At 38.7% G+C, this 57671-nt stretch carries 55 protein-coding genes and 2 pseudogenes (1 of these 57 cut by a window edge); 26 read left to right on the top strand and 31 right to left on the bottom strand.

The features are described 5' to 3' along the window. Together cobS and V4B18_RS02105 are read right to left on the bottom strand one after the other, a co-directional pair. Positions 1-124: the beginning of a cobaltochelatase subunit CobS gene (gene cobS / locus V4B18_RS02100; protein ID WP_455476197.1), read on the bottom strand. 863 nt of this gene lie to the left of the window's left edge; only the first 124 of its 987 coding nucleotides appear in the window; the start codon lies at positions 122-124; the stop codon falls past the left edge of the window. 178 nt (positions 125-302) lie between these two features. Further along, on the bottom strand, positions 303-923 hold the full coding sequence (locus tag V4B18_RS02105; RefSeq protein WP_455476198.1) for a J domain-containing protein: 621 nt from the start codon (positions 921-923) through the stop codon (positions 303-305). A 101-nt stretch (positions 924-1024) separates the two neighbouring features. Here V4B18_RS02105 and V4B18_RS02110 point away from each other — a divergent pair, with 101 nt between their 5' ends. Then, complete coding sequence (locus tag V4B18_RS02110; protein ID WP_455476199.1) at positions 1025-1303, top strand: BolA family protein; 279 nt, start codon at positions 1025-1027, stop codon at positions 1301-1303. Positions 1304-1325: 22 nt separating this feature from the next. Here V4B18_RS02110 and V4B18_RS02115 read toward each other — a convergent pair whose 3' ends face one another. Further along, positions 1326-2294, bottom strand: a complete 969-nt coding sequence (locus V4B18_RS02115; RefSeq protein WP_455476200.1) for a tyrosine recombinase XerC — start codon at positions 2292-2294, stop codon at positions 1326-1328. A 9-nt stretch (positions 2295-2303) separates the two neighbouring features. Then, on the bottom strand, positions 2304-3125 hold the full coding sequence (locus V4B18_RS02120) for a SapC family protein (protein WP_455476201.1): 822 nt from the start codon (positions 3123-3125) through the stop codon (positions 2304-2306). Positions 3126-3249: 124 nt separating this feature from the next. On the opposite strand from V4B18_RS02120, the gene rimM reads away from it, so the two are divergent. From rimM to V4B18_RS02155, 7 genes are all read left to right on the top strand, one after another. Further along, positions 3250-3897, top strand: coding sequence for a ribosome maturation factor RimM (rimM, locus tag V4B18_RS02125; RefSeq protein WP_455476202.1), 648 nt, complete (start codon positions 3250-3252; stop codon positions 3895-3897). Then, positions 3860-4558: a tRNA (guanosine(37)-N1)-methyltransferase TrmD gene (trmD, locus tag V4B18_RS02130; protein ID WP_455476203.1), complete on the top strand. Its 699-nt coding sequence runs from the start codon at positions 3860-3862 to the stop codon at positions 4556-4558. Before rimM ends, trmD begins: the two co-directional genes overlap by 38 nt. A 210-nt stretch (positions 4559-4768) precedes the next feature. After that, positions 4769-5209 (top strand): 50S ribosomal protein L19, encoded by a 441-nt coding sequence (gene rplS, locus V4B18_RS02135; protein WP_455476204.1) that lies wholly within the window; start codon positions 4769-4771, stop codon positions 5207-5209. A gap of 419 nt (positions 5210-5628) precedes the next feature. Continuing rightward, positions 5629-6030, top strand: coding sequence for a succinate dehydrogenase, cytochrome b556 subunit (gene sdhC, locus V4B18_RS02140; protein ID WP_455476205.1), 402 nt, complete (start codon positions 5629-5631; stop codon positions 6028-6030). Positions 6031-6050: 20 nt separating this feature from the next. Next, on the top strand, positions 6051-6437 hold the full coding sequence (sdhD, locus tag V4B18_RS02145) for a succinate dehydrogenase, hydrophobic membrane anchor protein (RefSeq protein ID WP_455476206.1): 387 nt from the start codon (positions 6051-6053) through the stop codon (positions 6435-6437). Between the two features lie 5 nt (positions 6438-6442). Further along, positions 6443-8287 (top strand): succinate dehydrogenase flavoprotein subunit, encoded by a 1845-nt coding sequence (gene sdhA / locus V4B18_RS02150; RefSeq protein WP_455476207.1) that lies wholly within the window; start codon positions 6443-6445, stop codon positions 8285-8287. 14 nt (positions 8288-8301) lie between these two features. After that, the gene (locus V4B18_RS02155; protein ID WP_455476208.1) at positions 8302-9081 is read left to right on the top strand and encodes a succinate dehydrogenase iron-sulfur subunit; all 780 of its coding nucleotides are present in this window, start codon (positions 8302-8304) and stop codon (positions 9079-9081) included. 1405 nt (positions 9082-10486) lie between these two features. On the opposite strand, the gene virB11 is transcribed toward V4B18_RS02155, so the two are convergent. From virB11 to V4B18_RS02250, 19 genes and pseudogenes are all read right to left on the bottom strand, one after another. Next, on the bottom strand, positions 10487-11548 hold the full coding sequence (virB11, locus tag V4B18_RS02160) for a P-type DNA transfer ATPase VirB11 (RefSeq protein ID WP_455476209.1): 1062 nt from the start codon (positions 11546-11548) through the stop codon (positions 10487-10489). Further along, complete coding sequence (virB10, locus tag V4B18_RS02165; RefSeq protein WP_455476505.1) at positions 11523-12707, bottom strand: type IV secretion system protein VirB10; 1185 nt, start codon at positions 12705-12707, stop codon at positions 11523-11525. The genes virB11 and virB10 overlap by 26 nt, the downstream gene beginning before the upstream one ends. After that, positions 12707-13504, bottom strand: a complete 798-nt coding sequence (virB9, locus tag V4B18_RS02170; RefSeq protein WP_455476210.1) for a P-type conjugative transfer protein VirB9 — start codon at positions 13502-13504, stop codon at positions 12707-12709. Before virB9 ends, virB10 begins: the two co-directional genes overlap by 1 nt. A gap of 13 nt (positions 13505-13517) precedes the next feature. Further along, positions 13518-14219: a virB8 family protein gene (locus V4B18_RS02175; RefSeq protein ID WP_455476211.1), complete on the bottom strand. Its 702-nt coding sequence runs from the start codon at positions 14217-14219 to the stop codon at positions 13518-13520. Continuing rightward, on the bottom strand, positions 14216-14359 hold the full coding sequence (locus V4B18_RS02180; RefSeq protein WP_455476212.1) for a TrwH protein: 144 nt from the start codon (positions 14357-14359) through the stop codon (positions 14216-14218). Before V4B18_RS02180 ends, V4B18_RS02175 begins: the two co-directional genes overlap by 4 nt. Positions 14360-14581: 222 nt before the next feature. Next, positions 14582-15427 (bottom strand): type IV secretion system protein, encoded by an 846-nt coding sequence (locus V4B18_RS02185; protein WP_455476213.1) that lies wholly within the window; start codon positions 15425-15427, stop codon positions 14582-14584. Between the two features lie 252 nt (positions 15428-15679). Beyond that, positions 15680-16537 (bottom strand): type IV secretion system protein, encoded by an 858-nt coding sequence (locus tag V4B18_RS02190; protein WP_455476214.1) that lies wholly within the window; start codon positions 16535-16537, stop codon positions 15680-15682. A 57-nt stretch (positions 16538-16594) separates the two neighbouring features. Further along, positions 16595-16696, bottom strand: a pseudogene (locus V4B18_RS02195) (TrwG protein); the annotation flags it as partial. Continuing rightward, positions 16693-16836, bottom strand: coding sequence for a TrwH protein (locus V4B18_RS02200; RefSeq protein WP_455476212.1), 144 nt, complete (start codon positions 16834-16836; stop codon positions 16693-16695). The pseudogene V4B18_RS02195 and the gene V4B18_RS02200, both read right to left, overlap by 4 nt. Before the next feature lie 222 nt (positions 16837-17058). Then, the gene (locus V4B18_RS02205) at positions 17059-17904 is read right to left on the bottom strand and encodes a type IV secretion system protein (protein ID WP_455476213.1); all 846 of its coding nucleotides are present in this window, start codon (positions 17902-17904) and stop codon (positions 17059-17061) included. Between the two features lie 234 nt (positions 17905-18138). Continuing rightward, entirely contained in the window at positions 18139-18903 is a 765-nt protein-coding gene (locus V4B18_RS02210; RefSeq protein WP_455476215.1) for a type IV secretion system protein, read from the bottom strand. Continuing rightward, entirely contained in the window at positions 18900-21371 is a 2472-nt protein-coding gene (locus V4B18_RS02215) for a VirB4 family type IV secretion/conjugal transfer ATPase (RefSeq protein WP_455476216.1), read from the bottom strand. The genes V4B18_RS02210 and V4B18_RS02215 overlap by 4 nt, the downstream gene beginning before the upstream one ends. Positions 21372-21373: 2 nt before the next feature. Then, positions 21374-21682 carry a type IV secretion system protein VirB3 gene (locus V4B18_RS02220; protein WP_455476217.1) on the bottom strand — a complete coding sequence of 103 codons (309 nt, stop codon included), beginning with the start codon at positions 21680-21682 and terminating at the stop codon, positions 21374-21376. Between the two features lie 11 nt (positions 21683-21693). Beyond that, complete coding sequence (locus tag V4B18_RS02225; RefSeq protein ID WP_455476218.1) at positions 21694-22014, bottom strand: conjugal transfer protein; 321 nt, start codon at positions 22012-22014, stop codon at positions 21694-21696. A gap of 138 nt (positions 22015-22152) precedes the next feature. Further along, complete coding sequence (trwL, locus tag V4B18_RS02230; protein ID WP_455476219.1) at positions 22153-22464, bottom strand: VirB2 family type IV secretion system major pilin TrwL; 312 nt, start codon at positions 22462-22464, stop codon at positions 22153-22155. A 143-nt stretch (positions 22465-22607) separates the two neighbouring features. After that, positions 22608-22922 (bottom strand): VirB2 family type IV secretion system major pilin TrwL, encoded by a 315-nt coding sequence (trwL, locus tag V4B18_RS02235; RefSeq protein WP_455476220.1) that lies wholly within the window; start codon positions 22920-22922, stop codon positions 22608-22610. 146 nt (positions 22923-23068) lie between these two features. Further along, entirely contained in the window at positions 23069-23392 is a 324-nt protein-coding gene (gene trwL / locus V4B18_RS02240; protein ID WP_455476221.1) for a VirB2 family type IV secretion system major pilin TrwL, read from the bottom strand. Beyond that, positions 23358-23664, bottom strand: a pseudogene (gene korA / locus V4B18_RS02245) (KorA family transcriptional regulator). Before korA ends, trwL (V4B18_RS02240) begins: the two are co-directional and overlap by 35 nt. Positions 23665-23796: 132 nt before the next feature. After that, a complete protein-coding gene (locus tag V4B18_RS02250; RefSeq protein ID WP_455476222.1) occupies positions 23797-24453 on the bottom strand; it encodes a lytic transglycosylase domain-containing protein in 657 nt (218 codons plus the stop codon). A gap of 765 nt (positions 24454-25218) precedes the next feature. Between V4B18_RS02250 and V4B18_RS02255 the strand changes: the two genes are divergently transcribed. Then, entirely contained in the window at positions 25219-25506 is a 288-nt protein-coding gene (locus V4B18_RS02255; protein ID WP_455476223.1) for an H-NS histone family protein, read from the top strand. A 698-nt stretch (positions 25507-26204) separates the two neighbouring features. Here V4B18_RS02255 and V4B18_RS02260 read toward each other — a convergent pair. Then, on the bottom strand, positions 26205-27467 hold the full coding sequence (locus V4B18_RS02260; protein WP_455476506.1) for a ubiquinone biosynthesis hydroxylase: 1263 nt from the start codon (positions 27465-27467) through the stop codon (positions 26205-26207). Positions 27468-27667: 200 nt separating this feature from the next. On the opposite strand from V4B18_RS02260, the gene V4B18_RS02265 reads away from it, so the two are divergent. The 7 genes from V4B18_RS02265 to V4B18_RS02295 all read left to right on the top strand — a co-directional run bounded on the left by V4B18_RS02265 (position 27668) and on the right by V4B18_RS02295 (position 36737). After that, positions 27668-30118, top strand: a complete 2451-nt coding sequence (locus V4B18_RS02265) for a DNA translocase FtsK 4TM domain-containing protein (protein WP_455476224.1) — start codon at positions 27668-27670, stop codon at positions 30116-30118. A 139-nt stretch (positions 30119-30257) separates the two neighbouring features. Beyond that, positions 30258-30479, top strand: coding sequence for a DNA translocase FtsK (locus V4B18_RS02270; RefSeq protein WP_455476507.1), 222 nt, complete (start codon positions 30258-30260; stop codon positions 30477-30479). Positions 30480-30548: 69 nt separating this feature from the next. Next, positions 30549-31181 (top strand): LolA family protein, encoded by a 633-nt coding sequence (locus V4B18_RS02275; RefSeq protein ID WP_455476225.1) that lies wholly within the window; start codon positions 30549-30551, stop codon positions 31179-31181. A 5-nt stretch (positions 31182-31186) separates the two neighbouring features. After that, on the top strand, positions 31187-31996 hold the full coding sequence (locus tag V4B18_RS02280; RefSeq protein WP_455476508.1) for an exodeoxyribonuclease III: 810 nt from the start codon (positions 31187-31189) through the stop codon (positions 31994-31996). 59 nt (positions 31997-32055) lie between these two features. Next, on the top strand, positions 32056-33534 hold the full coding sequence (locus tag V4B18_RS02285) for an efflux transporter outer membrane subunit (protein ID WP_455476226.1): 1479 nt from the start codon (positions 32056-32058) through the stop codon (positions 33532-33534). After that, positions 33531-34751, top strand: a complete 1221-nt coding sequence (locus tag V4B18_RS02290; RefSeq protein WP_455476227.1) for an efflux RND transporter periplasmic adaptor subunit — start codon at positions 33531-33533, stop codon at positions 34749-34751. The genes V4B18_RS02285 and V4B18_RS02290 overlap by 4 nt, the downstream gene beginning before the upstream one ends. Before the next feature lie 3 nt (positions 34752-34754). Further along, positions 34755-36737, top strand: a complete 1983-nt coding sequence (locus V4B18_RS02295; protein WP_455476228.1) for a MacB family efflux pump subunit — start codon at positions 34755-34757, stop codon at positions 36735-36737. Positions 36738-37038: 301 nt separating this feature from the next. Here the strand turns inward: V4B18_RS02295 and V4B18_RS02300 are convergent, their stop codons facing one another. From V4B18_RS02300 to V4B18_RS02325, 6 genes are all read right to left on the bottom strand, one after another. Continuing rightward, positions 37039-37212, bottom strand: a complete 174-nt coding sequence (locus V4B18_RS02300) for a hypothetical protein (RefSeq protein ID WP_455476229.1) — start codon at positions 37210-37212, stop codon at positions 37039-37041. Between the two features lie 44 nt (positions 37213-37256). Continuing rightward, entirely contained in the window at positions 37257-37922 is a 666-nt protein-coding gene (locus tag V4B18_RS02305; RefSeq protein ID WP_455476230.1) for a YdcF family protein, read from the bottom strand. A 4-nt stretch (positions 37923-37926) separates the two neighbouring features. Continuing rightward, positions 37927-38880 carry a cell division protein FtsX gene (locus V4B18_RS02310; protein ID WP_455476231.1) on the bottom strand — a complete coding sequence of 318 codons (954 nt, stop codon included), beginning with the start codon at positions 38878-38880 and terminating at the stop codon, positions 37927-37929. Next, complete coding sequence (gene ftsE, locus V4B18_RS02315; protein WP_455476232.1) at positions 38873-39532, bottom strand: cell division ATP-binding protein FtsE; 660 nt, start codon at positions 39530-39532, stop codon at positions 38873-38875. The genes V4B18_RS02310 and ftsE overlap by 8 nt, the downstream gene beginning before the upstream one ends. 260 nt (positions 39533-39792) lie before the next feature. Next, complete coding sequence (gene acs / locus V4B18_RS02320) at positions 39793-41736, bottom strand: acetate--CoA ligase (protein WP_455476233.1); 1944 nt, start codon at positions 41734-41736, stop codon at positions 39793-39795. Between the two features lie 232 nt (positions 41737-41968). Further along, entirely contained in the window at positions 41969-42661 is a 693-nt protein-coding gene (locus V4B18_RS02325) for a YggS family pyridoxal phosphate-dependent enzyme (RefSeq protein ID WP_455476234.1), read from the bottom strand. A gap of 157 nt (positions 42662-42818) precedes the next feature. Between V4B18_RS02325 and leuS the strand changes: the two genes are divergently transcribed. Together leuS and V4B18_RS02335 are read left to right on the top strand one after the other, a co-directional pair. After that, positions 42819-45449 carry a leucine--tRNA ligase gene (gene leuS / locus V4B18_RS02330; RefSeq protein ID WP_455476235.1) on the top strand — a complete coding sequence of 877 codons (2631 nt, stop codon included), beginning with the start codon at positions 42819-42821 and terminating at the stop codon, positions 45447-45449. Further along, positions 45436-46011, top strand: coding sequence for a hypothetical protein (locus tag V4B18_RS02335; RefSeq protein WP_455476236.1), 576 nt, complete (start codon positions 45436-45438; stop codon positions 46009-46011). The genes leuS and V4B18_RS02335 overlap by 14 nt, the downstream gene beginning before the upstream one ends. On the opposite strand, the gene fsa is transcribed toward V4B18_RS02335, so the two are convergent. Then, positions 46008-46661, bottom strand: coding sequence for a fructose-6-phosphate aldolase (gene fsa, locus V4B18_RS02340; RefSeq protein WP_455476237.1), 654 nt, complete (start codon positions 46659-46661; stop codon positions 46008-46010). The two genes, V4B18_RS02335 and fsa, sit on opposite strands and share 4 nt — an antisense overlap. Before the next feature lie 389 nt (positions 46662-47050). On the opposite strand from fsa, the gene V4B18_RS02345 reads away from it, so the two are divergent. From V4B18_RS02345 to V4B18_RS02380, 8 genes are all read left to right on the top strand, one after another. After that, complete coding sequence (locus V4B18_RS02345) at positions 47051-49261, top strand: primosomal protein N' (protein ID WP_455476238.1); 2211 nt, start codon at positions 47051-47053, stop codon at positions 49259-49261. Positions 49262-49643: 382 nt separating this feature from the next. Then, positions 49644-50228 carry a F0F1 ATP synthase subunit delta gene (locus V4B18_RS02350; protein WP_455476239.1) on the top strand — a complete coding sequence of 195 codons (585 nt, stop codon included), beginning with the start codon at positions 49644-49646 and terminating at the stop codon, positions 50226-50228. Then, a complete protein-coding gene (atpA, locus tag V4B18_RS02355) occupies positions 50228-51763 on the top strand; it encodes a F0F1 ATP synthase subunit alpha (RefSeq protein ID WP_455476240.1) in 1536 nt (511 codons plus the stop codon). The genes V4B18_RS02350 and atpA overlap by 1 nt, the downstream gene beginning before the upstream one ends. A 24-nt stretch (positions 51764-51787) precedes the next feature. Beyond that, the gene (locus V4B18_RS02360; RefSeq protein ID WP_455476241.1) at positions 51788-52696 is read left to right on the top strand and encodes a F0F1 ATP synthase subunit gamma; all 909 of its coding nucleotides are present in this window, start codon (positions 51788-51790) and stop codon (positions 52694-52696) included. A 19-nt stretch (positions 52697-52715) separates the two neighbouring features. Further along, complete coding sequence (atpD, locus tag V4B18_RS02365; protein WP_455476242.1) at positions 52716-54287, top strand: F0F1 ATP synthase subunit beta; 1572 nt, start codon at positions 52716-52718, stop codon at positions 54285-54287. 73 nt (positions 54288-54360) lie between these two features. After that, entirely contained in the window at positions 54361-54777 is a 417-nt protein-coding gene (locus tag V4B18_RS02370; protein ID WP_455476243.1) for a F0F1 ATP synthase subunit epsilon, read from the top strand. A gap of 20 nt (positions 54778-54797) precedes the next feature. Then, the gene (locus tag V4B18_RS02375) at positions 54798-56447 is read left to right on the top strand and encodes an MFS transporter (protein ID WP_455476244.1); all 1650 of its coding nucleotides are present in this window, start codon (positions 54798-54800) and stop codon (positions 56445-56447) included. A 21-nt stretch (positions 56448-56468) separates the two neighbouring features. Next, positions 56469-57473 (top strand): HlyD family secretion protein, encoded by a 1005-nt coding sequence (locus V4B18_RS02380; protein ID WP_455476509.1) that lies wholly within the window; start codon positions 56469-56471, stop codon positions 57471-57473. Positions 57474-57671 lie beyond the last annotated feature (198 nt).

The raw sequence follows: 57671 nt of genomic DNA on the forward strand, positions 1-57671 counted from the left end.
CAGGAACATGAGAGCCCTTTGAACTAAAAGCAGGTATTTGCATATCCGTATCAATATTAAAGAGATCGCGAGCGCAGAGCGTGATATCAGGCAATTTTTCAACTGTAAGTTTTATTTCTGTCATTATTTTTCTGGAAAAAAGTACGCTATTCATTTATTTATTAGAAAACGATACAAGAGTTAGAGCACTTATGCAATGCTCTATAAGAGAAGTTGGGGGTATGAAAGAGATACTTTTTTGCTGTTTTTAAAAAACAATAACAGCCTGAAATGAGCGCGCGTTTGTATTGGTGCGCGCTTTGTTAGCATAGGCCAGATTTTTTTAGTAAATTATAGGCGTTTAAGACATTGCGAAAGCGTTCTTCTGAAGAACGGTTTCCACCATTGGTATCAGGGTGATGTTTTTTAACCAATTCTTTATATTTCATTTTAATATCTTCAGCTGAAGCATTTGCTTTTAGTCCCAATGTATCAAAAGCTTTAGCTTCTAAAGGCTTTAATCTTCGTGAAGAATTGCTGGTTGAATGACGTTGGGTAAATAGAGTGAATGGATCGCGCATGCGGTTTTGATAGGCAGCAGTTCCAGAGCGAATTTTTGCATAACTCGTAGCTGCTTTTTTCGACATGCTATTGTTCAGATCAGTCGGCCATGTTGGACGATGTCCTGTGAGAGCGTCCTTTTGAAACTTTGCAATATCTTTATCACTCAGATTAGAGAAGTAGTCAAAGTTCTTATTATAAGCACGTACATGATCAAGGCAAAAATGCAAATATTGTCCTTCATAATTTCGGCCTGCCGGTGCTTTATGAATTCCTGCTTTTTCACAGCCTTCCCACTGACACTGCTGCGTGTGCGATTCAGCCTGTCTTTTTTTATTAGAGCTGATTCGAATTGAATCAAATAATTTAGATGTTATTGCCATATCTTTGATGTATGCAAAATCGATTGATTTGACAAGAATTGACTTTTGAAAAATTTATTTGATGATGAATAAGACTCACTATACTTTGTAAAGGAACAAAAATGCCTACTGTGATTCAAACAATAATTACGGAAAAACTCCAAGATGCTTTTTGTCCTAAAAAGCTTGAAGTAATTAATGAGAGTCATCTTCATGCGGGACATCCTCATGAGGAGCATGCTTTTGATGGTAATGGAGAAACGCATTTTCGGGTAAAAATTCTGTCTTCTTCTTTTTCAGGAATGACGCGTGTGGAGATACATCGAGCGATTTATAAAGTTTTGCAGAAAGAGTTAGCAACACGTATTCATGCTTTGGCGCTTGAAGCTGATTCTATTTAATATGATTTTTATCTAACAATTTTTAGGCGCGTGGGTGCGCTTTTTGGTAAATTTCCAATAAGCGCTCGGTGTCGATGTGGGTATAAATTTGCGTAGTAGATAAGCTGGCATGGCCGAGAAGCTCTTGAATGGTGCGCAAATCTCCTCCACGTGCCAAGAGATGAGTCGCAAAAGAATGGCGGAGTGCATGGGGTGTTGCAGTTTCTGGCAAATCAAGATGTGCACGTAAATTTTGAATGGTTCGCTGGATAATGGCTGGCTGCAAAACACCACCGCGGGCTCCACGAAACATTGGTTGGTTATCCGTTAAAGGGTATGGACAGCATTTAAGGTAATTTTTGACTGCTTCGTAGACGATTTTTATGAGAGGAACAAGGCGCGTTTTCCCTCCTTTCCCAGTGACGAATAAACTCGTTTTTTCAGGATCAGAAAATTGTTCTGGTGTGAGCGCTAGAGCCTCTGATATCCGCATTCCACAGCCATAAAGAAGCATGAAAATAGCAGTGTTGCGAGCTGTAATCCATGCTTCATTTTCCAATTGATTTTTTTGTTTGACGATATGAAGTGCTGATTTTACAGTCAAAGGTCTTGGCAGCGATTTTGGTTGTTTTGGGGTTCGGACAAGTTTAGAAGCAGGGACATTAACGATCCCTTCGCGAGATAGGTAGCTAAAGAAAGAGCGTAAACCCGCCATTTCTCGGCTTAAAGAGCGGGCACTTATATTATGCATGCGGCGATATGCTAAATAAGCGCGAAAATCAATTACGCGCAAATTGCCAAAATCATTAAATGTCGGCGTATGTCCGAGATGTTGACAGAGAAAAAACAAAAATTGTCGTGTATCACGTTCATAGGCTTCTACTGTTTGTGCAGCCATGCGACGCATTTGTGTAAGACCGTCAAGCCAGCTTTTCCTTGCATCCAAAACAGCATGATCCGCTGGAATCAGAGAGATATTTTTGTTTTTTTTACTGTCACTTTTTGTGGGCATTTCTAATTTTTAATTAAGAGTTTCTTTCTTTTTAGAATCTTCATTATCGGAATGATTGTCATTGTTTTTAGATGTTATTTCTTGAGTTGCAATGTGATTTTCACTTTTTAGAGTGAGTATTTTTAAAAGATTATTCATTGACATAAGGTGTGCAAAAATTTTTCCCAAAAAGCCGTTTTTATGGAGCTTAGCAAGCTGACTGGCTGATAATTTATTCAATTTTTCTTCATCAACAATCCAAAAATCTTCTAATTGTGCTGAAAGACCTTTGTCATTTTTTACATTAATTGATTTTTGGCTCAAAAGATCCATTTCTACAAGAGTATCAATAAATTCAGAGGTTTTTTCCATAGCGATTTTAAAGCTTTCAAGAAACTGAATGCGTTCTTCCATAAAGGGAGAAATAGATCCATCTGAATTAAAAAGCTCTGTTCCTGCAACTTCATTAAACATGCCTGATTGTTGATCAAAACAAACAGAAAGTTCTTTTTCATTAGGAATTTGTGCAAGAACGAAAGGATAGCGACGCACAAAAGCGGGAATATAAGTATTTTGTTTCCAACTTTTGTCGGAGATGATATAATCATTTTCGTCGTTGGAAAGACCAACAAGAGCAGCAGATGTATAGTGCCGTTTTTTTTGGTCATCTTCTGCAGACATAAACAAAATTGGATAGTCTAGAGCAGCTTGAAAATATTCGCTACTTGCTAAAGGAACCCAGTGAGTATTCTTGGCAAAGGACATATCGCTTGGAGGGGCGAATTTTAGATTTTTGTGGGTAATTTTGTTGATTGGGGTAACTTCTTTGTAAAACAGCATAATGTTTGCCATGAGACTTCTCCTTTTGTTAATTTATTTTTGTTACCAAGAAAAGTCTTTTTAGAAGATTTTGATATGGCAACAGAATAGAAAGTTACAAAGTTCAAGGATTCGTTTTTAAAAGACGATATTTTGCATGGAAGATAATAAAAAAAAGCTTAAAAATAAAGTCTATCTTGCTATTATTGGTTCAGCACATGGCATAAAAGGGCACGTTTTGGTTAAAATATTAAGTGCTGAGCCGCGACGTTTAAAAGATTATGGTGTTCTTTATGATGATACAGGACGTTCTTATGAGATTGTAACGTTTCGCGTGCAAAAAAATAAAGCCAATACCGCGATTGTAGGTTTTAAAGGGATTAGAGAGCGTAGTGTTGCTGAATCTTTAAAGGGAACTCACCTTTATGTTATGCGCGATCAATTGAGTGATGATTTGGACGAAGATGAATTTTATCAAATAGATTTAATTGGGCTTCGTGTTCAAGATTGTAAAGATCAAATTTTAGGTGAGGTCAGTGGTTTTTTTAATTTCGGGGCTGGTGATTTGCTTGAAGTGCGCTTAGAATCGCACAAAGTTGTGCTTATTCCATTTAGTAAGGCGGCGGTGCCAAAAATTTGTGTTGCTTCTGGTTTTCTTGTTGTTGATCCCATAGCATCTGGTTTAAGCGATAGAGAAGAGAATCAAAAGGGAAGCTATGGTTTGAAGAAAAAAATGAAGGTGCAAAAAAAAATAAGAGAATGCGAAAATGGGGTTTCAAGCGCGTGTAGTAACACTTTATCCTGAAATGTTCCCTGGATTTTTGGGTTATTCTTTAGCCGGCAAAGCGTTAGAGCGGGGAATATGGTCGCTGGAGACGGTACAGATTAGAGATTTTACCTTTGATAAGCATCGCAGTGTTGATGATACACCAGCCGGTGGTGGTGCGGGTATGGTGATGCGGGCGGATGTGTTAGCTGCTGCACTTGATAGTTTTCCAAGTGATTCGCCAAAGCTATTAATGAGCCCGCGTGGGCGCCTTTTTAATCAAGCTTATGCGCGTTCTTTAGCACTTGATTCGGGAGTGACATTGGTTTGTGGACGTTTTGAAGGTGTAGATGAGCGAGTTATCGATGCGCGAAAATTGGAAGAAGTATCCATCGGTGATTACATTCTTTCAGGTGGGGAAACAGCAGCATTGGTTATTTTGGATGCTATCGTGCGCCTTTTACCTGGCGTTATGGGCAATGAGGTTTCTGGAAAGTATGAAAGCTTTGAAAATGGATTACTTGAGCATCCCCAATATACACGTCCTTCTGTTTTTGAAGGGGCTGGCATTCCACCAGTGTTGATGTCAGGACATCACAAAGCTATCGCTGATTGGCGTCAACAACAAGCTGAATTGTTAACACGTCAACGTCGCCCTGATCTTTATGCTCTTTTTGACAAAAATCGTCGGAAAACTTGATTCATTGTGCAAGATGGTGTATTGCACAGCGAACTTCGAGAGAGTTTTTCCGTAAAGGGCTTTTGTAAATCCAAAATTAAAATTGAGGGATGGTGTATTCGCTCCTGTGTAAAGCATAGCTTAAAGAGCTTCTCTTTTGCTGCGTGAAAAGGCTTTTTGAGCAAGAGTTGAGCGCTCTGACTGTTCAAGAAGAATATAAAGGATAAGAATATGAATATTATCGCACAGCTTGAAGCTGAACAATGTGCAAAAATTGAAGAAAAACGCCAATTACCAGCGTTTCAGGCAGGCGATACTGTGCGTGTCTTGGTGCGTGTGACAGAGGGTACGAGGACACGTGTTCAGGCGTATGAAGGTGTTTGTATTGCACGTTCAGGAGGTGGTTTGAATGAAACCTTTACAGTACGAAAAATTTCTTATGGTGAAGGTGTGGAGCGTGTATTTCCTATTTATTCTCCTTTGATTGAAGGTGTTGAGCTTGTGCGCAGAGGTAAAGTTCGTCGTGCAAAGCTTTATTATCTTCGTGCTTTAAGAGGTAAAGCTGCCCGTATTGCTGAAAAGAGAGATTATCGGAAAAAAGATGCGAAAGTTGTCAAAGGCGCAGAAGAAAAAACTGTTGCAGAGGATGTTGCAAAGCAAACTGCCCAATAATTGCTATCACCAAAAATTTACGAGAAAGCGGCTTTTACGTCGCTTTTTTTATATCGTCAATATATATGTTTGCGATTATAGACTCAGTTAAATGTTAAAACTTTTAAGATATTAGGGCATTGATATTAGCAAGTAGAGCTAAGTGCACTTGAAAAAAATGCGTGTTTATATCTTATAAGCGATGTTAGACCTTTGACGTGCAGGAAAAATTGTACTAAATTAAGGCGAGTTTTATGGCTTTTGTCTGTAAAGCAATCGGTTTTTTTATGCGCGACCTTTAATCCGTTATTTGAGATAACCGACCTGTAAGTATTGGTTATTGAGATGCCAAGAAAGTGGAAACGATAATGCACTTGGTCATTTTGTGAGATTTTCTCGCTCATGATGCTGTTGCAGTAAGAGTCAGGTCAGGATATTTTATGACAGAGACAATTAGGATAAAAGAGCGCCCTCGTTCCCCTCATATAACTATTTATCGTTGGTCTATCACTATGGCGATGTCAATTTCGCATCGTATCACTGGTATAGCGCTTTATTTCGGGATGGTATTTTTTGCTATTTGGTTAATTTCTATTGCCTGTGGAGCTGAAGCGTTCAGAACGGTTAATGAGATTTATGGTTCTTTCTTTGGGCTTTGTATTTTGTTCCTTTATACGCTTGCTGGAGTTCATCACGTGGTTGGTAGTGTTCGCCACATTGTTTGGGACATGAAGCCTAGCCTTTTGGTTAAAGAAAAAGCAACGTTAACGGCTTGGGCGACAGTTTTTATTTCTCTTGCTATTACTTTAACAATTTGGATTATTGGCTATAGTGTTGCATAAGTTGGGGGATAGAAAAAGGTATGAAAAAAGATTTTCGAACAGAACTTGGAAAAGCGCGTGGATTGGGAAGTGCGCATAGAGGGACAGAGCATTTTTGGCTAGAGCGTCTGGTAAGCTTTCTTAATTTGCCATTTTTAGTATTTTTCATCGTTTTTATTCTCTCACTGGTTGGAAAAGATTATAGCGTTGCGCATGCACGGCTTGCACATCCTGCTATCGCTGTTGTGATGATATTGATGACTGTGTCAGTCCTTTATTATATGAAACTTGGAATGCAGGTTGTTATTGAAGATTATATTCCACGTGAAGATGTACGAATATTATTTTTGGCGTTTAATATTTTATTTTGTTTTGTTCTGGGCGGCATAATTATTTTTTCTCTTTTAAAAATTGCATTAGGGGGTTAAACAATATGGTGGGCACAGGATCATCTCTGAATGCTAAAGCAGGTAATGCCTCCTATCACTATGTAGATCATAAATTTGATGTTGTTGTTGTTGGTGCAGGGGGGGCGGGCTTGCGTGCAACACTTGGTATGGCTGAACAAGGGTTAAAAACAGCATGTATCACAAAGGTTTTTCCAACGAGATCGCACACGGTTGCAGCACAGGGCGGTATTGCAGCATCGCTTTCGAACATGGGGCCTGACAATTGGCAATGGCATTTGTACGATACGGTAAAAGGCTCTGATTGGTTGGGAGATACCGATGCAATGGAATATTTGGTGCGTAATGCACCAGCTGCAGTGTACGAGCTGGAACATTATGGGGTTCCTTTTTCGCGCACAAAAGAAGGTAAAATTTATCAACGTCCTTTTGGGGGACATACAACAGAATTTGGAGAGGGACCGCCAGTCCAACGCACTTGTGCTGCCGCAGATCGTACTGGCCATGCAATTTTGCACACCCTTTATGGACAAAGCTTAAAGCATAATGCACAATTTTTTATTGAATATTTTGCTATTGATTTGATCATGACTGATGGGGTGTGTACGGGCGTTGTGGCATGGAATCTCGATGATGGTACAATTCACCGTTTTTCTGCCAAGATGGTTGTTCTTGCAACGGGTGGGTATGGACGTGCTTATTTTTCCGCGACATCAGCTCATACATGTACAGGTGATGGGGGTGGAATGATTGCGCGTGCTGGACTGCCACTTCAAGATATGGAATTTGTTCAATTTCATCCTACGGGCATTTATGGTTCTGGGTGCTTAATCACAGAAGGCGCTCGTGGTGAAGGAGGTTATCTAGTTAATTCTGAAGGCGAACGCTTTATGGAGCGTTATGCTCCTTCCTTTAAAGATTTGGCTTCACGTGATTTGGTTTCACGCTGTATAACGCTTGAAATTCGTGAAGGGCGTGGTGTTGGGTCGAGAAAGGATCATATTTATTTGGTTCTCAACCATATCGATCCTGCTATATTGCATGAACGTTTACCTGGAATTTCTGAATCAGCACGGATTTTTGCTGGTGTTGATGTGACAAAAGAACCTATACCTGTCATTCCTACGGTTCATTACAATATGGGAGGGATTCCTACAAATTATTATGGGGAAGTTTTAAATCCGACAGCTGATTCACCTGATCGTATTCAACCAGGGTTAATGGCTGTAGGTGAGGCGGGGTGTGCTTCCGTTCATGGTGCTAATCGTTTGGGTTCAAATTCACTAATTGATCTTGTCGTTTTTGGGCGTGCAGCTGCAATTCGTGCAGGTGAAGTGATTGATCGTAACGCAGATATTCCACCTATTAATGAGAGTGCTGTTGATGTGATTATGGCGCGTTTTGATCGTTTACGTTTTGCTAAAGGGAAAACGCCTACAGCTGTATTGCGTGAAAAAATGCAACGCACTATGCAGGAAGATGCTGCTGTATTCCGTACAGCAGATTCTTTGCAACAGGGGTGTCAGAGAATAACTAAAATCTGGGAAGAACTGTCTGATCTTAAAGTAACAGATCGTTCGCTAATATGGAATTCTGATTTGGTTGAAACATTAGAACTTGAGAATTTGATGGCTAATGCCATTGTAACTGTTTATTCTGCACAAGCGCGTTTGGAAAGCCGGGGAGCCCATGCGCGGGAAGATTATCCAGAGCGTGACGATAAAAATTGGCGTTGTCATACGCTTTCGCATTTATCAAAAGATGGTAAAGTAACGCTGTCTTATCGGCCTGTTCATGTAGATCCGTTAACATCTGAAGCGGATGGTGGTATCAATTTAAAGCGTATTGCGCCTAAAAAGCGTGTTTATTAAGGGGAGAATGAATTATGGTACAAATTAAGCTTCCCAAAAATTCTCAAGTTAAAACTGGAAAAGTTTGGCCTAAGCCTGAAGGTGCTACTCGATTGACGGAGTTTCATGTTTATCGTTGGTCGCCTGATGATGAGGAAAATCCTCATCTTGATACTTATTATGTGGATCGTTCAGCTTGTGGTCCGATGATTCTTGATGGGCTTTTGTTTATCAAGAATCATATTGATCCGACTTTGACATTTCGTCGGTCGTGCCGTGAAGGGATATGTGGTTCTTGTGCAATGAATATTGATGGAACCAATACATTGGCTTGTACTAAGGGTATGGATGATGTGAAGCATCCAATTAAGGTTTATCCTCTTCCTTCTATGCCAGTTGTTAAAGATTTAGTTCCTGATTTAAAGCATTTTTATGCGCAGCATCGTATAATTGAACCTTGGTTGCAGACTGTTTCGCCTGAGCCTGCAAAAGAATGGTTGCAAAGTTATTCTGACCGCCAAAAAATCGATGGTCTTTATGAGTGTATTTTATGTGCATGCTGTCAAACATCATGTCCGAGTTATTGGTGGAATGGTAATCGTTACTTGGGTCCCGCTGTTTTGCTTCAGGCCTATCGTTGGATTGCTGATTCACGTGATGAAATGCACGGTGAGCGTCTTGATAATTTAGAGGATCCTTTTCGGCTTTATCGATGCCATACCATTATGAATTGTGCGCAAACTTGTCCAAAGGGTTTAAATCCAGCTAAAGCAATTGCTGAAATTAAAAGACTTATGATTGAACGCCACCTTTAAAAATTTTATCGCTTCAATGAGGATAAAGTGAGAGTCCATAAGATATTCTTGTTGCATGCTTTTTATGCTCTTCGAACTGTGTTGCACGAGAGTTGATTTATATTTTATGAAGACTAAAAAGTGTCTATCACCGTATTAAAAGGCCAGATATTCTTTTTGATTGCTGTTGGTAGTTGGTTAAGAAAGATATTTTTAATGATAGGTTAAGAAGGTGAATAATGCGATGTTTCTAGATGGGGACAACCGTCATAGAAAATATGTTTAATTTTGAGGGAATTTCATGGATACTAATCTTATATTCTCTCATCTATGAATAGATATTTTTACCTTGCGTTGAGTTGCTGCTTTAGTTGTTTTGTTGCCTTTGAGTCATTTAATTTTTTGCTTGCCTAAAAGTTTTATAGCCTTATTCAGACGACAAAAAATGTTTTATAATCTTATTTTCGACATGAAAGATAAACTTTACAGCAAGTATCAGTGACGTAATTAATCAATATTTACTGTTTGTATTCTTTCCGACAATGTAACGAAGATATTTTGCTCATTTTTCATAATTTTTTGCAAGCATAGTATAGATTATAATTTTCCAAGTAGGATTTATGCAAAAAATTAAATTACTCCGCTGGTTGGGACATGATTTGCGACCACACAAAGCTATTGTCGCGTAAAAAAATTCAAACTGTGATAATATAATCTTGTATTAGTGAAGCAAGACAATCGATCTTAAGATACTCTTAGATACCAGTTTTGTTGCAACAAATGGGGTTTAGTGTAGCGTATAGGGAAGGGTTTCAATGGTAATCGTTTGCTAATTATATAATCAATGGGATAATTCGCTATACTATTCTATCAATCATCGAGTTGGAATGTATCTTATTTATGTTTATGTTAAATCGTAGACTGCATAGAGCTATCTATGATCGTAGATTCTGCATGAAGAGTATTTAATCAGAGATCAGAAGATGATAGTTAGCTAAAAATGGAACATAGTATTTCTGAAAGATCAGCTATTGTCTCTTCTGTAAAGTAATTCTTTATGATTGCTAAGTGATGATGTTTTTTAATGTTTTTCTTTGATGTGTGCTTTGAGCGCTATTTTTTATATTAGGAATATTGATTCCGCAATAGTTATTCACCTTCATTATTATAGAATACGCAGTTGCAAAAACAATCATAAGAAGTTTTTGCAAACAATGGAATGCAAAAGTAATAGAAGTTTTGCGTATAATTTAGACAAATAAAGTAGCATATCATTTAGCTTTTACTCTGTGATTTTTGGTAAGAACATCAAAAAGGTTGAAAGGAGAGTAGAGGAGAATTATTTTGTGCAAATTAAATAAAAAAGCCGTGGCAATTCACACGGCTTTTATTGGTTTTATAATATTTTTAGAGAAGCTATATCAACTTAAACCAGTTTTGATTTCGCAAAAATCGGATCATAAAAAACTTCAAAAAGCTTTCGATTTTTAAAAAATAACACTACATCAACAGTAGTATAAAGAACGCGCTTTATCATTTGTATATCGAGTTGACGACCAATTTCTGATCTTTTGATCAATGTGGCGCATCGTTCAAATGTTTGCAAAGCACTATTAGCGTGCGTTGTTGTAATTGATCCAGGATGCCCAGTGTTTAGCGAGTTGAGATATTCCCATGCCTCGTTACCACGCAACTCAGCAAGAAAGATACGATCAGGTGATTGGCGCATACACGCATCTAAACATTCATCAGCTGAAACACGGTCTGTGCTATTACCATAGATCATATGTACATGGTTAGGATGATTTGGCAGAAAAATCTCATGAACATCTTCAATCGTAATAATACGTTCTTCTACTGGTACTTTTTCAATCAAGGAACGAGCAAATGTTGTTTTACCTGATCCTGTTTTACCTGCGATGATGATATTACGTTTATAAAGTATGCATTTTTCTAGGAAATCAATAATTTTTCCATCGCGTTTGAGCTGTAATAATTGAGCTTCAAATGGCTCCAGCCGTGTAAAATCATGCTGCAATAACAGGTTATTTACTTCTTGTTCTGAAGGTTTATTGAAGCTCACATCAGTAAAATCATCAAATGTACCTTCGTCGTTGAGATCTTTTAGTGTCTTAACGATCAAGGAATGTTTACGGATCACAAAAGATATCGTACCATTGAGAACAGCTGGTTCTTGTATAATCGTACCACGTTGTCCTCCAGGAAGCAGCACATAATTAATACTTTTGGGAGCCATACCATTATAAACGATAATGGCTGTGATAAGCGTTTGTAAAAAAGAATCCGTTAGCTCTGGTACGCTATGTACCTGCCATCCCTTGAAATTTTTTGTCCATATTTCATGGGGACGGCAGATTGACAATTCAGTAATTTCTGGATCTTCTAAAAACTGCTCAAGCGGTTGCAGAAGTTGTGCAACTGCTTGATCTTTCTTTACTTGATTAACGTGTAACGAGGCTGTAGACATCACTGAAATCCAAGTCGCGGGCGACAAGAATATTAATTCTCTCACCTTGGTTTTTATAAAGTGTTGGTGCAATATTGATCGTGCTTTGCAAGACGTCTGTTATAATCGTTTCAGCGTTTTGCACGCTCTGAGATTGCGGCGTTTCTTTTCCTTTACCTTCTTTTTCTTTTCTTTCTTGACTAAATTTACTTATTTGGCCTGTTACCCAATCTCCCAAATCACCGATTATGCTAATCATGATTGCGCCGCTAAATCGTTCCCAAAAATGGCTATCAATCCAACCACCAAGACCCGCTTCTCCAAGAGGACCAGTTCCAGGTGAGTCAAGATGGACAATAACACCAGAAGGTGTTTCAACACGAGACCATTGTATGAAAACACGTGCTTGTCCTTGTTGTAGACCACTTTGATAAAAACCTATGACTTTAGAACCACGATCTAACAGAATAACTCGGCCGCTTGTAGAATAGACATCACGTGTTAAATAACATGTTGTCATTCCTGGCTGTGTTGTGATGAGCTTTGTCTCTAGCACGCAATCCATCTGCGTTCCTTGCGTGATCAATAGGTCACGGTTATGCAATTGAGCTGCATGTGATTTACTTAATCGCATAGGTTGTAGCCTGTCTGATAACATGCCACTATCTCTATCGTTAGATGTCACTGAGTGATCTGAAGAGCTTTCACCGCTGTTAAGACCTGAGTGCAACATACGCTGGCGAGCTAGTATTTCAGAATCCCTAATTAATTGTGATGGAATAGTTGTTTGCAGAAGTTGAGCTAGAGATGTTGGAATATCTTGTTCTTCTTCTTCGGTCTGTGTTGTTTTTTTTAATTCTTCCGCGACTTCTGGCTCTTCTTTGATTTGAGAAGCGATTCGGGGAGTATAACTTGGTATAACTTGCTGCACTGTTTGTGGTTGTTTTTCTTCCTCAACACTTTCAGTATTGCGCATTTTCAAAGCTTTCCAAGACAGCATAACTGGTATTGCTATTATGACGATAGTTCCCACGAATAGTAATGCACGCACACCAGGAATTTTAGGGCGACGTTCTAGATCTAGCTCGGAGCTGCCATAAGCTCCTTCAATATGTCTTTGCTCAGTGTTGTTTAATTTTGTGTCTATGTTAATTTCATCCCCTTTCTTACTGCCAAACATCATTTTTCTCCTTTATTAATACGATGAACTACCGAGGATACGGTTCCAGTTGTGTTTGGTACACCATGGGGATCATAAGCTTCATTGAAGACTGCTAAAACACTTTTGCCAAGTCGTATAATCCATTTCGGATTGATTTTGTGAACAGCGATAATATCATTGGAATTGCCTACGATAGTACGTGGTATTAAGCTTTCGTTGCCCTCAGGATCCACTACGTAAATTGATGGCATATCCATATTGGCGGAAAATTTAAAATAAGTAATACGTCCGTTGTCCCAAACGTTTATCGGAGCAATATCTTGGTTTCCGCTCATGGTGTAGCTAAGGTTGTATCCCTTGGCTCCTTTATGAAAACCGTGTTCAATAGAAGCACGCTGTTTATCTTCATCTAATTTTTTGACACCTGTATCGGGATAATGGAAAGCTAATTCATAGGTTGATCCAGCACGATCGTTGCGAAACTGTAGCCGGAATTTGTAGCTGCGCTTATCAGTAACAACTATGAGGTTTGTATTGGCGAGTTCTGCTTTTGGTTTAATGAAGATATGTCTTCCTTTATGGGCAAAAGCATATGCATCAGAATCACCAAAAGCATGAGTGATATATTGCTCACCTTCTTCAAGAATGATGTGGGTTGCTACACCAAGAACAGTTTCAATCTGAACTACATCATCTAAATTATAAGTCACGTAGCGAATGCGATGATCATACTGTGAATTTGATGGGATTTTAAGCGCTTGCACGGGCATCGTATAAAGCGAGGATAGTAAAACAACAAACGCAAGTTTTTTCATAATAATCACTTCCTCAATTATTTAAAAGTATTTCCGAGTCAGTACGATAACTTGTAACTTGGAAACCAAGGGGGTTAAGCAATCGATCAGATGATTTCATTGGCGCACCAACATAGGTATATCCAATCGTTGCGATTTGGTGGTGTTGTGGTCCGTCAACTGTTCCATTGCTGCTGACTTGTTGTGTCGTAAAACGTACCGTTGCATGTCCAAGTCCATTTTGTTGAATTGAGCGGACTTTAACTGTGATGCGTGCTTTATTGGAAAGAACTTTATCGCGCGCATTTTCACCATCATAAATTTTATAAAATTCTTGTTGGACTTCTGGTGCACTTAAAAGTGCTGTCGTATCATAGTTGAGCTGAACAGTGTTGTAGTCGTATGTTTCACGGTTTAGCACGTATTGATTAAGCCAATATCTGTCCACAACTTCGCCATAAGTGTCTTCATGTTCACGCATAACAGAGATAACATCGACTGCGCCTGTTGTATTATCAACACGTAATACCAAAGGTGTTGGAGCTGGTTGGAAAAAACCAATTACTCCGCATATCATGCCAAGCAATCCCAAAATACCAATGGCACCAGCCACCCGCCATGCTGTCTTACGCGACTTTATAAATTCACTAATGAGCTCACGTTCCAACCCTTTGCTTTCTTCATAATAAGTGTTGAGTCGTTCGGCTTTCACTGGTTTAAATTCCTTTTTTGTCATATCGCTTCTCGCTGAATTTCTATCGGGACTGTTTTATTTACAGGTACTCGCTTCCAATTGCTTGGTTGTTTTGGCTTTGGAGCCAATGTGCAAGCCGACAAAAGATTTACAATCAAAACCATAAAAATGATTGATCTCATTTTAATATTCCTCTTTTTCGACCATTAGATTCTGTCTAACATTTTTTTATCACTATTTCAATTTTGATTAAAAATATAGTGTATGATTGTTTTAATTTTTTTTATTTATTTGTCGCTTTTAAATTTTACCATAACGTGGGTATGTTTTTCCCGCGCTACGGGATATTTTGGTTATTTTGTCATACGATCTTCTATGTACGGGAAGTATTGCCTCTTCCTGCACTAGCTTCCACTGCCATAGAGGTGTTTAAATGTAATGCCTTTTGCCAAAGCATTTGCGATGCTTGACAATTTTAGCAACAACACAATGGAAAGAATGGACAAGGAAAGAGCGCCACCGAGCGTATAACTCACATTTTGTTGACCATCAAACTTAAAATCTGCCATGTAATTTGCAAAAATATCCATCATAAAACCAAACACGGCAGCTAAAAGAACAATGAGAATGATATAGCTGAATAATTGAGCTGTCCATTGTTCAAAAAGACGATAAGTTGGTTGCCAGAGCAAAGCAATGATGAAGAAAGGTCCAAATCCGATGAGAAGTATAAGTGCAATTTTTGCTAGCAAAATGAATGCACCGCCAATTGCCACTAAAAAGCTTGTTGCAAGCAAAATAAGGGTACCCAAAATTCCATAAAGAAATCCATCAGAACTCAAGAAAGCAGTTTCTTCGAAAGCTTCAGCTGCTCGCTTGAAGCCTTCGGTAGCAGCTCTGTCAATTAAACTATTTAACTGCGTGTCTGTTGATGGATGTATTATCAGCGCTTTTGATAATTCGTCAGGTATGTCCTTTATCAAATATGCAAGTTCTTGCTGATAAATTCCTCCAGTTAATGCAATTGAAGTAATAATGCTGACCCTTAGAAAACGATTCACAAAGCCGGTGAGAGGCATATCTATTGCACCACGAATAATAAGCCATCCATAGATGATAAAAGCGAGGGTGATACTTACTGATACTATAGGGGTAATTGTAGTGATCACTCTTGTTGTAATGTCTGTGATGTAAGTTTTTATTATACCATCAACTTTAGCAAAAAGTTGCGTGAACATTACGAAATCCATGGCGTTTCTCTTTAATGAATTTTCATTGTTTTGTTATCCTGTGACAAAAGGCACATGTTGTGCATTATATTCGCATTCATACAATTCGTCACAGAGTAGCAAGATCACTTAGGGTGACTTATGTTTTCCGTGCTATCCCACTGAATTGTCGGGATAATACTGAATATTATATGATATTGTACACTGGCTTTTTATTTCTGTAAGCAAATGAAGTATACAGTATAAGCGCAATGTTAATCATAAAAAACTTCATTACGTAGATCTTTTATACCGTATAGCAGGCATTTTCATATTTTTACTATTAAGAATTTTCGCATTACGAGTGAGTTTTTGCTGGTTGATAAGTATTTTCTCAGCATTACGTTGATGCAAGATCATTTGCAGTTTCGTCGCTTCATTTTGGATCATCGTTAATGTGCCGATAATACGCGCTTGCAAATCAGCAGCGTCTTTAAGGTTGCTTGTTTTGTCAACTTGTTTTAATAGCTCTTCAATTTTTTTAAAACGATTTTCTGTTTCTTTAAAAGCTTGTAAACTTACGGTTTGATCCATTTCCGCTGCATATTTACTGCGTTCATTAATAGATTCACGCATAACATTAGCAGAATCATTATGAAAATTATTTTTTTCTTCAACTACTTTAAACAAATCTGAAATGCTGTTAGCAACTTCTGCTTGTTTATTTTTATCATATATGGATTGTGGATTTTTAAAAAAAAGGCTATTGTTATCTCCTTTCTTTGCTTTATTTGCACTAGAAGCTGCCATTATTGATGCATACATTTTTTCCAATTGTCTGAGCTGTTTTTTTGATACATCAAGTTGTTCCACTGTTATATTATTAATTGTTATACCATTAGAAGAAGATCTGGAATTAGAATGATTGGGAGAAGAAGGTTTAGAATCAGAATTATGAGAAGAGTACCGCTGTTCTCTCGGATGATAATGTGAGCTAGCGCCATAACCACCACCAAGTTTTCCGAACTCTATACTATCCAAGCCATTTCCAAAACTACCGACGTCATTTCTAATATAGATGTCATTTCCTAAAGCTAAATTTGGCATTCCTAAAACGACACTTATTACCGTTGTAACAATAAGTTTTTTCATCTTCTTCTCCTTATGGCTTTCATACAGTGCAGAAAGACTAAAATTATAAAAGTGCTATTTTATAAATTCACTAATGAGCTCACGTTCCAACCCTTTGCTTTCTTCATAATAAGTGTTGAGTCGTTCGGCTTTCACTGGTTTAAATTCCTTTTTTGTCATATCGCTTCTCGCTGAATTTCTATCGGGACTGTTTTATTTACAGGTACTCGCTTCCAATTGCTTGGTTGTTTTGGCTTTGGAGCCAATGTGCAAGCCGACAAAAGATTTACAATCAAAACCATAAAAATGATTGATCTCATTTTAATATTCCTCTTTTTCGACCATTAGATTCTGTCTAACATTTTTTTATCACTATTTCAATTTTGATTAAAAATATAGTGTATGATTGTTTTAATTTTTTTTATTTATTTGTCGCTTTTAAATTTTACCATAACGTGGGTATGTTTTTCCCGCGCTACGGGATATTTTGGTTATTTTGTCATACGATCTTCTATGTACGGGAAGTATTGCCTCTTCCTGCACTAGCTTCCACTGCCATAGAGGTGTTTAAATGTAATGCCTTTTGCCAAAGCATTTGCGATGCTTGACAATTTTAGCAACAACACAATGGAAAGAATGGACAAGGAAAGAGCGCCACCGAGCGTATAACTCACATTTTGTTGACCATCAAACTTAAAATCTGCCATGTAATTTGCAAAAATATCCATCATAAAACCAAACACGGCAGCTAAAAGAACAATGAGAATGATATAGCTGAATAATTGAGCTGTCCATTGTTCAAAAAGACGATAAGTTGGTTGCCAGAGCAAAGCAATGATGAAGAAAGGTCCAAATCCGATGAGAAGTATAAGTGCAATTTTTGCTAGCAAAATGAATGCACCGCCAATTGCCACTAAAAAGCTTGTTGCAAGCAAAATAAGGGTACCCAAAATTCCATAAAGAAATCCATCAGAACTCAAGAAAGCAGTTTCTTCGAAAGCTTCAGCTGCTCGCTTGAAGCCTTCGGTAGCAGCTCTGTCAATTAAACTATTTAACTGCGTGTCTGTTGATGGATGTATTATCAGCGCTTTTGATAATTCGTCAGGTATGTCCTTTATCAAATATGCAAGTTCTTGCTGATAAATTCCTCCAGTTAATGCAATTGAAGTAATAATGCTGACCCTTAGAAAACGATTCACAAAGCCGGTGAGAGGCATATCTATTGCACCACGAATAATAAGCCATCCATAGATGATAAAAGCGAGGGTGATACTTACTGATACTATAGGGGTAATTGTAGTGATCACTCTTGTTGTAATGTCTGTGATGTAAGTTTTTATTATACCATCAACTTTAGCAAAAAGTTGCGTGAACATTACGAAATCCATGGCGTTTCTCTTTAATGAATTTTCATTGTTTTGTTATCCTGTGACAAAAGGCACATGTTGTGCATTATATTCGCATTCATACAATTCGTCACAGAGTAGCAAGATCACTTAGGGTGGCTTATGTTTTCCGTGCTATTTTTTCAGATTATTGAAGTAGCACGGAATACTATACGTTGATTTTTTATTTCTTTGAGAAAAGAGAACCAACGATATTATAATGTTGATCATAAAATTTTATCGTATAGATCGTATAGTTGGCATTTCTGTATTACTACTGCTGAGAATTTTCATGTTACGTTTTAGCTTTTGCTGACTGATCAATTCCCGTTCCGCATTTCGCATATGCGCAACCATCTGCAATTTTGTAGTTTCATTTTGAATCATGGCAAGTCTAGCTTTAAGACGCGCTTGCAAGTCAGCAATGTCTTTCAAATCTTTTGTTTTACTGATTTCTTCTAACAGGTTTAAGATTTGCTGAAAACGCTTCTCTGTATTGTCGAAAGCGTGTAAACTTACAGCTTTATCTATGGCAGCTGCATATTTGCTGCGTTCATTGATAGATTCGCGTGCAGTACTCACAGAATCAGAAATTTTTTCTTCTTTTAGAATTTCTGCTAGTGATGCGTATATATCAGAATTTTTATTTTCATCGTAAATTGATTGCGGATTTTTAAGGAAAAAACTGGCACGATTCGTTTTTGTAGTACCAAATTCTCGATCTCCTGTTATAGATTGATACATCGCTTCTGTTTTGGCAAGTTCCTGCTTTTTCAACTCAACTTGTTTTTTTACTAAATCAATAAGCTCTGTATGTGGTGAAGAGACTTGTTTTGGCACCTCTGGTTTTTTAGCTTTCTTATTTTGTCTACTTGGAAAAAACCAACTGGAACTTGGAGTTGACCGCTCTAAATCTGCTACTCCTGCTCCAAACAAAGAGAAAGCTGAACTTGGTGTTCCAAAAATTGTTGCTATTACCATTGAAATAATTAGCTTTTTCATGTCGTTCTCCTATCAACTTTTATATGTTGTAAAAAAACTGGCAACCATATTGCCGGATCATCGCCTACTTCGGCGATAATAGCTTCAACCAATTCTGCATTATCGGGTGTCCCTGATAGTACCAAAAGTTCGTCATTAAAGTCTTGTTCGACAACCTCTCCATCAATTATTGTATGGAACTTGCCTAAATTTAATTCTGCGAGCGCTGATTGATCTCCTTGTTTGATAAGAAATTGACGACTAAACTCACCAAGTCCTTTGATCAATTCAAATTCAGCGTCTGTTAATTTGAAACCTTTTGTATATTCTTCATAGTTTGCTTTTGGATTGGCTAGAAAAATGTAAGTCGCGCATTGCTGAATCAGTGTTTTTGCAATATTGCTTTCCAGTGCATCGCTAGGCTCTTGGGTAGCGAAAACAAAAATACCATTTTGTTTACGAATAGTTTTTTGTTTATTCTTTGCTAAATCCTCAAAATATGGATCTTGCAAAGGCTTCCAAAACTCATCAAAAATATACATAAATCGTTGTCCAGTGATCATTCCTTCTGTGCGATAAAGCAAATACATCATCACTGGAGTACGAGCTTCTGGATTATCCAAAAATTCAGTGATATCAAATCCGTAAATTCTGTGCGTTGAAAGATTGAGTGCATCAGTGGGATTATCAAATAGCCATCCGTAATCATTCCCTTCGCACCATTTTATCAAGCGTGCGTGAACAGTTGGACGGGCATTATAATCACTTAAACGTGGGTTTGGTAAAAATTGCACTAAAAAAGATAAACGACGCAATGATCTATCGATGTTGTCATTCATAATGGCATTAACGGCTTGATCAATTTCTTCTTCGTCGTGATGTGTAACTTCACCACCTGCTTCTGCTAGTTTTTTAACAAATTGTTTAAGAAAAATAAGATTCTCTTGTGTAGGTGGGAGCTGGAACGGATTAAAGCCACTTGGTTTGCCAGTTTTAAACGCGAGATATCGACCACCCATTGCCCGAATAACAATTTCCATACCACGATCTTTGTCGAAAACAACAGTTGTCGGTTTAAATTTTTGTGCTTGCGCTAACAAAAAACCAAGTAAAACCGTTTTACCAGAACCAGACTGTCCGATAAGTGCAGTATTTCCAAGTAAACGCTTATCCGTTGCATCCTCTTCAAGTTGAGAGGCATGAAAATTAAAATAAAGTGGCGTTTTACTTACGGTTTTTAAAATCGTAACCGCTGGTCCCCATGGATTTCCTGTCGGCTTTCCTGACATAAAATTATGAAAAGATGAAAATGATAGAAAATTGAGTGATGTAATTGGTGCAGGACGTGGGCGCCATTTCCAATTTGCGGGAAGCTGTGCCCAATAACCAGCTTCTAAAGCTAAATCTACAGGTTTTGGCAATATTGCAGAATCGAGTATAGCTGCGCTTGCTTTTGCCATATAATCACGAACTTTTTGAACTGTATCACCGTAAATAGTAAGTGTGCAATGGTGCTCTCCCATAACAAAATGTCCACTTACAAGCTGATTAAGTGCTTCATCAATTTGTTCAATTTGGCTTGTTGCCACGTCGCGAGCATCTATAAGATTACGTTGATGTCGCTGTAAGTAATCCTTAGCAGCATGTCGCGAAAGTATAGAAAAACTCTGTGTTAACACGAATTCAAAATCGCTTTCCAGTAAAGCATTAAGCTGACCGGGTCTAGTTGTAGCGTCATATTCTTTAATCTCCATCATTCCAAATCGACGCATTCCAGTGGATGTCTGCAACTCGCCTACAGCTCCCCATTTTGAGAAAAAAGGTCGATTAATAGACATATAGTCGGCAAAACGGTCTTGGCAGATCGGCATGGGGCGATATTCGCCATTAACTAGCATTCCAAGGAATTCGAGAGCGGAGGAATAAGCATAACCATTTTTTTCATAAGTTCCAAGAAGCTCTGCACCATAACGTTTTAACGACTGACTTAAGGTGCGGTTAATGTCATTAAGAGCCTTGATACATGATTCTTGCCGCAGCTTTTTTTGATCAAGAGTTTCACGTTCATGTTGAGAAAAAAACGATATAATTTTATCAACTATTGGTTTGTAAACGATGGTCAAATATAAATCATTGACCATGAGATTATAACCAGTAAAACTTTGACGATATCTTTCGTCAAGCTGATAACAAAACATTTCATCAAATGTTGAATCAGGATATTCGTAAACACGGCGGCGCACAATATGCGTCCACAAAGATAAGTTAGCTGATGCAATACCGCGTAGAGTATTATTAAGCTCTTTAATCCATTGGAAAATATCTTCTTCTGAAGCGCTTTGATGGGAACGTCCATCAATTTTCCAAACGGATAAATATTCCGCATCTTTTGTAGAGATGATCGTATCTGTAACGTGATGTGAATAAGGTATGAATAGGCTTACGGGTGTTTCTGATACGAGCAATTTGCTGCTTTCAACAGCTTTCATGCTTATCTCCTTTTACGATAATTAGAGGGACTGTAACTCGATGCGCCCCAAAAGTTCTTGTTACGATTACGAAATTTAGTGTCTACCCATAACCACCAGATACGAAATGCTTTATCATCGTGTTTGGTAATTTGTGCCATAACAAACCATAATGGTGGTGCAAGGAGCCATAAAAAGATGTTTATTGTCATAGCAACAGACGCCACTCCTATAGCCATAGATATGGCTGGCATCATGGGCACACCCCAAATCGTTGGAACGCGAGTTGCTCCTTTAAATAAGGGAAATTCTTCATGTTTTTGTGATTTCATGAACGACCCCATTAATGAATATAGAACAATATATTGCTAATATAAAATGCTGCACCAGCGATGATGATACTAAATGCCCATCGTGCAAATGTAGCTCCTGCAATAATACGAAGCACATAAATGAGTAATAAAACTGCAAGCATGACTGCAGCAGCAATAGGAATAAGCATACTTAATCCGTGACGCATATCCATTAGAACATGCATATGATTGACTGTTGCTTGAGCATAAGCAGGTGGAGCCATTAAAAATATGATTGCAGTTATAAAGGCAATATCTAATTTGCTACCAACCTTTATTTTAAAAATATTTGAGCATTTCATATTTTGCATTATAGTTGAAATTCCCATAATAAGCATTCTCCGCTTGCAATATAAATGAAGTTATCATTGTTGTGTCCATAGCCACTGAGTATGAGCTTCATTTTTGAATGAAGAGAATACTCTATGCTATGCATTTTGTAATCGACTTCATGGTTTCCCGAACAATAGTTTAGCAAGTTCTACTGCTGATCCTGCGATAATAACACCTATCGACCAACGTAAAAACGTATCCTTTTCAATAAAACGTCCTGCATAACTGATTGCCAGACACAACAATATGACAGCAGCAGCAATAGGAATGATTTGAATCAATTCCGTTTGCAGGGTGCCCAGAGCATCACTAGCTTTTTTCAAACTTTGAGCATATGTAGGATGGGGTATAAAAAACATATTTATAGCCGCAACAGTGATTATGAGCTTGTTATTTGCTTCTGATTGAAGAGTTTTAAAATATTGCATGTTATTGATCCTAATGAAAGTTGCTATAGATGATATCCTTTTGTTGCTTTATAAGTAGCATTACCATTGATATGTTCGTAGTTGTTGAGCGCTAATTTTATTTTAAGTAAAAATATTTTGTGTTATATAATTCACAATTGGCATCAATTTTGTTTAAACAACAGATTAGCAAGCTCTACTGCTGATCCTGCGATAATAACACCTATCGACCAACGTAAAAACGTATCCTTTTCAATGAAACGTCCTGCATAACTGATTGCCAGACACAATAATATGACAGCAGCAGCAATAGGAATAATTTTATCCAATTCCGTTTGCAGGGTTTTTAGAGCATCACCAGCTTTTTTCAAACTTTGTTGAGCATATGTAGGATGGGGTATAAAAAACATATTTATAGCCGCAACAGTAGTAATAAGCTTGTTATTTACTTCTGATTGAAAAGTTTTCAAATGTTTCATGTTATTTATCCTGATTAAAGTTGCTGTAAACAATATTCTTCTGTTGCGTTATAAGTTGATATTACCATTGATGTGTCCGCAGTTATGAAGCACTAATCTTATTTTAAGTAAAAGATATTCTGTGTTATATTGCTTTATAATTTACATCAATTTTGTTTAAACAACAGATTAGCAAGTTCTATTGCTGACCCTGCGATAATAACACCTATCGACCAACGTAAAAACGTATCCTTTTCAATGAAACGCCCTGCATAACTGATTGCTAGACACAACAATATGACAGCAGCAGCAATAGGAATAATTGTATCCAATTCACCCTTTAGTTTTTCCAAAACACTTTTGGCTTTACCCAAACCCGTCTGTTGCGCTTGAGCACATACAGGATGAGACATCAAAGATACGGTTATAATTGCGACAGTTGAAATGATTTTATTATTAACTGTTGTTTGAAGAATATTTGATTTTTTCATATTGTTTATCCTGAATTACCCTGATTAAGATTGAAATGCCCACAAACAACACCTCTTTCATGAAGGAATTTAAAGAGATATTTTGGATCAACCCAAGTTCTTAATTTTCCCCTTTGTGTTAGAAGTGCGTACTTGTTTGGTTTGCCTGTTATTGGATCATCTGCAACAAACGTAAAATACCATTCTCTTTCTGAGCGCATTATAACGGTAATTTCACGTGCTGCTTTTTGATTAAATGCTATATCAACGCTGTTTTGTTCTATCATTTTCATTATTTAGCCCTCAATTAGAATAGATTTCGTCCAATCTTACTAATTAGAGCTTTAATATTCTTTTATCTAGTTTTCATTTCACACCTTATCAAAACTAAAATTCTAATCCATAAACTTAGAAATGATTACTCACTACCTTGCAAAAGAAGATGGATCTTTCACCGTAAAAGCATCATGCACACTACTTGCTTTGCTTTTAAACGCATCCACCAATTCCTCTTGCGGAACAATAGAAGGTTTAACATTAACCGTTTGTTCTTGCGTTTTTGTTTGATGTTGTACAAATTCTTGCACTTCGTCGCTATCAATTGGCATAAGTACAGGAACTTTTACTCCGACACGTGAAGCAACCTTTTGCACATATTTGTTGATAAAACCGCGTTTAAAATTTCCTGTGTTGTAACAACTTAAAGCAGCTTGTAATGCAGCTTGTCCAGAACTGTATTTCAACATTGCGCGTTCATAACAATGGACAAGAACCGTTTGTACAGCTTTGAGATTTTTGCATGGGTCAAATAAATCAGAAAGAGACATACCAAGCCATTCAAGGTTTCTGATATTAATCTGTCCTAAACCTACATCAAAGTTGTATCCGCTACGCTTAAGTTGTTCAGCTGTCGCAATTGCCTCCTCAAATGTGGATGGTTGATGTGGCAGTTTGTAATTACCATTAATGCCTATCGCATAAATGTTACCTTGCGATTCTTGCATGACAACAGCTGAAAGTGTTGTTGGGTGAATAGCAGGTGCGCATGCTGCAGCAAGCACCATGAAATCCAGAGAAACCATTAGCAATATACCCCTCGATTATGAAGAAATTTATTGGTGTAAATACCAATTTTTAGCCAATCTTCTGAATATCGTTGCATGACATTATTCTTATAAATTCGCGAAAGCAGATTACTCAGTTTAAAAATTTGTTTTTTGCGATTGGAGACTTTATTGCTTCTGAGAGCATTTGTAACATATGTAAATATACGTTTAATTACGTGGACATACGAGACAAAATCAAGCCCATTACGCTGATAAATACTATGGTCATTAAAGTTACAAAAGAAGAAGTTGCATCTAAACAAAAACCATCTTTCTTGGATGAAGGAAATGGATTGTGCAATATTGTAGTCTTTAATTGACTCTACTTTTTGAGAATATAACTGATACAAAATAAAAATTCGCTGCATACAAGAATACTTCTTGTTAAAACAATGAACTGCTACATCCTCGCGCATAGAGGACTTGTTCTTTGACAAGTATTGCCATAGTTTATAAGATTGCGATTTATATTCACTTTTGCTTGCTGATATATGGGAATTAAAGAAATACAATAAAGAGCGCATGCTCTTACTACCAATTTCAGCAATCGAACTGAAAAAGGATACAGTTGTGGCAAATGATGCACAAATAGATTGTTTTTTGTGTTTCAAAGCACATCTCCGTAAAAGCTGTATATTCATCGTAATTCTGATTTTGATAAAAAACAGACGGAAACTGTCTGCAAATTGTGTCTAAAATATGACAAAACACAGTTCTTTTTTTGTAAAGGGAGGTAAGAAGGTGAATGATTTCAAAAGCATGAATCTTGATGAGCTACAAGAAATGCGTGCCCAGATCGATGTAGAATTAAAAAGAAGACAAGCTAAAGAAAAGCAAAATGCGCGACAAAAAATTCTTGAAATTGCTAGTGCGCATGGCATTGATATCGCTGATCTTGTAAACAAAGAGCGTCATTATAGAAACCCCAATAATCAATGGGAATTATGGAATGGGCGTGGACGTAAACCTAAGTGGATTAAAGAGTGGTTGGAGAATGGCTATTCACTTGAAGAATTAGAAGTAACGTGATATATATGCAACACTTATAAGCACGGAGAATCAATAACGATACGGAAAAGTAGTATGTTTTTTTGATAATTTGATTTGTCTAAATATCGAATCGGAGCAAAGATGCGATGGGGGATGGTTTAGCTCAGCCATGAAATAAAGTATTCATTTAAGTGGGGAAAGAGTCATTGTATTTATCTCATGTACTCGCAACGTTAATTTTGACAACACAAGCTCTTAGCACTTTTTTATGATCTTTTGAATTGTGCAGACGGAAAATTTGTAGACGTTATGTATGATGCTGGAGCTAAGGATGGTTTTTTGCCTTGCTGAAAAGAAAGCAAAAAACTTAGCAATTTTTTCTGTATAATTTTAAGCATAAAAATGGATAAAATAAGCGTATTGAGACTTCTTTCCAATAATGTATAGAGGGTAAGTGGTAAGAGGTCGTGTTTGAATCTATCGATTATTAACAAGTAATTGAATAATGAGATGTTTTTCTTTTTGAATTTGGTGACGAGATTTTGTCTTTTATTTAAAAGAAACAATTTAAGCCTTATATTAGACAAAAAGGTGAGAAAATTTGAATTACTATAAAACAGTCGGGAAGAGATTTTCGGAAAAATATAAAATTTGATAATCGCTTTTTCAATGGGTTAATTTCTGTATAAAGATGATCTTGCTAATAGGTTAAACAGTGTAGAAGAGAGAGCTTTTGCTTAAAGTGGAAGTCCGCGTAAAAGGCGAGGGGCATTAGGAGTAAGTCCTGAAGCTTCTTGAATGAAATATTTTTTCATTTTAGGCATTTGATTGACAATTCCAAGGCCAATATCACGAAATGTTCGCAAAAAGAGATTATCATTAGAAAAAAGTTGATTAAGCCAATCATTGCTTAAGGCCATACGCACAGTTTCAAAACGTCTCCAGCTTTGATAGTGTTCGAGGGTTATGGAGGAGCCAATATCAAGACCCAATCGCGCTGTTTCAATAATGACTTCTGCCAGAGCAGCGCTATCGCGTAGTCCCAAATTGAGTCCTTGTCCTGCGATGGGGTGGATTGTGTGAGATGCATCACCGATGAGAGCAAAACGAGGTTTAATACATTGGCGTGTTAAAGAAAGAGTTAAAGGAAAAGCTTGACGTTCGCCATTCCAAGAAAGTTTTCCAAGTTGATGACCAATACGTTTTTCGATTTCTGTTTCAAAAACAAGAGCATCAGCTTTGAGATAATATTGAGCAGTTTGATGGTGCTCATTCCAAACAATAGCTGAGCGGTTTCCTTTAAGGGGAAGAAGAGCGAAAGGTCCAGCAGGTAAAAAATGTTGGATTGCTTGACCATGATGGGGTTTTTCATGTTCAATTGTACATAGGATTGCTGTTTGTTTGTAAGTGTGAGAAAAATTTTTTAGGCCTGCTTTTTTGCGTAGTTGAGAATGTGCTCCATCAGCTGCAATCAGCAATTTTGTTTGCCAGACTTCTTCATTGTTTAAAGTGACAATTGTGTGTTGATCTTTTTGGTGAAAATCAACAACCCGCACGCTTTCGATGAAGGTAATATTAAGATCTTTTACACGCTTTTTTAAAGCACTGATGAGTTTGTTATGTTCAACTGTAGTAGCAAAAGGCTCGTGGGGGGTAACATCTCCCTCAAAGGTTAGAAAGGTTGGTTTGATAGGATCATTTGCATATGAATCAGTGATGATCATTGAATGAATGGGCTGTGCATGAGGTTCTATAGATTCCCAACATTGCAATTGTTTAAACATGCGAACGCAGGCGGCTACAAGGGCGAATGTTCGAATATTTGAAGTGGGAGCTTCTTGAGGGGTTGCATCAACGATATTAATTTTCAGGTCAGGTGCGGCTTGCTTGAGTGCTATTGCAAGCGTTAGACCAACTGCTGCACCACCCGCGATAAGGAGGTCACATTGTTTTGTATTTTGGTTGAGACGTCTTGTATTTTTATTAAGATCAGAATACACAATGTTTGTTTTCACTTTCGCATAGCTTATTATTTCTTAAACAAAACCGATGTTTTCTTTTAATAACATTTTTTGCGCAATATTAAAGAAAATTATTATGGTTATGATGGTTAAAAAGCTGTATTAACATTTTTAAGCCATAACTTTATAACTCTTTGTTGAAATACTAAGCTTAAAGGTTTTGTATTTGGGATTGATGAATGCATCAGAGTTCTTCACCTTACGATTTATTAGAAGAGCCAGGTTATAAAAGGTCAGGGCTTATAAGAATGTTTTTGCGCCAGATTGGTGTCTTCATTGGGCTTGGGCTTTTGGGTTTCATTATTTTTTGTATTTTAGCTTTAGCAACTTGGAATACTGCAGATCCATCATTAACACATGCAAATACGAATGAAATTACAAACCTTATGGGATGGCTAGGTGCAATTTTTTCAGATTTGTTTATGCAGTTTTTTGGTTTAGCAAGTCTTTTTGTTTTGTTGCCACCACTCTTTTGGTCGTTTCTTTTGTTGGCACAAAAAGATATCCATAATTTAATTTTTCGTCTTTTTTTATGGGTATTGTCGACGATTTGTTTTCTCGTTTCTTTTGCTCTTATGACACCTCTTGCTTCTTTTACGCGTTGGCCATTGCCAATTGGATTGGGGGGTGTTTTGGGCGATAAAATTTTAAATGCTATCTATTTAATTTTTCCTTCTACTCTCTCTTCTTTTCAGAATGTGCTTTTGGGCGTTGTTTTTGCATTTTTTAGTTCTTTTATAGCTGCTTTTGCTGGCGATGTAGTGTGGAGGCGCGAGGCAAAGAAAAGAAAAGCAAAGAGCATTCCAAAGGTTGAAACTGTAGATCCAACCTTTGATATGCCAGAAAATGCAGAAGATTCTGTAGATGAAGTGCATCACGGTTTTTTTGCTACAGCTTTTGGAGCAGTTTTGCACTTTTTTTATTTTTTACAAGCAAGATTGTTTCATTTTTTTCGCTTCAATTGGGAAAATAAGGAACAAGAAAAGTCATTTGATCGGATTGATCCAGTTTTCTTTGACGAAGAAATAAAATGTGATGATTTTCAAAATATGACATCTAGCTCTTCTGCTCGTTCTCTGGCTAAAAGCTGTGTTGTTAAGCCTTTAATAGCTTCTCCAAAAGGTGGCTTTCTTCTTCCCGTTTTGGATTATCTTTCAGTTCCTACACCAACGATAAAGGATATAAAACTTTCTCCCACTTCCTTAAAAGCAAATTCTCATGAACTTGAGGGTATTTTGTCAGATTTTGGAGTTAAGGGAAAAATTATTGATGCACGCCCAGGTCCAGTGGTAACTTTGTATGAATTTGAACCAGCTGCTGGTATTAAGTCTTCTCGTATCATTGGTTTAGCAGATGATATTGCGCGTTCAATGCGCGCAATTTCTGCGCGTGTTGCTGTGGTTCCTGGGCGCAATGTGATTGGAATAGAATTGCCCAATGCAATACGTGAAATGGTTTATTTAAGAGAAATTTTGCAAGCGCAGGAATTCGTAGATAGCAAAGCAAAATTAGGGCTTGCTTTGGGCAAGACAATAGGTGGCGAAGTGGTGATTGCGGATTTAGCAAAAATGCCGCATCTTTTGGTCGCAGGTACAACAGGTTCAGGAAAATCAGTTGCTATTAATACGATGATTTTATCGCTTCTTTACCGTATGACACCTGAGCAATGTCGTTTAATTATGGTGGATCCTAAAATGCTTGAACTTTCAGTTTATGATGGGATACCACATTTGTTAACGCCGGTGGTAACAGATCCTAAAAAAGCGGTGATTGCACTTAAATGGGCTGTTCGCGAAATGGAAGAGCGCTACAGCAAAATGTCAAAAGTTGGAGTCCGCAATATTGATGGATTTAATGCACGTCTTAAGGAAGCAGAAAATCAAGGTGAGACAATAGCACGTACAGTTCAAGTCGGATTTGATCATGAAACTGGCGAGCCTCTTTATGAGACGGAGACACTTGATTTAAGTCCTATGCCCTATATCGTTGTCATTATTGATGAAATGGCAGATTTAATGATGGTTGCCGGCAAAGACATTGAAGGTGCAGTGCAACGTTTAGCACAAATGGCACGTGCTGCTGGAATTCATGTAATTATGGCTACGCAACGTCCTTCGGTGGATGTGATTACGGGGACGATTAAAGCCAATTTCCCCACACGCATTTCTTTTTCTGTAAGTTCGAAAATTGATAGCCGAACAATTCTTGGAGAACAGGGTGCTGAGCAATTATTGGGGCAAGGCGATATGCTATTCATGATGGGAGGAGGGCGTATTCAGCGTGTTCATGGGCCTTTTGTGGCTGATGATGAAGTTGAGCAGGTTGTGGCACATCTTAAAGCCCAAGCATTGCCTGATTATTTGGAAACTATTACGCAAGAAACAGATCATGGTGCTGATGTTTCTTTTAATGCTCCTGCAGCCGATGATCCTTACAGTCAAGCTGTTGCTGTTGTTCTTCGTGATCGCAAAGCTTCAACTTCTTATATTCAACGCCGTTTAGGGATTGGTTATAACCGTGCTGCTTCGCTCATTGAGCGTATGGAAGAAGAAGGCATTATTGGTCCAGCTAATCATGCTGGTAAACGGGAAATTTTGGTGCCTTTTGTTGCTAATGATGAAGTTGAGTGATGACAGTTGAACAGGTTGTGATGCATCAAAGTTTAAGCGCAACCTGATTATTTGGAAACCATTACACGAGAAATGATAAAGCGGTGGTCGCTAGTATTTTTCTTAATGTTCTTGCAGTTTAGACCCTTACAGTCGAGCTATTTCTGTTGTTCTTTATAATTGCAAAGTCTCAATTTCTTATATTCAATGTTGCTTAAGGATTGCCTATAACTGTGTTACTCTGCTCACTGAATGTATGGAAAAAGAAGGTATTATTGGTTTAGCTAATCATATAGATAAACGGGAAATTTTTGTGCCTGCTGGGGGAGAATCCTTTAAAAATGGAAGTCTTTTGATAGTTTTTTCAAAAAATATACTTTAAAAGAAGAACATTTATTCATCATTTGTCACTTATATTTAAGGCAAATAGGCATTGCTCGGGAGTATTTTTATGAAAACATTTTTTTTAACCTGTAGAGGTGCATTTGGATTTGCTAAAATCATTATCTTTTTATGTTTAGCTTTTCCCGCTTTTTCGCAGTCATCTAATCAAGTGCTACGGGCGCAAAATATTGCCAATCGCTTTGCTGCGATTAAAACAATGACAGGTGATTTTATTCAGTTTAGTCCAAAGGACAAAATCAATGAAGGAAAATTCTATTTAGAACGTCCAGGAAAGATTCGTTTTGCATACAAAAAACTGCCCTTACAAATTATTGCAGATGGAAAATTTGTGGGCATTAATAATCGCGCTTTGAATACGTGGAATTTTTCAGAGCTTTCTCAAACGCCGATGAAGCTTTTGTTGGGTGATAAAATTGATTTATCATCGGGACGTTTATTAGCATTTCGTGAAGATCCAGGAGCGATAACAATAGTTTTGCGTGATAAAACTATTGGCATAGGGCGCATAAAGATGGTTTTTGATTCTAAAAGCTATGCCTTGCGTCAATGGACGATTATTGATCAACAAAATTTAGAAACAACTGTTCAAATCATGAATGTGCGAACGGGCGTTAGGTTTGTTGATGGGATGTTTAAACTCCCTTATAAAAATAATGCAGCGTTGCATCATCAGAATTGAAATTGATGTTTTTTCGTCTTGCCACTTGGAATGTTAACTCGATTCGCTTGCGTCTTGCGCAGGTTTTTCAGTATTTAGATATATTTCCTGCAGACATTTTGTGTTTACAAGAAACAAAATGTCCAGATAACTTATTCCCACGTGAAGCTTTTGAAGCGGCTGGTTACAAGCATATCGCATTGAATGGACAAAAATCTTATAACGGTGTGGCAATTGTTTCACGTTTGCCGTTTAAAAATGTTGAAAAACGTTTCTTTTGTAAAAAACAAAGTTGCCGTTACATTTCTGTAATTGTTAAAATTTGTAACAGGAATGTACGGATTCACAATTTTTATGTTCCCGCTGGAGGTGATGTACCTGATGTTGATGTGAATGAAAAATTCCGTAATAAACTTGATTTTTTAGAAGAAATGTCGTCTATTCGTGCTGAGCAAGGAGATGGTTTATCTTCTCTTTTAGTGGGTGATCTCAATATTGCTCCTCTAGCAGATGATGTTTGGTCTCATAAGCAATTGCTGAAGGTTGTCAGTCATACACCAGTTGAAACTGAACGTTTGCAAGCTTTATGTTCTCAAGGTGGGTGGGTTGATCTAATGCGTATGCATTTTCCTGTTCCCACTAAACTTTACACATGGTGGAGCTATCGGGCACGTGATTGGGCGCTTGCTGACCGTGGTCGACGGCTTGATCATATCTGGTCTTCTTCTGATCTAGCTCCTTTTGTTACTGATCTTGCGGTTTTTCGTGACGCTCGGGGTTGGGATCGGCCTTCAGACCACGTTCCGATACAAACTACATTTGATTTTTCACGATAAATTTGAAATAAGGACTAATAACATCAATAAGTTGATTCTGAGAAAACGTTGGAGAATGGATGCATATCAGAAGTTTGAAACGAATTGATTTTAAAAAATTATTTTATAGTGCTTTCTGTTTTTTTATGCTGCCAGGATGTATAGTTGGTTCCAATTACCACAAAACGTCTTTTAAGGTTCCAGAAGTTTGGGGACAACAGTCTGCGCAAACCCTTTCTCATCCAGTTGCACTTGTAGGATGGTGGAAGCGCCTAAATGATCCCATCTTAAATGAATTAATAAATTACGCAATTTCTGAAAATAATGATATTGCTATTGCCAAAGCGCGGATTCGTGAAGCACGAGCCAGTTTAAGGCAAACTATAGGGTATTTTTCACCAAGTTTGTCAAATTCAATTTCAGCAACTCGCAGTTCTAGATTATCTGGTACGTCTTTAAATCAATATAATAGCGGTTTTGATGCAAGCTGGGAGCTTGATATTTTTGGCGGACATAAGCGTGCGGTTGAAGCAGCACGTTATGGTCTTGACGCTGTTGAGGAGGATATGCGTGCCACAATGGTAACGTTGCTGGGGGATGTAGCGACAAATTATGTTCAAGTACGTGGTTGGCAACAGAAACTGTTACTTGTGCGACAAATTGCTTTATCGCAGCGTAAAACATTGAAATTGGTGCGTGCCAAGTTGAGCGCTGGTGATGTTTCACAGCTTGATGTTTCAAATGCACAAGCGCAAGTGGCTAATACAGAAGCAGATATATCACAGATGGAAGCGAATTTGGCAATGAGCATTCACCGTCTTTCTGTTTTAGTAGGATGTGTGCCTACGGCTTTGAAGGATATGTTGCAAAAGGATGCTCAAAATATGAAGATTCCACAACCTGATTGGCCTATACCAGCAGGAATTCCCGCTGATATTTTGTTAACACGTCCGGATTTACGGCGGGCAGAGCGCCAATATGCGCAGGCGACAGCTCGTATTGGACAGCGTGAAGCAGAGCGCTATCCATCATTGACTTTAACCGGTAATATTTCAACTGCGGCAGGAACAATTGATCAATTGTGGAAAAACTCAACAATTGGGTGGTCTTTTGGATCCGGTTTGCGTTTCCCATTTTTTAATGGTGGACAGATTGTGGCTTCTGTAGCGGTTGCGCGTGCACAGCGTGATCAAGCCTTTATTGCTTATCGAGCTGCTGTGCTGAAGGCATTAGAAGATGTAGAAAATGCACTCGTGGGATTGATTAAAGAACGCCAGCGTTTAGAAAAGCTTGTCGTAGCCGATGCAGCTTATCTGCAATCATTAAAGCTTTCAAAGAATCTTTTCGAAAATGGGAATACCAGTTTCCTTGAATTATTAAATGCTGATCGTTCTTATTATTCTTCGCAAATAGCGCTTAAAGATAGCCGTATTTCTTTGGTTACTCAATATATTGCACTGATGAAAGCGTTGGGTGGTAGTTGGGATGGTGTGGTTGATGCGTCACGTCCAGAAGTCATTGATGGTGTTACCCATTCGCGTACGAAGGTAAGACAATGAAAAAAGATTTAATCAAAAATTTCATTATGAAACGCAAAAAACTTTCTCTATTTTTAGGGAGTGTTTTCCTTGTCATTATTTTTTTATGGTTACGTTCTCTTGGAACTTCTACACCAACTTATATGACAGCGGTGGTCAAGCGTGGTGATATAGAGGAAAGTGTTTTAGCTTCTGGTATTGTGCGCCCTTATCGGTTGGTCGCTGTTGGTGCGCGCGCAACAGGGCGTATTGTATCAATGCATGTTTTTCCTGGAAGTGTTGTGAAAAAAGGGGATCTTTTGGCGGAGATTGATCCCACAGATCAGGAAAATGATCTAAAAAGAAAAAAAGCAGCGTTAGTACATTATTATGCAAGTTTGTCAGAACAAGAAGCTTATCTCGCTCTTGCACAAAAGAATTTATATCGTCAAAAACAATTGATTGAAGCGCGTGCTATTTCACGAGCTAATCTTGATGATGCTGTAACACAAGTAAAAATACGTGAAGCGCAAATTGCTCAGCTTCGTGAACAGATTGCTCAAGCACAAATTGATGTAGACAGTGCAAAGGTTAACCTAAGTTATACGCGGGTGACTGCTCCTTCAGCGGGAACAGTTTTAGCAACAGTTGTCGAAGAAGGACAAAATGTAAATGCAGTTCAATCAGCACCAACAATTGTTATTTTGGGCGATTTATCAAAGATGACAATTAAAGCGCAAATTTCAGAAGTCGATATTCTGAAAGTTCGTGCTGGACAACCTTTGTATTTTACCGTTTTGGGTGATTCACAACGACGTTATGATGGTACTTTAGAACAGATAGAACCGGCACCTGAATCGATTCGTGCTGATGTGAGTATTAATCCTGGTATGGTTGGAAATTCTAGTGCTTTAGCATCGTCGGCTATCTATTATAGCGGAATTGCGCATGTTGATAATAAGGATAATTTTCTGCGTACTTATATGACCGCTCAAGTTCATATTATATTAGGTCGTGCCCAAAATGTTTTGGTGGTGCCAAGTGATGCTTTACGTGATATGACAAAGGAGCGTAAAGCGTGGGTTTCTCTTCTCGTTGAGGGAAAAGTAGTTGCAAAACAGGTAACCGTTGGGCTCAATAATAAGGTGATGGCAGAAATTGTTTCAGGATTAAATGAAGGAGATGTGGTTATTACGGGTTCGAGCGGTGAGGTAACACTGGATTCTTCTTCTAATATGCACGATGAGGATGAGATCTAAAACATGAAAACAGAGCAAACGGATGCTGTGATCGTTTTGGAAAATATCGTGCGCAAATTTCCAGCAGGGGAAAAATTTGTCCCTGTTTTGAAAAATATCAATCTTACTATTAAGCGCGGTGAAATGGTAGCCATTGTGGGGGCTTCTGGTTCAGGAAAATCCACATTGATGAATATTTTAGGGTGCCTTGATCGACCAAATTCTGGTCGCTATTGGATTTCAGGAAAAGAAACAGCAACTCTTGTTCCTGATGAACTATCAGCTTTGCGACGCAATCATTTTGGATTTATTTTCCAACGGTATCATTTGTTAAATGAATTGACAGCTCTTGGCAATGTTGAAATTCCAGCTATTTATGCAGGCTGTGCCGCTCAAGTAAGAAGAAAACGTGCTCGGGATCTTTTAACACGTCTAGGTATGGGAGATAGGGTCAATTATCGTCCAAACCAGCTTTCAGGTGGACAGCAGCAACGTGTGTCTATTGCTCGTGCACTAATCAATGATGCTGAGGTTATTCTTGCGGATGAGCCAACGGGTGCATTAGATAAACAGAGTGGCCAAGAAGTGTTGCGTATTTTGGAAGAGCTTCATAAAGAAGGACGCACCATTATTATTGTAACCCATGATATGCAAGTGGCGGAAAGAGCAGAGCGTATTATTGAAATCAGTGACGGAGAAATTATTGCCGATAATCTCTTAAAGACTGCAAAAACAAGAAAAGATGGTCTCCCCCTTTATCAAAAGAAAAATTTAAACCAGCAGCACAAATTTAATTTTTTTCGTTCTTTTGTTGAGCGTTCTCGTGAAGCGTTTGTTATGGCTTTGTTGGCAATGAATGCTCATCGGATGCGGACTTTTTTAACAATGCTTGGAGTGATTATCGGGATTGGTGCGATTATTGCAATGGTGGCTTTGGGAAATGGTACACGAGAAAAAATTCTAGAAAATTTTAAGAGTCTAGGTTCTAATACATTGACAATTTTTCCGGGGAAAAGCTTTTCTGATCAACAAGCAGATAAAATAACCAGTTTAGTTGAAGCTGACGCAGAAGCTCTTGCTGGATTGCCTTATGTTTCTGGTGTAACACCGCAGATTTCGGCGAGCTCTAAGATCCGTTTTGGTACAGTTGAAGTGGGTGCTGTGATTGCGGGAGTAGGAGAGCAATTCTTTCAAGCACAAGGGCTCAGTGCCGTTGAAGGGCAGTTATTTGATCGCAAAAGTGTGCATGATCGGGCGGTTGATTTAGTAATAGAAAAAGAAGCGATTCCCGTTCTGTTTCCCCATAGTCGTGAGAGCCCTATTGGGAAAGTAGTGCTTATAGGTAAAGTGCCAGCGCGTATTGTTGGTGTTGTGGCTCCAAATAATAGTGCAAGCATGTCAAATACGTTGCAGATTTATTTGCCCTATACAACAGTGCAAACGCGTTTTATTGGGACTACAGATGTTCGTGCAATTACTCTGAAGATTGCTGATAATGTTGACTCGCATTTAGCTGAGGTTAAAATCCAGCGTTTTTTAATTGCTCGGCATGGTGAAAAAGATTTTTTCATTAAAAACTCTGAATCATTCCGAGAGCGTGTCATAGAAAGTGCACAGATTTTAACGCTTTTAGTGTCTTCAATTGCAGCGATTTCATTGGTTGTTGGCGGTATTGGTGTTATGAATATTATGCTGGTCACTGTTTCTGAGCGAATCAATGAAATTGGGGTGCGTATGGCAGTTGGTGCGCGTCAAAGTGATATTTTACAGCAATTTTTAATTGAAGCGATTTTGGTTTGTGTGATTGGTGGTAGTTTGGGAGTTCTTTTTGGATTTTCTATCGGCGGTTTGTTTATATTGTTTAAGGCGCCTGTCCCCTTTATGTATACGATTGATTCAATTATCATCGCTCTCACCTTTTCAACTGCTATTGGATTGTGTTTTGGCTTTTCGCCAGCGCGACAAGCTTCACGGCTGGATCCTGTTATTGCTCTCTCACGCAATTAAGTGTCATCAATTTTGCAAAAGAGAGCTAAAGGGAAGCTGTTATGGTGACTGTGATCCTGTTAATCTTGAATGATGTATTTCGTATAAAGAGAAATTGATTGGGAGGCTATTTTAATTGACCTGTTGGTCAAATTTTAATGCTGCTTTTTAAAAGAACATAGGTAATGAAGTTACCATAAAGCATTAAATATTTGAGCGCACATAAAAGCAGCTACGCCAACACAATAATTAACAGGTTCTCAGGCACAGGTAAAATAGGATATTTTTTCTGTTGTCATAAAAAGTGTATTATTAGAATTTATTAAGAAACAGCATTTTTGTTCTGAAAAGCGTTTTTAAATTTTTGTACAAAAATGCAGTCCAAAGGAGAAATACCAATATCAATGTAGGCTGATGTTATAATGTTTAAGCGATTACTATCATGTAAAAGCCAATACATTCCGTGAACTTTAAGTGGTATATAAATATCGTTCATTTTATGTTGGCTTGAGAAACTTACAAAAAACCGATGCGCAAAGATCAGAATGCAGTTCTGATATAGACTCCGATAGTTTTGATATATTCGGATGCTAAAATTCGGATTTGATTGATTTGTTGTATTGAGTTTTCAACGCTGTTATTTTTAACGGTATAGGCAATAAAATTGATATCAGGCATTAAATATTTAAGTTCACGCAAAGAACGCCACATGTGATAATCATGGGTGACAATATAAACTGTTTTATAATTATGTTTTTTGATCCAAGCTGTACTTTCTTCGGCATTTCCTTTTGTGTTGGTCGCTTTATTTCCAATGTCAATACAACAGGCAAAGAGCTTGGGATTAATATGGTTGAGGCGTATGAAGTTATCGAGACTGGTTGTTGTATTTACACCACTGATAAGTAAACGCGAACCAAGTTTCTGCTGCAAGAGATTAATCCCTGTTTTTATTCGATTTTCTCCACCTGTTAAAACGATAATTGCATCTGCCTTCGGTAAAGGATCTTGTGGTTTAAGCCGATCAGTTTTTTCAGAAAAAATAACAAATCCAATGCAAAAGGAGAGCATTATCACTAAAAGAGAAAGCGTTGTTGGTGGAAAGTAGCGGAACAAACGCCCACAATGACTTATGCATGGAGTATGTTTTTGACACGTCAAATTATCCTGTGTCGCTAATTTTAGATTATGTGAGTTGTCGTTCATAAAATTAAAATAAACCGCTTTCGCACTGGTCGATCTTTTTAAGTTGTATCAAAATGGTTATCCGGTTTGTTAGCATAGTAAGGAGAGAAACAAAAAGAATCAAGCAAATGATTTTTCCATAAGGTATAGAACTTATGGAAAAATGTCCAAACAAAGCTGTTACTTGGCTGGCTTCGATTGTCTCTAGATTATAGCTTGTCCAAAAAATGACGGCACTAAATAAGAATATGCTGGCAGCACCGCCATATAAGGCACCGCGTAGTGCAGTTTTTAAAAAATGCTGGTCGAATTGTCGAGCAATGAAAAGAGCTTCAGTACCAAGAAAGTATAATACATTGATAATGTGATCATTTTCTGCTAACGCATTGCGCGTAGCAAAGATAATCGTAAGTATAAGTGAACATAGAACCAGTATTAAGACTGAAAAGCCAATAAAAATAGTCGTATGTGTCATTTTTGCAAAACGGTTTATCCAAACGTAATGATCGTCAAACTGACCTCCTGGGATTTGTGTTTTGATTGCTTGGTTGATTTCGTGAGAATTAATTTTTTCATCTTCTTTCAATGTTACGATAATCAGTCGGGGAAGTGGTAATTCATTTAAATCTAAACCCGTTCCAAGCCAAGGTTCGAGCAGTTTTTCAGTGGATTTTTTGTCAACAATTTTGGCATTTTTTACACCATGAAATGTTGTAACTAATTTAACCGCCTCGCGGAGGGCTTGTTCTATATCAACATTTTCCACGGGACGTATTTGAATTGTCGCTTCATAGCTAATTTGATTGCTCCAATTGTCGGTAGCACGCTGTATTAAATCAACACCAATTAATGTTAGGCTTGATAAAAATGTCATAATAGCAATTACTGCAACGAGTGCTTGTCCAGAAATATTATCTCTGGGAATAATAGGGGTTGTGTACTTTTTATTGCTTGTAAAAATTGGGAAAGACTTATTCATGAATTGTCATCCATCCATTATGGAGAATCATACGCCGTGCTGCGACTTGTTCCATAAGCGCAACATCATGGGTGGCAATGACAACAGCAGTTCCAAAACGGTTTAATTCAATAAACAAACGCAATAGACGTTTTGCTAGAGGTGGGTCAACATTTCCCGTTGGCTCATCGGCGAGCAGGATTTCAGGTTGATCGATAAGTGCACGCGCAATAGCCACTCTTTGTTTTTCTCCACCAGAAAGAACAGGCGGTAAAACATGAATATGATTTCCAAGACCTACCCAAGATAAAAGGTCTTCCACTTCACTGCGGTAAGTTGCTTCTTCTTGCCCTTTAATGCGCAAAGGTAGTGAGACATTCTCATATGTGGTCATATGGTCAAGTAAGCGAAAATCTTGAAAGACAACCCCAATACGTTGCCGTAGTGCGGGAAGCTCTTGTCGTTTAAGCAATGCTGTATCAGTGCCAAATAAATCAATATGACCACGGGTTGGTTTGAGCGCCAAAAACATGAGACGCATCAACGATGTTTTCCCTGCTCCAGAGGCGCCAGTTAAAAACTGAAATGATCCAGGAGGAATATGAAAGCTAATATCACGCAAAACCTCAGGACCCATTCCATAGCGCAGACCGACATTTTCAAAATGAATCACTTTTAGTTACCACTTCTGCTTCTCTATTGAATCATTGTAGGGCACTTTGCTATCATTACTTTAGGTTTTTATAAGTGTTTATACTCAATTACTCTCGCTTATATTTAGAAGCATTGCTTGTTTTTTTAAGATAGTCAAAGTATCATTTAATTATTAAGTTTTTCTTTTTTACTTTATAGGTGATTTTAGCAAGAATACTATGGCGATTCTAGTACAAAAGCCGATGATATGTTTCTCTGTTGTATTAAGTCGTGCTCTCTTTAATTTTGGCGATTGGCAATAAGATCGTCAACGACTTGCGGTTCAGCAAGGGTTGAAATGTCTCCTAGATTATCAAATTTATTTTCGGCAATTTTTCGCAAAATACGTCTCATAATTTTTCCTGATCGCGTTTTGGGGAGTTGAGGACTAAATTGAATTTTATCTAAGATAGCAATGGAGCCTATTTCTTTTTTGACATGTTGAATAAGATTTTGGCGTAATTTTTCACTTGGATTGCTGCCTTTCATTAAGGTGACAAAGCTATAGATTCCTTGTCCTTTAATAGGATGAGGATAACCGACAACAGCTGCTTCTGAAACCGCAAAATGTGAAACAAGCGCTGATTCAATTTCAGCTGTTCCTAATCTGTGTCCAGAGACATTGAGAATATCATCAACACGTCCTGTAATCCAATAATAGCCATCATTGTCGCGTTTACAACTATCGCCTGTAAAATATTTTCCTTTATAGGTGGAAAAGTAAGTTTGTACAAAGCGCTCATGGTCATTATAGAGGGTACGCATTTGACCAGGCCATGAGTCAATGATGCAGAGATTACCTTCTGCTCCATCTTCTAAAACATTTCCTTGCGGATCGATTATTTGAGGCTGGATCCCGAAGAAAGGACGTGTAGCTGATCCTGGTTTGAGTTGTGTTGCACCAGGTAGGGGGGTAATCATATGTCCTCCGGTTTCTGTTTGCCACCATGTATCAAGAATGGGACAGCGACTGTCTCCAACCGTATGATAAAACCATTCCCATGCTTCTGGATTAATAGGCTCACCTACGGTGCCAAGCAGGCGGAGAGATGTTCTTTTAGAGCGTTCAACAAATGAATTTCCCGCACCCATAAGCATGCGAATAGCAGTTGGTGCGGTGTAGAGTGTATTGACTTTGTGCTTATCGACAATTTCCCAGAATCTGCTTTGACTGGGAAAGCTTGGTGAACCTTCAAAAATTAAAGTTGTGGCACCGTTGCATAAAGGGCCGTAGATCGAATAAGAATGACCAGTAATCCAACCAATATCGGCAGTACACCAATAAATTTCACCAAGATGATAATCAAAAACATATTGATGTGTCATCGATGCGTAAACAAGATAGCCAGCTGTTGTGTGTAAAACACCTTTTGGTGTGCCTGTTGAGCCAGAGGTGTAAAGAATGAAAAGTGGATCTTCAGCGTTCATCTTTTCTGGTGGACAGTCTGTTTTGGTATGAGATATTTCTTCATGATACCAAAAATCACGCCCTTTTACCCACTCAATTTTTCCGCTGGTGCGCTTGATAACCATGACTTGATTAACATGCACATGATGGCGCGCTGCAATATTAATAGCGTGGTCAATATTGTCTTTTAATTTTATTAATTTTCCTCCACGGACACCTTGATCGGCGGTAATGATGAAGGTGGATCCACAATCGACAATGCGTCCTGCTATTGCTTCAGGAGAAAAGCCTGCAAAAATAACTGAATGAATGGCACCAATACGGGCGCAGGCTAGGATGGCATAGATTGCTTCGGGAATCATTGGTAGGTAAATGGTAACTCTGTCACCTTTTTTTACACTCCGACTTTTTAAGAGATTGGCAAAGCGACAGACATGTTTATAAAGTTCATTATAGGTTATTTTTTTATCATGATAAGGATTATCTCCTTCCCAAATTAGTGCGATATTATCACCATGATTTTTTAAATGGCGGTCAATACAATTATAGGCAACATTCGTTACGCCATCTTCATACCATTGGATTGAGACATTGCCGTTAAAAGAGGTGTTTTTGGCTTTTGTATAAGGTTTAAACCATTCGATGCGTTGTCCGTGTTTTGCCCAGAAAGTTTCTGGATCATGGATGCTTTCTTGATACCATTGTTTATAGATATCTTCATTAATAAAAGCATTTTTTTTGATATCAGCTGGTATTGGGTAGATTTTTTCAGACATATTTCCCTCCCGTGAAGTGTACTGTTTGGAAAGATTAGCCGCTGTATTTTTATTTTTTAGAACAAAACCCTCCCTTTTCGGCTTCTCTTTAAATTAAAAGCCTCACTTTTAGATTTAGAATATATTATATAAGCTGGAGCGACAATTTTTAAATTTTACGCTGATTATATTCAAAGGAGAATTTTACTGCTGTTTTTGAGTCTTAAATGCGGTATTTTCATTAAAAATGGGATCAAGCAGGACGTTTTCCAAACAGAGCTGAGCCAATGCGAAGAATATTAGAGCCAAATTGAAGAGCAATTTTAAAATCGCTGGACATTCCCATAGAAAGTTTTGGAAGACCAGCTTTTTTTGCAAGTTTTGCTAAAAGGGCAAAATAGGGACCGGGGTTTTCTTCTACGGGTGGGATTGCCATAAGACCGATAATGTTTAGTCCATATTGATTTTTGCACTGATCGACAAAAGGGATCACTTCTTGTGGTGCAATGCCACTTTTTTGCGGTTCTAATCCGATATTGACTTGGACATAGCAGGAAAGATATTTTTTTTGTTTTTGCATTTCTTCAGCTAAATATTTAGCTATTTTTTCGCGATCAATCGTTTGAATGACATCAAAAAGTTTGACGGCTTGTTCTGTTTTGTTGGATTGTAAAGGGCCGATGAGATGAAGTTCAATAGGATTAAATTGTTTACGCAAATTTGGCCATTTTTCAGCCGCTTCTTGTACACGATTTTCCGCAAAAAGAGACTGACCTGCTTGCAAAAGAGGAATAATGTTGTTTGCAGACACAGTTTTTGAAACAGCTAAAAGTTGAACCTCTTCTAAGGAACGATGCGTTTCTTGACATATTTTAGCAATGTCTTTTTGAATATTTTGCCACGCTTCAATGGAAGATATATCAGAGGTGGTGTAAGGTGTGCTCATATATTCATATGCTTTCTGTTTTTGTTTAGGAATGGAGCAATGATTTGTAAAAACTTTGTAAAAAGTTTGTAAAATATTTACTGAAAATGTTGACGATTGGCTTAATCCATGGTGAAGCATAAAACAAGTTTTTGGTTCAATTTTATTAAAGAGTATAATGGGAATGACAGTCGAACGCTATAATCCACGTGCCCAAGAAAAAAAATGGCAAGCAATTTGGGATGAAAAGAAAGTTTTTCAAACAAATCAAGAGGATCAGCGTGATAAATATTATGTTTTAGAAATGTTTCCCTATCCTTCGGGTCGCATTCATATGGGGCATGTGCGTAATTATGCGATGGGAGATGTTGTTGCGCGCTATAAACGTGCAAAGGGGTTTAATGTGCTTCATCCCATGGGATGGGATGCTTTTGGTATGCCAGCTGAAAATGCAGCTATGCAAAATAAAGTGCATCCCAAAACTTGGACCTACCAGAACATTGCAGTTATGCGCGGGCAATTAAAGCAGTTGGGGCTTTCTCTGGATTGGTCACGTGAATTTGCAACTTGTGATGTGGACTATTATCACTGTCAACAAATGCTCTTCCTTGATTTTTATGAAAAGGGGTTGATTACGCGCAAAGTGGCTAAAGTTAATTGGGATCCTGTTGATCAGACTGTTTTGGCAAATGAGCAGGTTGTTGATGGACGGGGTTGGCGCTCTGGTGCATTGATTGAGCAGCGTGAATTGACGCAGTGGTTCTTTAAAATTAGTGATTTTAGTGAAGATTTATTGGCAGGGCTTGAAAAGCTTGATCAGTGGCCAGAAAAAGTCCTCACTATGCAAAAAAACTGGATTGGAAAGTCACAAGGCTTGTTGATCCGTTGGGCTTTAGAAACGACAGAGGTGGACAATGATGTTTGTGAGACGTTTAACGAAGTTGTCTGTTACTCAACGCGACCTGATACGCTCTTTGGAGCTTCTTTTTTAGCGCTGTCTGTTGATCATCCTATCGCGAAAATCTTAGCGCAAAAAGATAAAGTTCTTAGCGCTTTTATCGAAAATTGTCGATGTGGTGAAGTGACAACTGAAGCACTTGAAACCGCTGAAAAACAAGGGTTTCGCACATCGCTTTTGGCTGTTCATCCCTTTGATCAAACTATACGTATTCCCGTTTATATAGCCAATTTTGTGCTTATGGATTATGGGACAGGCGCTGTTTTTGGTTGTCCCGCACATGATCAAAGAGACTTAGATTTTGCACGCAAATATGATCTTCCCGTGCGACCAGTGGTTTTACCAAAAGGAATTGATGTTAAGGATTTTATGATTGCTGAAACGGCTTATACTGGTGATGGGGTGATGATCAATTCAGGATTTTTAGATGGTTTAACGCCACAACAAGCTTTTGAAGCGGCAGCAAATCGTCTTGAGGAGCAAGTGCTTCATGGTCAGCCTCAGGGGAAAAAAACAGTGCAGTTTCGATTGCGCGATTGGGGAATTTCGCGTCAACGTTATTGGGGATGTCCGATCCCTATGATTCATTGCGCTGCTTGTGGGGTGGTGCCTGTGCCGCGCGCTGATTTGCCTGTTGTCCTGCCTGATGATGTAACCTTTGATCAGCTTGGCAATCCTCTTGCACGTCATGAAAGTTGGAAAACTGTTACGTGTCCTTCTTGTGGTCAGCCTGCCAAACGGGAAACGGATACAATGGATACATTTGTTGATTCTTCTTGGTATTATGCGCGCTTTACTGCACCTTGGGCACAAGAGCCTGTTGACAAAGATGCAACAACTAAGTGGTTGCCCGTGCAACAATATATTGGTGGGATTGAGCACGCGATTTTGCACCTTCTTTATGCACGTTTTTTTATGCGTGCCATGAAAATTGTAGGTTATGTGAATATGGATGAGCCTTTTAAAGGGCTTTTTACTCAAGGAATGGTTGTTCATGAAACCTATCGGGATGATAAGGGTTGGGTTTCACCAGCAGAAATTGCTGTTGTTGAAAAAGATGGAAAACGTCACGCTTATAAATTGGCTGATCAAAGCGAAGTGACGATTGGCCTGATTGAAAAAATGTCAAAATCAAAAAAGAATGTCGTTGATCCTGATGATATTATCATGTCCTATGGAGCTGATACAGTGCGCTGGTTTGTATTATCAGATTCTCCTCCTGATCGTGACGTTATTTGGACAGAATCTGGTGTTGAAGGCGCACATCGCTTTGTTCAGCGTGTTTGGCGCTGTGTGGTTTTGAGTGCTCCAGTTTTAAAGGATGTACTCCCGTGTGCGGGACATCAAGGGCAGGCTTTAGAACTTTCAAAAATGGCGCATCGCACACTTCGTGCTGTGGAAGATGATTTAGAAAAATTCGCGTTTAATCGGGCGATTGCACGCCTTTATGAATTTTTAAATGTGATAGCACCATTGTCAAATAATGTGGCAAATCTTGAAGATGAAATGAAGGCATCTTTACGCCAAGCAATGGATTTTTTTCTTGCGATGATTGCACCGATCATGCCTCACTTAGCAGAAGAATGCCACACTGCTTTAGGAGGCAAAACTTTGATTTCTGAGCGCCTTTGGCCTCTTTATGATCCTGCATTAACCGTTGAGACGTGCTATACTTTACCAGTACAAGTTAATGGTAAAAAACGTGGTGAGATAACAGTTCCAGCAACAGCTAATGAAGCAATGATTAAAGAAGCTGTTTTGGCTCTTGATTTTATCCAAGCACATCTAGTCCAAAAACCGATAAAAAAGATGATTGTTGTTCCACAGAGGATTGTTAATGTTGTTCTTTAAAAATTTTATTTTTGCTGGGTTTGCTGGTTTGCTCCTGTTTTTGTGTGGATGCACAATTGAACCGCTTTATCGTGAAGCATCTCAGATTTCGACAACGGTGGATTCTGTTTCTCCTAGTCGGGTTTCAAGCAAAAAATCTTTGGAGCTTTCTGCAAAGCTTGCAAGTATTATCATTGAAGAACCTTCAGATCGCTTTAGTCAAATGGTGCGCAATCATTTACTGTTTCTTTTCTATGGAAATGGAAGCACACCTTCTGCTCCAGCTTATAGATTAGCATTGCAGATATCGGTGTTTACACGGGCATCTGTGCCAATAGAGTTTGAGCGATATAGGGAAGGACGGTTCTCTCTTGGAACTGTCATGAGCAAAGTTTCCTATACACTGCAAAATATGAAAAATGTAATCATTGCGCAAGGAATGGAAACTGCAAATGTGTCTTTTGAACGACTTCGCCAAGAATATGCAACGCTACAGGCAGAAGAAAGTGCACAAAGGTATGCAGCTAAAGAATTGGCTGAGCGGATTTTCTTATCGCTTTCAAGAGATCTTGCAAAGCATTAGGCGATATTTTGTCCAGTTTTTTGCCAATCTGCCAAGAATATTTGTAAGCCTTTATCGGTTAAGGGATGCTTGATGAGAGCTTTTAAGATTGCTGGTGGGATAGTCGCAACATCTGCACCGCTTAGTGCGGCTTGTTTAACATGATTAACGGTGCGGATTGAGGCTGCTAAAATTTGTGTTTGAAAGCCATAATTATCGTAAATTGTGCGAATTTCATGAAGCAATTCACAGCCATCTATGCCGTAATCGTCGATCCTACCAACAAAAGGCGAAACAAATGTTGCACCTGCTTTGGCTGCCAATAAGGCTTGGTTGGCAGAAAAACAAAGTGTAAGATTTGTTTTTAATCCTTGTTTTGTCAGCGCTTTACACGCTTTCAATCCATCAAATGTTAAGGGAAGTTTTATGCAAATATTGTCGGCAATTTTTGCTAAAACAGTGGCTTCTTCCATAATGTTTTCAAATCCAGTTGCGGTGACTTCAGCGGAAACAGGCCCCTTGACCAGATTACAAATTTCTTTTGTGACATCAAGGATATTGCGTCCTGATTTTAAGATAAGAGAGGGATTTGTAGTAACACCATCAACAAGATCCAAATTTTGCAATTCTATGATATCTTCAACATTTGCACTGTCCACAAAAAACTTCATTCTTAACTTCTTTCCTTGGTTTTTCAGCTCTTTATAATCAAAAATTTCTGCTGCTTTGCTCTGTTGCTGTTATGCGTCATCATTTATCACAAAAGCAAGAGTGGGAATGGATATCTTTATGGCAAGTTGATGATTTATTGGGGAAAAGGAAAAATTTAAGCTTTGGAAAGAGAGCAAAAATGTGAAAAAAAAGTTTGTTTGGGGTTTTAGCATTTATATGGTGTCAGTATTAAATACGAATTAAAAATCATCATCACTGATTGGATGTTGTTGATGGAGAAAATGATAAATCACGCAAAAAAGAATTTTTGCAAGGGGATCATATTCGAAAGACAAAGTATAAAGAATAATATCTGTCTAAAAGGTTCATATAAAGATTGGTACAAAAAGTGAAATCAAATATGGTAGAGGAAACAATTGTTTCGGTTTTGGTGCCTCTTCCTGTTTCTCATGCTTATAGTTATGTGGTTCCATCTTCTATGGAGGTGGAGGTCGGTTCTTTTGTTCGTGTTCCAGTGATGGGGCGTGAGGTTTGTGGGTTTGTGGTAGAAGTTGGCGGGCAAACAGCTAAATCTTCGCAAATGGGTAAGCCTGTGGTGCGTGAAAAATTACGCTCAATTCTTCATGTTTTTGATTGTCCACCGTTAAAGGCAGAAACGATCACATTTTTGCGCTTTGTTAGTCAATATACGATGGCTCCCTTTGGTTCTGTTGCACGGTTGGTTTTGTGTGTGTTAGCTGCTTTAGAACCAGAAGAACAGATGATGGGGTTGCGCTATTGTGGTGGGAATGTGGGGCGTTTAACGCCAGCACGATCACGGGTTTTAGAGTTGGTGCGTGGTGGTAGTGTTTGGACACGTTCTGGTCTTGCGCATGCGGCAGGTGTTTCTGTTTCTGTTGTTGATGGGTTAAAATCGCTTGGTGTTTTTGAAAATGTTATGGTGCCATCACCTGATCTTGTGGCGATGCCTGATCCTAATTTTTGTCTTCCCGTGTTAGAAGGTGCGCAAAGTGAAGCGGCGGCTTTGTTGCGGGAAGGTGTTTTGTCTTCCAAGTTTCAAGTTTTTCTGCTTGAGGGCGTTACGGGATCAGGAAAGACGGAAGTTTATTTTGAAGCGATTGCTCAGGCACTGATATGCGGCAAGCAAGTTTTAATTTTATTGCCAGAAATTGCTTTAACACAGCAGTTTTTAGATCGTTTTTATGCGCGTTTTGGCGCAGCAGCAGCAGAGTGGCACTCAGATTTAGCACCGCGTCGTCGTGAACGTGTATGGCGGCAAGTTGCAGAGGGGCGTGTGCGGGTTGTTGCGGGAGCACGTTCAGCACTTTTTTTACCTTTTCAAGAACTTGGACTCATTGTTGTTGATGAGGAACATGACGGTGCTTATAAACAGGAAGAACGCATTTTTTATCATGCACGTGATATGGCGGTTGCACGGGGCTCTTTTGAGCATTTTCCTGTTATTTTATCCTCAGCTACACCGTCGATCGAAAGTCAGGCAAATGTCTCGTGGGGGCGTTATAAACAGGTTAATTTGCCATCGCGTTTTAAAGCGGCAGCGCTCCCGCAATTGCAAGTGGTTGATATGCGTCAAGGAGGCGCGCCAAGGGGGCGCTTTATTTCTTTTGCTCTTGAACGGGCTTTGATGCAAACTCTTGAGAAGGAGGAACAGGCACTCCTTTTCCTCAATAGGCGTGGTTATGCGCCTTTAACTTTGTGTCGAGTTTGTGGATATCGTTTTCATTGTACGAATTGTTCAAGTTGGTTGGTTGAACATCGTTTACAAGGAAAACTTAAATGCCATCACTGTGGTTATCATCAACCGCTTCCAGAAGCATGTTCTGAATGTGGAACTCTCGATCATCTCGTGGCTTGTGGACCAGGTGTGGAAAGAATTGCTGAAGAAGCTCAGGCACTTTTTCCACAGGCGCGATTGTTGATTTTGTCCACTGATCTGAAAGGTGGAATTGGTCAATTGCGAAGCGAGTTAGAGGCAGTCACAAAGGGGGATGTTGACATTATTATTGGGACTCAGCTCGTCGCGAAGGGGCATCATTTTCCTCGGCTTTCTTTAGTTGGGGTAATTGATGCGGATCTTGGTCTTTCTAATGGGGATTTACGTGCGGCTGAACGCACTTTTCAGCTCTTATCTCAGGTTACAGGCAGGGCAGGGCGTATGGGATTGAAAAGTTTAGGATTATTGCAAACTTATCAACCCGATCATTCGGTAATACAAGCTTTGCTTTCACAGAAATGTGAAGATTTTTACGAGCATGAACTTGCAATGCGGCGGAATTATCATTTACCTCCTTTTGGGCGGCTTGCTTCTTTAATTGTATCTTCAGAAAAGCGTCAAGCTGCAGAACATTACGCGCGTGCACTGCGTCAAGCTGCACCACGGGAAAAAAATGTTTCACTTATGGGGCCTGCGGAAGCACAGCTAGCTCTTGTGCGGGGACGTTATCGTTTTCGACTTTTGTTGCAAGGAAAACGCTCTTTTAATATGCAAGACTTTATTCGTGCAATCCTTGCAAGTGCTCCCAAAATACCAAGTTCTGTTCGGGTGCAAATTGATATTGATCCGCAAAGCTTCCTTTAAAAATAAAGCAATATAAATAACAGAGAATAAATAACAGAGAGATTTACTTTCTCAGAAAAACTTTGAAAAGGAAACTGCTTTTAAAGGTGGCGTGCTTTTTAAAAATTTTGGAAGATATAAATAGAGATGCAAAAAAATTGTAATTCTATTTCATATCTAAAAATGATTTTTAAAAATATTTTGAATATTTTATTTAAAATTTTTAGAAAGCATCGATTTGTGGTGTTGCGAGTCGGTTATGTCTATGCTAGAAACCAGAAAGTTTTTTGTTCTAGATTTTAAGTGGAGAATTTTAAGCGGAGAGTTCTTAAAATTTAGGACGTCTGATTCATTTCATCTGATAGTTATCAGAGAGTTGCTCTAGGGAAAGAGGCGGTATTTCGTGTCGGATTCATTTTCTCTTATACCGCTGCCATTAGTAGATCAGCGCTACGCAGAGGCACTTTTTGATTTTGTTGAAGAGACAAAATCTGTTGAAAATGTTGAAAAGGCAATAGCATCTTTTTTGGTTGTATTGGAGCAAGATGAAGATTTGAAACGCTTTGTGAAAAGCCCTTTCTTTTCAGCAAAAGAACAAATCAAAGTGATGTGTTCTGTTTGCGATAATATCGGGTTTGTTGATGAAGACGCAGGCCAGGTTATTCGTAATTTTTTGCGCGTGATAGCAGTAAACCGTCGGCTTTGTGCCTTGTCTGGTATTTTACATGCTTTTCAGCGCCGTGTCGCTTTATCTCGAGGGGAAGTTTCAGCACAGATTGTTTCTGCACGCTCACTCAGTCCTCATCAAGAAGAGGACTTGCGTATGGCTTTGAAAGGTGTTGTTGGAGAAAAAATTTTGCTACGTATCACTATCGATCCAACAATTCTTGGTGGGCTAATTGTTCGCTTAGGATCGTTTCAGATTGATGCGTCTCTTGTGGCTAAATTATCTTCGCTTAAGCTTGCATTGAAAAAAGAGGTCAGCTGATGGACATTAGACCGTCTGAAATTTCAAAAATTCTAAAAGAGCAAATCAGGAACTTTGACCAAAAGGCTGAAGTTTCAGAGATTGGTTGGGTTTTATCCGTAGGTGATGGTATCGCTCGTGTTTATGGTTTGGATAACGTCCAAGCTGGCGAGATGGTTTCCTTTTCAAATGGTGTACGTGGTATGGCATTGAATTTGGAAATCGATAATGTCGGTGTTGTGATTTTTGGTTCGGATCGTGATATTCGCGAAGGTGATTGCGTTAAAAGACTAGGCGCTATTGTGGATGTTCCCGTGGGACCAGAGTTGCTTGGGCGTGTTGTTGATGCTCTTGGAAATCCTATAGATGGCAAAGGTCCTATTAAAGCGGCAGAGCGTCGTCGTGTTGATGTTAAGGCTCCAGGAATTATTCCACGTCAATCTGTGCACGAATCAATGTCTACGGGATTAAAGGCTGTTGATGCGCTTATCCCCATTGGACGTGGGCAGCGTGAGTTGGTGATTGGAGACCGTCAGACAGGGAAAACAGCAATTTTGCTCGATACGTTTTTGAATCAGAAACCTTTCCATGAAAAAGATTCTGGGCGCGATCAAGATAAAGTTTATTGTATTTATGTTGCTATTGGTCAAAAACGTTCAACAGTTGCACAATTTGTGAAAGTTTTGGAAGAGCGTGGAGCTCTGGAATATTCGATTATCGTTGCAGCTACGGCTTCTGATCCAGCGCCTATGCAGTTTATTGCGCCTCTTGCTGGGTGTGCGATGGGGGAATATTTCCGTGATAATGGTCAGCATGCTTTGATTGGTTATGATGATCTTTCAAAACAGGCGGTTGCTTATCGTCAAATGTCTCTTTTGCTTCGCCGTCCTCCCGGTCGTGAGGCTTATCCTGGGGATGTTTTCTATCTTCATTCCCGTCTTTTAGAGCGGGCTGCAAAGCTGAATGCTGAGAACGGTTCTGGGTCTTTGACGGCTTTGCCGGTTATTGAAACACAGGCAAATGATGTTTCTGCTTATATTCCGACCAATGTGATTTCGATTACTGATGGGCAGATTTTTCTAGAAACCAATTTATTTTATCAGGGAATTCGTCCTGCTGTGAATGTTGGTCTTTCTGTGTCACGTGTTGGTTCTGCTGCACAAATTAAAGCGATGAAACAAGTTGCAGGTTCAATTAAAGGTGAATTGGCGCAATATCGGGAAATGGCAGCTTTTGCGCAATTTGGTTCAGATTTGGATGCGTCAACGCAGCGTCTTTTGAATCGTGGTGCGCGTTTAACGGAGCTCCTAAAACAACCGCAGTTCTCACCGCTTAAAGTTGAAGAACAAGTTGTTGTTATCTTCGCTGGTGTGAATGGTTATCTTGATGCATTAGCTGTTTCTGATGTTGGTCGGTTTGAGCAGGGGCTTTTGACGCTTATGCGCAGTGATTCCCGCGATCTTTTGCAGGCGATTGCTGAACAAAAGCAGCTAACAGATAATATTAAGGAGAAATTGATTACTGTCCTTAATAATTATGCGAAAAAGTTTTCGTGATGAATTAATTGATGGAATGCTTAAATGGCGTCGCTAAAGGATCTGAGAGACCGTATCGCCTCGGTTAAGGCAACACAGAAAATTACCAAAGCTATGCAAATGGTTGCGGCAGCAAGGTTGTACCGTGCACAAGAGGCGGCTGAATCTGCACGCCCTTATGCTCAGCGGATGGCTGCTATTTTAGCTAATGTTGCTGTTGATGTGGATGCCATCGATGCTCCCCCTCTTATGCGTGGGACAGGTCGAGATGATGTACATCTTTTAGTGGTATGTACTGCTGAACGTGGTTTATGTGGTGCTTTTAACGTGCAAATTGCGCGTCGCGCCCGAGAGCAAATTGAGGCACTGCTGTCTGCTGGTAAAATAGTTAAAATTTTAACTGTAGGGAAAAAAGGTGCAGATATTTTACTGCGTAATTACAAGTCCATTATGATTGATCATATTGATTTGCGTTCTGTAAAACGAGTTGGTTTTGCAGAGGCGTCAATGATTAGTCAGCGTATTATTGAATTGTTTAATGAGGGTGCGTTTGATGTGTGTACGCTGTTTTATTCTGAATTTGTTTCAGTGATTAATCAGCGTCCAACGGCTTTTCGCTTGATTCCAACAATTCCTCCAGAGGGTGTTGTGGCAGCAGATATTGCTGAAAAAACAGACAAAAGTAGAGATTTAAAATCGATGGTTTATGATTATGAGCCTGATGCAGCCTCTCTTTTGGATGAACTTGTACCGCGCAATCTTTCTGTGCAAATTTTTCGAGCTTTGCTTGAAAATGTTGCTGGTGAAATGGGTGCAAAAATGAGTGCTATGGATAACGCATCGCGCAATGCGGGTGAAATGATTAATAAATTGACGGTGACCTATAATCGTCAGCGTCAGGCACAGATCACTACAGAATTGGTCGAAATTATTGCTGGCGCTGAAGCGCTTTAAATTGAAAAGGTAAGGATTGATGGTAAAATCAGTGACATCAAGCAAAGAAGCGCCAAAAGCTGGAGAAAAAAAAGCAGCTGCGCGTCCGAGCGTGAAAAAAAACGCCTCAGAATTTCAAGCTGGCGTAAAAGATTCTTCAACTTCTGTGCATGCAACAGGTTCGGTTGGTAAGATTAAGCAGGTTATTGGTGCTGTCGTTGATGTGCAATTTGAAGGTGAGTTGCCAAATATTCTTAATGCGTTAGAAACAGAGAACTTAGGCAATCGATTGGTTTTAGAAGTTGCGCAGCATTTGGGTGAAAACACTGTGCGCACGATCGCCATGGATACGACAGATGGTCTTATGCGTGGTCAAAAAGTTTTTGATACAGGAACACAGATCAGTGTTCCCGTTGGAGAAGTAACGCTTGGTCGTATCATGAACGTGATTGGAGAACCCGTTGATAATGTTGGACCAATCGTTACAACAAAGAAGCGCTCCATTCATCAAGATGCTCCTGCATATGTTGAACAATCAACGGCATCAGAAATTCTTGTTACTGGTATTAAAGTTGTTGATTTGTTAGCGCCTTATTCGAAAGGTGGTAAGGTTGGGCTGTTTGGGGGAGCTGGTGTTGGTAAAACCGTTCTCATTATGGAGCTTATCAACAATATTGCAAAAGCTCATGGTGGATATTCTGTGTTTGCGGGTGTTGGAGAACGTACACGGGAAGGAAATGATCTTTACTATGAAATGATCGAAAGCCGTGTGAATGTGAATCCAAAAGACAATAACGGTTCAACGGAAGGATCAAAATGTGCGCTTGTTTATGGGCAGATGAATGAACCACCAGGGGCACGTGCACGTGTTGCTCTTTCAGGATTGACCATTGCAGAAAGTTTCCGTGATGAAGGGCAGGATGTTCTTTTCTTTGTGGATAATATTTTCCGCTTTACACAAGCAGGGGCTGAAGTGTCTGCTCTTTTAGGGCGTATTCCTTCTGCTGTGGGGTATCAGCCAACTTTGGCAACAGATATGGGTGCTTTACAAGAACGTATTACTAGTACGAAAACGGGATCTATTACCTCTGTGCAAGCTATTTATGTTCCAGCAGATGATTTGACTGATCCAGCACCTGCTACATCTTTTGCACACTTGGATGCAACAACAGTTCTTTCGCGCTCTATTGCTGAAAAAGGTATTTATCCAGCGGTTGATCCACTCGATTCTTTCTCACGCATGTTAGATCCATTGATTGTGGGTGAAGAACATTATTTTGTCGCAAATAAGGTTCAAACTATTTTGCAGCGGTATAGATCTTTGCAAGATATCATTGCTATTCTTGGAATGGATGAACTTTCTGAAGATGATAAGTTGCTGGTAGGACGGGCACGTAAAATTGAACGTTTTCTTTCTCAGCCTTTCCATGTGGCGGAAGCTTTTACTGGTTCACCGGGGAAGCTTGTGTCTTTGGAAGATACAATTAAAGGCTTTAAAGGTCTTTGCGCTGGCGATTATGATGATTTACCAGAAGCAGCTTTTTATATGGTTGGTTCGATAGATGAAGCCATTGAAAAAGGAAAGCGTCTCATTGCAGAGGCTTCTTCATAAAATACAGACTTGTAATGTGTGTTTATTGAAGGGATGACAAGAGGTTCTTGTATTGAGCCTTGTGGAGGTTGCTGTGGAAAATGATAGAGTAGAGCATTTTTTATTTGAGCTTGTATCACCTGAGAAAATTGTTTTATCAGAGCAGGTGAGATCTGTTGTTCTTCCTTCAGATTCAGGTCATTTAACGGTCATGGCTCATCATGCACCTGTGGTGACAAGCATTATGTTGGGAAGTGTTCGCGTCTTATGCTCTTCAGGTGAAAAGCTGTTTGCTGTTTTTAGTGGTGTTGCTGATATTAACTCTTCGGGTTGCTCTCTTTTGGTAGAAAAAGTTGTTGCTGTAGAGCATGTTTCTTCTGATGTCCTGGAACAAAAAATTTTGCAAGTTCGTGCAACGTTGGAGGGAGAATCCGGTGATGGAAGAAATCGCAAAGTAGAAGAATTTTTTCGTCAATTAACAGATGTTGATGGTGCATTAATGGAGGCATAGTAGGATGCAGGATAGGCGACATGAGCGGTAAGAAAAAATCAGCTATGTCTGCTAAGTATGCTGGGCCTTTCCCTCATCCGGGTACTGTTTTTGCAGGCTCTTTACCGAAGTGTTTCGTCTATATTTTCGCTTCTTTTATTTTGCAGTGGTCTTGTGGTTTAGGGGCGAATATCGTTCAATCTAACATTCTTCACCTTACTGGCGATTTTCATGCGACCATGGTTGAAACTATGTGGTTGGTTGCTGTTTATATGGCTCCAAACGTCAGTGTTGCAATTATGTTGATTAAAATTCGCTACCATTTTGGGTTGCGTGCTTTTGCTGAATTATCAATTCTTGGGTTTGTGCTGGTTTGTATTTTGCAATTATTTGTGACAGACTTGCGTTCCGCTTTGATTATTCGTTTTTTTGCTGGTATTGCGGCAGCACCATTGGCTTCACTTGCCCTTCTTTATATGATGGAAGCTTTCGCACCAGAAAAGAAGTTTACCATTGGTCTTAGTTTAAATTATATGAATGCGAATTTGGCGGCGCCTTTATCACATTTGATTTCACCTAATTTGTTGGAAAATGGTGGATTTTTTAGCCTTTCAGCCATGGAAATGGGGTTAGTTCTCATTAGTTTGGGGTGCATTTTTTCTCTTCCACTCACTCCTGTTAAACGCAATAAGGTCATTGTGACGTTAGATTGGGTGAGCTACGGTCTGATTGCACTTGGTCTTGGATTAAATGCAATTATTATGTCGGTTGGTACGTTATATTGGTGGTATGAGGCTCCATGGATTGGTTGGGGATTTGTTCTTGTTATTTTGTTTTTGATGATGGCGGCTATTCTTGAGCTTAATAGAGAAAAACCATTAATTGATTTTCGTTGGCTTTTTAGTAAAGAAATGGTGCAGCCTGTTCTTATTTTATTGGCCTTTCGCGTCCTTTTATTGGAGAATTCAGCTTTATCATCGGAATTTTTTAGTCTTTTTGGTTTTTTTAATTCTGAGATGGCACCTATGTACCTTGCGGTTACGTTTGGCACTCTTTTAGGAGGAGGAATTTGTGTCTTTTTTTTACGTGCTGGTCGTGAGGACTATTTCTATCTTGTTTCTTTTGGTTGTCTGGCATTTGGATCCTATTTAGATAGCTATGTGAGTCAATTAACGCGTCCAGCAGATATGATGTTAAGTCAAGGACTCATTGGCTTTGGCTATGCGCTTTTTTTACCTCCTGCTCTTTTTAAGGGATTTGTAGTGTCCAGTGAGCGAGGACCTCGTTATGTTTTAAGCTTTATTGCGATTTTTTTGTTAACGCAGGTGACTGGAAGGTTGATGAGTTCAGCATTTTTTGGCAGTTTGCAGCTTTTTTTAGCTCATATGCATTTTGAGCATTTAACGCAAAATATTGTTGTTACTGATCCTCTTGTTTTAGGTGAGATAAGTACTTTATTTTCATCTTCTCATGGTATGTTAGTTCCTCATATTTTAGAGGATGGGCAAAGCATGTCTGAATTGGTTAAGAAGTTGAAGTTAACAGCAAATATTTTTGCCTATAACGATGTGTTTCGGTTGTATTTTTATATTGCAACGGTTGTATTTGCTGTTTTTCTTATAAAAGTGCTTTTCAAAACATGTTCTTTGATAACATTTGAAAAACAAAATAATGTTCATCAAAAGGGATAAAAAATGATAAGAGCGTTAAAAATGATAAGAACGTTAAGGGCAAAGAGAACAATTGTTGCGTTCTTATCAGGTGCTGTTGGTATTTTGTTGATTTTATGGGCTTGGAAGCTTCCTCCTTTTGTTAGTGCAATTCAAATGACGGATAATGCTTCAATTAAGGGGGATGTTACCTTGGTAAGCCCGCAGATTTCCGGTGTGGTTTCACGGGTTTATGTTAAGGATTATCAAAAAGTTGAGCAAGGAATGCTTTTATTTGAACTTGATGATGCTCTTTTTCAGCAACAATTGGCACAGGCACAAGCTGTTCTAGATTCAAAAAATGCAAAAATTGCAAGTGTTTTGTTACAAGATCAAATCTTACAGGGGGAAATTAATATGATAGAAATCGAATTGTCGCGTTCGCAAAGATTTCCCAATGTTCTTTCCGGACAAAAAAAACATAATGTTGATGATGTTTCAAGTCCTGCTTCTCGTTCTCTTTCGCAATTATTGGCGGCGCTTGAAACAAAACGTCAATTGCAAAAACAATTGGGTCTTGAGCGGCAAAGTTTACAGTCAGAGGTCGATGGGGCAAAGGTTGGCGTTGAATTGGCTAAACTTAATTTAAAACACACGAAGGTTGTATCTCCCAAAACGGGGCATGTTGGATTGGTTGGTGCACGAGTTGGGCAATATGTTTTGCCTGGCGCGCAATTGGTATCGGTTATTTCTGATGATATTTGGATTATTGCCAATTATAAAGAAACGCAACTTTCTCAGATGCGTGTGGGGCAACCTGTTGTTTTTTCTGTTGATGCATTGAACAATAAAAAATTAACAGGACGGGTGGATCGTTTCGCACCTGCTACAGGTTCGGAATTTTCATTGCTAAAGACCGATACTGCAATTGGTAATTTTATAAAAATTGCGCAGCGCATTTCAGTACGGATTTCTTTAGATCCTGGACAAGCGGAGATTGAGAAGCTTATTCCAGGGATGTCTGTGGTTACATATGTAGATACTTCACAAAATGCCTCTGGAGGTTAATGTTTTGATTTTTTGGAGTTTGATTTTTGTTCCCTTTTTTTACAGTAAATGGGCTTTTGTCTTAGAAGATTTCGTTTGGTTCTTCATGATGCGGATTTTGACCTATTATTTTTGATCTGCGGAGTCCATGATGTTCTGTAATGTTCATTCTAAAACATAAAATGGCTCGCATCAGAGCGGGCATGGATAATCTAATTA

Source organism: Bartonella sp. B17 (assembly GCF_053795755.1).

Excerpts from the sequence above, each read along its gene's own strand:
- V4B18_RS02305 (WP_455476230.1), bottom strand. The coding sequence starts at position 37,922 with ATGAACGACAACTCACATAATCTAAAATTAGCGACACAGGATAATTTG.
- V4B18_RS02215 (WP_455476216.1), bottom strand. The coding sequence starts at position 21,371 with ATGAAAGCTGTTGAAAGCAGCAAATTGCTCGTATCAGAAACACCCGTA.
- virB9 (WP_455476210.1), bottom strand. The coding sequence starts at position 13,504 with ATGAAAAAACTTGCGTTTGTTGTTTTACTATCCTCGCTTTATACGATG.
- V4B18_RS02200 (WP_455476212.1), bottom strand. The coding sequence starts at position 16,836 with ATGAGATCAATCATTTTTATGGTTTTGATTGTAAATCTTTTGTCGGCT.
- atpD (WP_455476242.1), top strand. The coding sequence starts at position 52,716 with ATGGTAAAATCAGTGACATCAAGCAAAGAAGCGCCAAAAGCTGGAGAA.
- V4B18_RS02105 (WP_455476198.1), bottom strand. The coding sequence starts at position 923 with ATGGCAATAACATCTAAATTATTTGATTCAATTCGAATCAGCTCTAAT.
- rplS (WP_455476204.1), top strand. The coding sequence starts at position 4,769 with ATGAATATTATCGCACAGCTTGAAGCTGAACAATGTGCAAAAATTGAA.
- V4B18_RS02210 (WP_455476215.1), bottom strand. The coding sequence starts at position 18,903 with ATGAAAAAGCTAATTATTTCAATGGTAATAGCAACAATTTTTGGAACA.
- V4B18_RS02115 (WP_455476200.1), bottom strand. The coding sequence starts at position 2,294 with ATGCCCACAAAAAGTGACAGTAAAAAAAACAAAAATATCTCTCTGATT.
- leuS (WP_455476235.1), top strand. The coding sequence starts at position 42,819 with ATGGGAATGACAGTCGAACGCTATAATCCACGTGCCCAAGAAAAAAAA.
- rimM (WP_455476202.1), top strand. The coding sequence starts at position 3,250 with ATGGAAGATAATAAAAAAAAGCTTAAAAATAAAGTCTATCTTGCTATT.
- V4B18_RS02275 (WP_455476225.1), top strand. The coding sequence starts at position 30,549 with ATGAAAACATTTTTTTTAACCTGTAGAGGTGCATTTGGATTTGCTAAA.
- V4B18_RS02205 (WP_455476213.1), bottom strand. The coding sequence starts at position 17,904 with ATGGATTTCGTAATGTTCACGCAACTTTTTGCTAAAGTTGATGGTATA.
- V4B18_RS02285 (WP_455476226.1), top strand. The coding sequence starts at position 32,056 with ATGCATATCAGAAGTTTGAAACGAATTGATTTTAAAAAATTATTTTAT.
- trwL (WP_455476220.1), bottom strand. The coding sequence starts at position 22,922 with ATGAAACATTTGAAAACTTTTCAATCAGAAGTAAATAACAAGCTTATT.
- trwL (WP_455476221.1), bottom strand. The coding sequence starts at position 23,392 with ATGAAAAAATCAAATATTCTTCAAACAACAGTTAATAATAAAATCATT.
- V4B18_RS02110 (WP_455476199.1), top strand. The coding sequence starts at position 1,025 with ATGCCTACTGTGATTCAAACAATAATTACGGAAAAACTCCAAGATGCT.
- sdhC (WP_455476205.1), top strand. The coding sequence starts at position 5,629 with ATGACAGAGACAATTAGGATAAAAGAGCGCCCTCGTTCCCCTCATATA.
- V4B18_RS02225 (WP_455476218.1), bottom strand. The coding sequence starts at position 22,014 with ATGCAAAATATGAAATGCTCAAATATTTTTAAAATAAAGGTTGGTAGC.
- acs (WP_455476233.1), bottom strand. The coding sequence starts at position 41,736 with ATGTCTGAAAAAATCTACCCAATACCAGCTGATATCAAAAAAAATGCT.
- V4B18_RS02175 (WP_455476211.1), bottom strand. The coding sequence starts at position 14,219 with ATGACAAAAAAGGAATTTAAACCAGTGAAAGCCGAACGACTCAACACT.
- V4B18_RS02380 (WP_455476509.1), top strand. The coding sequence starts at position 56,469 with ATGATAAGAACGTTAAGGGCAAAGAGAACAATTGTTGCGTTCTTATCA.
- V4B18_RS02265 (WP_455476224.1), top strand. The coding sequence starts at position 27,668 with ATGCATCAGAGTTCTTCACCTTACGATTTATTAGAAGAGCCAGGTTAT.
- trmD (WP_455476203.1), top strand. The coding sequence starts at position 3,860 with ATGGGGTTTCAAGCGCGTGTAGTAACACTTTATCCTGAAATGTTCCCT.
- V4B18_RS02360 (WP_455476241.1), top strand. The coding sequence starts at position 51,788 with ATGGCGTCGCTAAAGGATCTGAGAGACCGTATCGCCTCGGTTAAGGCA.
- virB10 (WP_455476505.1), bottom strand. The coding sequence starts at position 12,707 with ATGTTTGGCAGTAAGAAAGGGGATGAAATTAACATAGACACAAAATTA.
- V4B18_RS02295 (WP_455476228.1), top strand. The coding sequence starts at position 34,755 with ATGAAAACAGAGCAAACGGATGCTGTGATCGTTTTGGAAAATATCGTG.
- sdhD (WP_455476206.1), top strand. The coding sequence starts at position 6,051 with ATGAAAAAAGATTTTCGAACAGAACTTGGAAAAGCGCGTGGATTGGGA.
- atpA (WP_455476240.1), top strand. The coding sequence starts at position 50,228 with ATGGACATTAGACCGTCTGAAATTTCAAAAATTCTAAAAGAGCAAATC.
- V4B18_RS02120 (WP_455476201.1), bottom strand. The coding sequence starts at position 3,125 with ATGGCAAACATTATGCTGTTTTACAAAGAAGTTACCCCAATCAACAAA.
- V4B18_RS02325 (WP_455476234.1), bottom strand. The coding sequence starts at position 42,661 with ATGAGCACACCTTACACCACCTCTGATATATCTTCCATTGAAGCGTGG.
- fsa (WP_455476237.1), bottom strand. The coding sequence starts at position 46,661 with ATGAAGTTTTTTGTGGACAGTGCAAATGTTGAAGATATCATAGAATTG.
- V4B18_RS02155 (WP_455476208.1), top strand. The coding sequence starts at position 8,302 with ATGGTACAAATTAAGCTTCCCAAAAATTCTCAAGTTAAAACTGGAAAA.
- V4B18_RS02300 (WP_455476229.1), bottom strand. The coding sequence starts at position 37,212 with ATGAACGATATTTATATACCACTTAAAGTTCACGGAATGTATTGGCTT.
- V4B18_RS02335 (WP_455476236.1), top strand. The coding sequence starts at position 45,436 with ATGTTGTTCTTTAAAAATTTTATTTTTGCTGGGTTTGCTGGTTTGCTC.
- V4B18_RS02310 (WP_455476231.1), bottom strand. The coding sequence starts at position 38,880 with ATGAATAAGTCTTTCCCAATTTTTACAAGCAATAAAAAGTACACAACC.
- V4B18_RS02250 (WP_455476222.1), bottom strand. The coding sequence starts at position 24,453 with ATGGTTTCTCTGGATTTCATGGTGCTTGCTGCAGCATGCGCACCTGCT.
- V4B18_RS02280 (WP_455476508.1), top strand. The coding sequence starts at position 31,187 with ATGTTTTTTCGTCTTGCCACTTGGAATGTTAACTCGATTCGCTTGCGT.
- trwL (WP_455476219.1), bottom strand. The coding sequence starts at position 22,464 with ATGCAATATTTTAAAACTCTTCAATCAGAAGCAAATAACAAGCTCATA.
- virB11 (WP_455476209.1), bottom strand. The coding sequence starts at position 11,548 with ATGTCTACAGCCTCGTTACACGTTAATCAAGTAAAGAAAGATCAAGCA.
- V4B18_RS02290 (WP_455476227.1), top strand. The coding sequence starts at position 33,531 with ATGAAAAAAGATTTAATCAAAAATTTCATTATGAAACGCAAAAAACTT.
- V4B18_RS02220 (WP_455476217.1), bottom strand. The coding sequence starts at position 21,682 with ATGAAATCACAAAAACATGAAGAATTTCCCTTATTTAAAGGAGCAACT.
- sdhA (WP_455476207.1), top strand. The coding sequence starts at position 6,443 with ATGGTGGGCACAGGATCATCTCTGAATGCTAAAGCAGGTAATGCCTCC.
- V4B18_RS02185 (WP_455476213.1), bottom strand. The coding sequence starts at position 15,427 with ATGGATTTCGTAATGTTCACGCAACTTTTTGCTAAAGTTGATGGTATA.
- V4B18_RS02375 (WP_455476244.1), top strand. The coding sequence starts at position 54,798 with ATGAGCGGTAAGAAAAAATCAGCTATGTCTGCTAAGTATGCTGGGCCT.
- V4B18_RS02190 (WP_455476214.1), bottom strand. The coding sequence starts at position 16,537 with ATGAAAAAACTTATTGTTACAACGGTAATAAGTGTCGTTTTAGGAATG.
- V4B18_RS02180 (WP_455476212.1), bottom strand. The coding sequence starts at position 14,359 with ATGAGATCAATCATTTTTATGGTTTTGATTGTAAATCTTTTGTCGGCT.